The following is a 57,671-nucleotide window of genomic DNA, read 5'->3' as shown; positions in this document are numbered from 1 at the left end:
CGGCATGATTGATGTCCACATTCATGGGGCTGACGGTGCCGACACGATGGATGCAACTTGGGACGCACTTGCCACGATGGCAGCGGTTTTGCCGAAAGAAGGGACAACGGCTTTTCTAGCAACGACCATCACCCAGGAGCCGGAAGCGATTGAAAAAGCTCTCATCAATGCGAAAAATTATATGGCAAAACAAGGCGAAGGAGCCGAGATGCTTGGGGTTCATCTCGAAGGTCCGTTTATTAACAAAAATAAAGCGGGAGCTCAACCGCCTCAATATATTATCGATGGCGACTTAGCGTTATTTGATCATTTTCAGGCATTGTCTGGCGGCCACATTAAATTAGTGACATTAGCCCCTGAAATTGATGGGGGATTGGAACTTGTCAAGCATCTTGCTGAACAGGGAGTCGTACCATCCATTGGACATTCCGCTGCAACCAAAAAAGATGTTGACGCTGCCGTTGAAGCGGGTGCCCGGCATATCACGCATTTGTTTAATGGGATGAGCGGCCTTCACCATCGCGAACCCGGTGTCGTTGGCGCCGCGTTTCTTCATGACGAACTTTATGCTGAAATGATCGTCGATGGCATTCATATCTGTCCCGAAACGGTCAACATCGCATATCGCTTAAAAGGTAAAGACCGTATTATATTAATCACGGATGCGATGCGTGCCAAATGTTTAAAAAATGGCACCTATGATTTGGGGGGACAAGTCGTGTCGGTCCGCGACGGCAAAGCAACGTTAGCCGACGGAACCCTTGCCGGCAGTGTTTTAAAAATGGATCGTGGGTTCCGAAACATGATGGCGTTTACCGGTTGTGAGCTCTCAGACATCATTCAGATGGGCTCGGTCAATCCGGCCGTCCAACTCGGGATCTATGACCGAAAAGGCAGCATTAAAGAAGGCAAAGACGCTGATTTAGTCGTGCTCAATGAACAAAATGATATTGTTATGACCATTTGTCGAGGAAAAATCGTTTATAAACAGTCATCCTAATTGCAAAAGGTGAAGCATCATGCACATCATTCCTGTGAAAGACTTTAATGACTTAGGACGAAAAGCATCGCAGTTCATCATTCAATTGGTTCGGGAAAAACCGGATGCTGTTCTGGGCCTTGCTACCGGAAGCACGCCAAAGTCGACTTATAAAGCGTTAATACAAGATCATCGCTTAAACGGAACATCCTATCAACACGTCCGAACAGTGAATCTTGATGAATATGTCGGCTTGGCAAAGGACAACCCGAACAGTTATCATTACTTTATGCGGGACCAACTTTTTAACCATATCGATATACCTGACCGCAACATCTATATTCCGAATGGATTAGCAAGCGATCTTGAAGAAGAATGCCGGCGGTATGATCGATTAATCACCGAACTGGGCGGCGTCGATTTGCAAATTTTAGGGATTGGTCGAAACGGCCATATCGGATTTAATGAACCTGGAACGTCATTTGAAGTAATGACACATGTTGTCGACTTGACATTAGATACGCGAAAAGCGAATGCCCGTTTTTTCAACACCTTGGAAGAAGTGCCAAAACAAGCGATTACGATGGGCATAAAAAATATTTTACAAAGTCGCTCGATCCTTCTGCTTGCTTCAGGTCCATCAAAAGCTGACGCCATGGCCCGTTTATTGAACGAAAGTAAGATTACCAATGCATTTCCGGCATCTTCTTTACATCAACATAGAAATGTCACCGTCATCGCTGATGAGGATGCCCTCTCGATGGTTTATCTTGGAAGGAGAGCCTAATGCGATGATTGACAAACGCTCACCGGTTCCCATTTATTATCAAATTCAATCGTATATTAAAGAATTAGTGGAAAATAGACAACTCAAACCGGGTGAGGCGATCCCCTCAGAAAGGGAATTGAGTGAACAGTTTCAGGTGAGCCGAATGACGGTCAGACAAGCCGTCATGAATTTAGTGAATGAGGGCTTTTTATATCGGCAAAAAGGGAAAGGCACGTTTGTTTCTGAACCTCAAATTGAACAGCCGCTGCAAAGTTTAACAAGTTTTTCCGAGGATATGAAAAGGCGGGGGCTCGTGCCGGGATCACGTTTACTGCATTTCTCGGTAAAGGCAAGCGATGCCTTTCTCGCTGAAAAGCTTAACATCGAGTTAAATGAACCGGTATATGAAATACAAAGAGTTCGCCTAGCCGATGAGCAACCGATCTCTCTTGAATGGACATACTTGCCGGCCCAACTTGTTCAAGGCTTAACTAGTGACATTATCAAAAAATCCTTGTATTCTTATATAGAGGAGAAAATTCAAGCGAAAATTTCTCACGCCCATCAAGTCATTGAAGCGGCCGTTGCGGGGAAAGATGAAATGGAGCACTTGCATTTGAAAAAAGGTTCGCCCATTTTGCTCATTCATCGGCAAACCTTCCTCGAAAACGGTCAAACTTTGGAATGGGTAAAATCGGCCTATCGCGCCGACCGTTACAAATATGTGATTACAATGACCCGGGGCCATCACCGGGGGTAAAAGGAAAGGAATGGGTACATATGGAAAAAAGACAATTTACCATTACCGCTGATACCGGCCTTCATGCTCGGCCGGCAACTTTGTTGGTTAATGCCGCCAATCAATACCAATCAGACATCAATCTTCACTATGCCGGGAAAACCGTCAATTTGAAGTCCATTATGGGTGTCATGTCTTTAGGCATCGCTAAAGGGGCAGAAATTGAAATTACTGCTGAAGGCAATGATGAAAAAGAAGCGATGGAAGGCATTACCGAAACATTGAAAAAAGAAAATCTTGGCGAATAGTTTTGCTTCAACGGGGTTGCTCCGCAATGGGAGTCAACCTCGCTTTTTTTATGGAAGTTCCCATTGATCTTTCGGAGCATAGACTGTAATAAGAAGGGTTCATGATGAAGGAGGGACCCGAATGGATGAGCGTCGGTTCCGAAAGGCGATGGGCACATTCCCGACCGGTGTAACGGTGATCACGACACAAGCCGAAGACGGCATTCATGGGATGACCGCAAATGCCTTTATGTCCGTATCATTACAACCGCCATTGATTTTAATAGCCATTGATGAGAAGGCACGCATGCTGGAAAAAATCAAACAAGTGAACCGCTTTGGTATCAGCATTTTAAAGGATAACCAACGGGATTTGTCCATGCATTTTGCTGGTCAGAAGAAAATGAAAGAGACGATTCGTTTTGATTGGGTGTCTGGCCTACCAGTGATCGCAGGTTCATTAGCCCAATTTGCTTGTACAACGGAAAAAGCGATTGTCGCGGGCGACCATACGTTATTCTTAGGAAAAGTTGATGAGATTCGCCTTAATGATAGCCAAAACCCCCTGACTTTTTATCAGGGGAATTATTATCAATTAGAGCTCGATCATTAAACCGCTGGAAGGAATAGTTTTACAAAGAAAAGGTTGACTCAGACAGGGGTTGTTCTCTGACAGCGTGGTTTTGTCACGCGGATTGAGACCCGTCAATTTTGAGTCAACCTTTTGGTTTTAGTATTTGCCGATTTTTCGACGGATGTCGTTCATGAAAGGACGAGCGACTTCACGCGCCCGCTCGGCACCGTTCTCTAAAAGTTGATTCAACCGTTCCTTGTCATGGATGAGCTCGTGATATCGCCTGCGGGGCTCCTCCAATTTGCGGTTGACGGCTTCAAACAACAGTTGTTTAGCATCACCGTAACCGATGCCCTCCCGGAACTTTTGTTCATAATCAGCGATTTCTTCCGGAGTGGCAAACGCGCGGTAAATATCCACGAGAATGGAATCATTGGGGTCTTTCGGTTCTTCCGGCGGTTTGGAATCCGTTTTGATTTTGAAAATGAGTTTCCGCAACTTTTTCTCATCGACAAATAACGGAATGACATTGCCATAGCTTTTGCTCATCTTCCGGCCGTCAAGACCCGGAATCACGGCAGAGTCTTCACTGATGAGCGCTTCCGGTAAAGTGAAGGTTTCTCCATACGTCCGATTGAACGTTTCGGCGATGTCACGGGCGATTTCAACGTGTTGAATCTGGTCTTTTCCTACCGGCACTAAGTTTGCCTGAAACAATAATATATCAGCCGCCATTAAGACGGGGTAATTAAAAAGCCCCATATAGACCCCGGCATCAGGGTCGCGACCTGCCGCCAAATTCTCTTCTACTTTGGCTTTATAGGCGTGGGCGCGGTTCAACAACCCTTTACTCGTCTGACATGATAGAATCCAGTTCAGTTCAAAAATCTCCGGAATATCGGATTGCCGATAAAACAGCACTTTCTCGGGATTCAGTCCAAACGAAAGCCATGCGGCAGCAATTTCATACGTCCGGTTATGAAGTTCTTCAGCATTTTGCATGGATGTTAAAGCGTGATAATCAGCGATAAAGTAAACGGGTCGCATATCGGCTTGATTCGACAACTCAATAGCTGGCGCGATTGCACCAATGTAATTTCCAATATGCAAATCACCGGTTGGCTTAATGCCTGTTAACACAATTTTTTCTCCCAACGTCAACACCTCTTTACGACAAATTTAAAAGTCCCCCATCCAGCAAAGGACGAGGGACCGTGGTGCCACCTTTATTCGTTCAGAAAAGAACGCACTCTTCCCGATGTAACGGTCGGTTGCCGTCGGCGCCTACTACTTTTCGGGCCGAAGCTCAGAAGCCCATTCAGTGAATCGGATATACCGGCGTTCCACCTCCTGCCGGCTCTCTGTGATATCCTGCATTCACTTACTCTTCTTCATCATCGCGATTTCGGTTTTTACCTGGTGCCTAGCTAATAGTAAAGGAACTGCAGGTCACCATTCGATCCATCATTCATGAAAAGAGAAGCGTGGAATCATCCCTTTTCTAAGTTGTAAGCATCATACGATATCCTCAAAAAATTGTCAAGTCTTTCGTGACAAAAGGCACAACGTCTCCATTTCTAAAAAGGTAATCTACATGAAGATATAAAAAGCACTCATGTAGATAGGAGATGACATGTCATGGATTATCATAAATCGCCATTTATTGTGATCTGGGAACTCACTCGGGCATGTGCCCTTCGCTGCTTACATTGTCGTGCCGAAGCCCAATATTTCAGACATCCTGACGAATTAACAACGGAAGAAGGATTCGCTCTTATTGATCAGATCGCGGAAATGGAAGGCGCCATGCTCGTGTTTACCGGCGGCGATCCACTAATGCGTCCGGATTTATTTGATTTTATCGAGTATGCGGTGAAAAAAGGGATCCGGGTTTCCATGACGCCAAAAGTGACTCGCAAGGCAATGGAAAGAGCTAAAGCAGCGGGACTTTCCAGGTGGGCGTTCAGTTTAGACGGTCCGAATGAAACGATTCATGATTACTTCCGGGGAGTAAAAGGGTCTTATAACCGGACGATTAAATATATTCACTATCTCCATGAACTCGAGTTACCCGTACAAATCAATACGGTCGTCAGCCGATTTAATGTTGACGTGCTGAAAGAGATGGCTGAGCGCGTCCAAGAGCTGAAGGCTGTATTATGGAGCGTCTTCTTCTTAATTCCCACAGGCCGTGCCACGAACTTGGAACCCATTTCACCAGAAGACCACGAAAAGGTTCTGCTTTGGTTATCTGAGCTAAAAGATCACGTGCCTTTTGATATCAAAACGACGGAAGCCCCGTTTTACCGGCGCGTGCTTCTTCAAAAAGGAGAAGAGGTATTCCAACGGACAAAACCTGGGCGGGATGATGCGCGGCCGTTCATGGATGGCATTGGCCGGGCGCCGTTTGCGGTGAATGATGGCAAAGGGTTTGTTTTCATATCCCACCTCGGGGATGTCTATCCGAGCGGGTTTTTGCCCATCAAATGCGGAAACGTCAGGGAAACACCTCTCCTTTCCATTTACCAGAATCATAAAGTCTTTCGCGAATTGCGCAATCCGGATTTGTTAAAAGGAAAATGCGGGCAATGCGAATTTCGTCATATATGCGGAGGTTCGCGATCCCGCGCTTACGCCGTCACTGGTGATTACTTGGCGAGCGATCCTTATTGCATCTATCAGCCGAAGAAAACTAATGTGTCTGTGAAAAGCGGAAGCAGTCTGATGAATGAAAACTAAACGCAAGCCGTCCCGCTTTCTTTCACCAGGCATCCCATGTACAATGAAAGAAAATCGACTTGTGATGGTTAAGAAGGTGCAGCGTATGCAGCCATTTTTCACCATAGGGATCGCTGGACACATTGATCACGGCAAAACGGCTTTAACAAAAGCATTAACCAATATTGAAACGGACCGGCTTGTTGAGGAAAAGAAACGGAAAATTTCTATTGTCAACGGCTATGCTTTTTTAGATCTGGACGATGGCCGGCGCGCGGCCGTCATTGATGTTCCGGGGCATGAACGTTTCATTCGACAAATGATTGCGGGTTGCGCCGGGATCGATCTCGTTTTATTAGTGGTGGCAGCCGATGAAGGTGTCATGCCGCAAACGCGGGAGCATTTTGAGATTCTCCGACTGCTTGGCATCCACCACATCTTGGTTGTTATGACAAAAGTCGGCCTTGTCGATGAGGCGTTACTCGTTTTAGTTGAAGCGGAGATACGGGAACTGTTGGAAGGGACGGTTTATGAAGGGGCACCGATTTATAAGGTGGACAGTCTTCTGGGGATCGGCATCCCCGCGTTAAAACAAGCGATTTTTACCATGGCGAAAAGGGTGAAAGGAAAGAATGCCGCAGATCCCCTCAGGCTTCCCATTGACGATATCTTCACGATTCACGGACATGGCACCGTTGTGCGCGGCACGATTTTTAATGGCCAAATGACGACCGCTGAGCCGGTCACATTGCTTCCGCAAAACAAAATCGTCAGAATCAAACAACTGCAGGTGCACCATGTTCAAGTTCAACGGGCAATGGCTGGGCAACGGGTGGCTGTGAATCTCGCCGGAGTCGATGCCAGTGAAGTCAAAAGAGGCGATTGTCTCGTCAGCTCGGATTTTTACAAACCGACTGAGCGAATTGATGTCCGGCTCCATGGGCTGAAAACCATGTCAAAACCGGTAAAACAGCGGGCACCGCTTGCCTTGCACATCGGAACGGCCACGGTCCAAGGACGCTTAATTTTATTTGATCGCAAGCGTTGGCAAGCGGGCGAGTCGGTCTATGCCCAAATCGAATTAACCCGTCCGGTCGTCACCCAAAAAGGTGACCGCTTTATCGTCCGTCGGCCGTCACCGGCAGAAACGCTGGGGGGCGGGGAAGTGATTGACCCGCTGGCAGAAAAGCATCGTTTTGGTGAAGAAACGGTGAAAACGTTGGCCACCCAACTCAAAGGGAACCCGGAAGAATGGATTCAAGAGGCTTTAAAAAAGAATTTTGTTTTAGAGAAACAACAACTCATGCGATCGACGGGTCTAAAACCGGGTGAGCTCGATCTCGCGCTTAAAACATTAGTGGATCAAGGAATGGTCGTACCCATTTCACAAGAAAGGTTTGCGTTAACGAGCGAAAGGCAGCGGTTAGCGGATCAATTGACACAGGCATTGGCGCGTTTTCATGAGACCCATCCGCTTTTGTCTGGTCTGAACCGCGCGGAATGGCTCGGAAAAGGAAAGCCATACCCGCAACCATTGATTGAGGCCGCATGCCAATTTCTTATCCAAAATGGAACGGTTTGCGCCGAACGCCATATCGTGCGACTTTCCGATTTTACCCCGCATTATCCGGAGAAATGGGCGAAAAAGTTGGCAGGCGTTGAGAAAACCTTGCACTTACAGGGCATGTGCCCTGAAGCTTGGTCGGATCTCATGGCTGATTTCCAAATCCCCGCATCGGTCGCCGATGATTTTCGCCGCTATTTGCTTGACCAACGCTTGGCGTATCCTTTAACGGACGACCGTTTGCTGAGCGGATTGGCGTTTCGGCAAGCTCTAGACAAATTAAAGAAAGGGACGGGCCATGTTTTTACCATCAAAGAGGCCAAAGGAATATTGCATTTGACGCGAAAAAACCTCATCCCATTCCTTGAGCTATTAGATGATTTAAAGCTAACGAAAAGGGAAGGAAATGCCCGCGAGTGGCTGGTCGAAAAATAAAACCGGGGGACATGTGCCCTCGGTTTTATTTGACATAGATCGTTTTTTCTTGCTGTTCAATGACCTCTCCGACGATGGCGGCATCCGTGATGCCAGCTTTGTGGAGGTCGCGGAGATAGCTCTCAGCTTCCGCTTTAGGCAGGCTGATGAGAAGCCCTCCAGATGTGACCGCATCAGCAAGAATGATCCGTTGATGCTCCGAAAGTTCTGGAGAGAACGTCACGTTATTCGCTAACCATCTCATGTTGCTTTTGGAGCCTCCGGGAACAGCCCCTTGTTCAGCGAGTTCCAGGGTGCCTTCCAATATCGGTACCTTTTCATAATAAATATTGAGTGACACACCGCTACCTGAAGCCATCTCATAGGAATGACCCAAAAGACCAAATCCCGTTATATCGGTGACGGCTCTCGGTGAATAAGGTTTGAGAAGTTCCGCGGCTGTCTTATTCAGCATGGCCATGACTTGCGTAACGCGCGCTGTTTTTTCCGGGTCGGAAAGATCGCGTTTAATCGCTGTCGTTTGGATGCCGACCCCGATCGGTTTTGTCAACACCAAGACATTTCCGGGTTTTGCCCCGACATTTTTATAGATGCGTTCAGGATGAGCGATCCCCGTTACGGCAAGTCCAAACTTCGGTTCCTTATCATCGATGGAGTGCCCGCCAAGTGTGACGGCACCTGCTTCCATCACTTTATCGCCGGCTCCTTTCAAAATTTCAGTTAACATATCCGGTCCTAGAACCGACATGGGGTAGCCGACGATATTCAAAGCGGTCAAAGGGGCACCCCCCATGGCATATATGTCGCTTAATGCGTTGGCCGCGGCAATTTGGCCAAACATATAAGGATCATCGACGATGGGCGTAAAGTAATCGATCGTCTGAACCAAAGCGATCTCGTCGGTCAGCTTATACACGCCGCCGTCATCTGCTGTATCCGTTCCGACGAGCACATTTGGATGATTCGGCATTTTTGGTAAGTGACGCAAAACTTGCGCCAAGTCCTCAGGACCTAGTTTACAGCCTCACCCGGCTTTTGACGAAAGATGGGTTAAGCGCTTGATATCCGTCATTTGCCCAACCTCCTTTATAAAACGAGTGGTTTTTGCGATATAAAAAGGTTTGTACTAAAATATAATACAAAATATGCCACAAATAATCCAAATAAACGAATGATGTTGGAACATCATACGAACGATAAAAATGTGCACATGGGGGATGATTCTGAAACCACACTTTCATGTTTGAATCATCCTCTGTTTGTTGCGCTGAAAAAAGAAGGTCGAAGGCATGGATCATCCGTTAAGGCTGCTCCCTTCCATTAAAGCCATACAAGATAGCGAAGTATACATAAAATGGAAGAAGACAGCCTCCATTTCCGAAACCTATTTAACAGCTCTTGCGCGAGATGTGGTTGAAGAGGAGAGGCAGGCGCTTATTGCGGGAAAACCATATGAAAGTAAAGAAGAAGTGCACCGCAAGATATTAACGGCGTTTGATAAACGCGTACGAGAGTTGCTTGAGCCCCTTTTGACGCAAGTCGTGAACGCCACCGGAGTTGTTTTACATACCAATTTGGGCAGGGCGAGATTATCCGCTAAGGCGGCTGATGCCGCGCGAGTCGCCGGAAGCTCCTATACTGACCTTGAATTTGACTTGGAACAAGGAAATCGGGGCGCTCGAACCGCAAAAATCGAAGCGCTTCTCAGACTGTTAACAGGTGCGGAAAGCGCTATGATTGTCAATAATAATGCTGCGGCTGTATTTATGATTTTGCGGACATTCGCCAAAGGGAAGGAAGTTCTGGTGTCAAGGGGGGAACTGGTTGAAATCGGCGGATCTTTCCGGGTCTCCTCCATCATGGCGGAAAGCGACGCTCAACTCATTGAGGTTGGCACAACGAATAAAACGCGCATTGAAGATTATGCCGAAAATCTTACGGAAAATACCGCTATGGTGATGAAAGTACACCAAAGCAATTTTAAAATCATTGGTTTTACAGAGGCAGCCAGTCGTCAAGAATTAGCGGAACTCGCAGCAAAACATGGTCTACTCTTTTATGAGGACTTGGGAAGTGGTGCTCTGTTTGATTACGGCCGGCTCGGATTCGGGCAAGAACCGGTTATCCCGAACATCATAAAAGAGGGGGTTGATCTTCTTTCGGCAAGCGGGGATAAATTATTTGGCGGTCCGCAAGCGGGCATTATTCTTGGCAAAAAACACTTGATCGATCGGTTAAAAAAACATCCGCTCGCCCGCACATTTCGCACGGATAAGATGACGATTGCTTCCCTTGGTGCAACGTTACAAAGTTATTTGTCAGAAAAACTAGAGGTGGAAATTCCGACGGTCCGCGATGTGGTGGCAGATGCCGAAACAATTAAAACGCGTGCCATTAAGCTAAAAAAGGCATTGGCGCTATATCCAAGCATCCAAGCGGAAATCGTCCCACTTACATCTCGCGTCGGTGGCGGTGCGATGCCTGACGTTCCAATAAAAAGCTATGGGGTAAAAATCCAAAGTTCGGAATTACCAGCACAGACGCTCGCCGATCGTCTGAGAACAGGGACACCGAGCGTCATCGGGCGAATTGAGGAAGCGCACGTTCTTCTTGACTGCCGAACGATCACGGATGAAGAAATCGATCTTGTTGGACAAGCTTTTGCTAAATTGGATTTTAAGAAAAGGTTATAAGTAATTCTTATGACCAATAATAATAGCTTTGTATTTTACTTATGTAAGAAGATGGATTATTATTAACATGTACTTAACGAGAGTTCTGTTGGATCAGGATTAAAGGAGTGAATCAAATGCCTGTTTCTTTAAAGGAAATGGCAAAAAATGACGTGTATCAAGCGCGCAAAACGTTTGACGTCAACGGTAAAACGTACACGTATTACAGCCTTGACGCCCTGAAGAAATTCGGTGATATCGATCGCTTGCCTTATTCCATTAAGGTCTTGTTAGAATCGGTATTACGCCAGTATGACGGACGCGTCATCACAAAAGAACATGTTGAAAACTTAGCGAAATGGGGGACCGATGCGGTTAACCCGGACATCGATGTTCCATTTAACCCATCACGCATTATTCTCCAAGACTTTACCGGGGTTCCAGCTGTCGTCGATCTTGCTTCTCTGCGCAAAGCGATGGCGGATATGGGTGGCGACCCGCAAAAAATCAATCCGGAAAAGCCCGTTGATCTTGTCGTTGACCACTCCGTGCAAGTCGACCGCTATGCGACGGACGATGCTCTGAAATACAATATGGAACGCGAATTTGAACGCAACATGGAGCGTTACAAATTCTTGAAATGGGCGCAAAATGCGTTTGAAAACTATCGCGCCGTTCCTCCGGCAACCGGGATCGTCCACCAAGTTAACTTGGAATACTTAGCATCCGTCGTCCACGGCATTGAAGAAGACGGCGAATACTTAGCTTTCCCGGATACTTTAGTTGGAACAGACTCGCACACAACGATGATCAACGGTCTTGGCGTCCTCGGCTGGGGCGTTGGCGGGATTGAAGCGGAAGCCGGCATGCTCGGTCAGCCGTCCTATTTCCCTGTTCCTGAAGTCATCGGCGTTCGTTTAACCGGGGAACTTCCGAGCGGAACAACCGCTACTGACCTTGCTTTGAAAGTGACGCAGCTTTTGCGTGAAGAAAAAGTCGTTGGCAAGTTCGTTGAATTCTTCGGCCCGGGCATGGCGCAAATGTCGCTGGCTAACCGTGCAACGATTGCCAACATGTCACCGGAAAACGGAGCAACGGCAACGTTCTTCCCGGTTGACGATGAAACTTTAAAATACTTGAAACTGACTGGTCGCAGTGACGAACACATCAAACTGGTTGAAGCTTACTGCAAAGCTAACGGCTTGTTCTATACACCGGACAAACCGGAACCGCGCTTCACAAAAGTCATTGAACTAAATCTTTCCGACGTTCAACCGGCTTTATCCGGTCCTAAACGCCCGCAAGATTTGATTAATCTTTCCGACATGAAGCGTGAATTCCGTCAAGCGTTAACCCGCGAAGCTGGTGTTCACGGTTTTGGCTTTGGTGAAGATGAAATTAATAAAACATCAACGATTAACTATAAAGATGGCCAAACCGAAGTATTAAAAACCGGTTCGGTCGTCATTGCGGCGATTACGAGCTGCACCAACACATCCAACCCGAGCGTCATGATTGGTGCGGGCCTTGTTGCCAAAAAAGCCGTTGAAAAAGGCTTAAAAGTGCCGAAATATGTCAAAACCAGCTTAGCTCCAGGATCTAAAGTTGTTACCGACTATTTAAAAGATAGTGGTCTTTTACCGTATCTGGAACAACTCGGCTTCAACCTCGTTGGTTACGGCTGTACAACCTGTATCGGTAACTCTGGGCCGCTGCTTCCGGAAGTCGAAGAAGCCATTACGAAAAACGATATGACCGTCGCTTCCGTTCTTTCCGGTAACCGGAACTTTGAAGGCCGGATTCATCCGCTTGTGCGCGCGAACTACTTGGCTTCACCGCCGCTCGTTGTCGCTTATGCGCTGGCCGGCTCTGTCGATTTTGACTTGTTGAATGATTCATTCGGTAAAGACAAAGACGGCAATGATGTCTACTTTAAAGATATTTGGCCGACATCTGATGAGATTGAAGAAGTATTGAATCAGTCTGTCAGCCCAGAAATGTTCAAGAAAGAATATGCCCGCGTCTTCGAAGAAAATGAACGCTGGAACGCCATCGAAACGAGTGAAGGGCAATTGTATGATTGGGATCCAGATTCCACATACATCCAAAATCCGCCGTTCTTTGAAAATCTCAAGCCTGAACCGGATCCCATCCAACCGCTGAAAGGCTTGCGCGCGATTGCCAAACTCGGCGACTCTGTCACGACTGACCATATTTCACCGGCTGGTGCGATTGCAAGAAACACCCCGGCTGGTAAATATCTCATGGAAAAAGGTGTGGACCCGCGCGACTTCAACTCCTATGGTTCCCGCCGCGGCAACCACGAAGTCATGATGCGCGGTACGTTTGCCAATATCCGCATTCGCAACCAACTCGCACCGGGTACCGAAGGCGGTTTTGCGCCGTACTGGCCGACGGGTGAAATTTTACCGTTCTATGATGCTTGCATGAAATACAAAGAAGACGGAACAGGCCTTGTTGTCATTGCTGGCATCGACTACGGTATGGGTTCATCCCGTGACTGGGCGGCTAAAGGTACCAACTTGCTCGGCATCAAAACCGTTATTGCGGAAGGGTATGAACGGATTCACCGTTCGAACCTTGTCTGCATGGGCGTATTGCCGCTGCAATTTAAAGAAGGCGAAAACGCTGAAACACTCGGTTTAACCGGTAAAGAAACCTTCGACATCGACATTGATGACAATGTTAAACCAAAACAACTCGTCACCGTTACCGCGACGGACGAAAACGGCAACAAGAAAACCTTCGAAGCGATCGTTCGTTTCGATAGTGAAGTTGATGTCGACTACTACCGCAACGGTGGCATCCTGCAAATGGTGCTTCGCCGCAAATTCAAAGAAAGCAAATAATTATAAAAAAACTCCCGATGGATCAACCATTGGGAGTTTTTTATCGCTTATTTTTTTTTGCTAACGCATCGCGGTCTGGAACCATCGGCGGTTCTTCAAACCAGCCTTCATCAATCATGAGAACAGCCCCTTCCCCGGCATATTTGGCCACCTCGGCAGAAAGGCGGGTATACATGATTTGAAGATCTTTTCTCATGGTGGTTGCCATGCTTGTTCCATAATATCCAAGACCACTGGTGATAAGGGCCGTCGTATGAAACATGAGCAACTTGTCGGAAAACGGCGGAGTTGTCGAATCAGTCACCTCCACATCCCATGTCATAGACGCTGGCAAGTCGGCCGTGCTTAACGCAGAACTAAACATTTCGATATGTTTGGCGGCTATACCTTTTCCCTGCAAAAGATAGTTTCGTACTTTCTCCGATTGCGCCACCTGGCTAAAGCCCGTTAGCATGGCACGGCCTAAGGCGTTACGCTGCATGTTGCTGAAAAGATCGGCCGCCTCCAAAGCCGCCAGTGGACGCTGTTTTCCAGTCAAACTTCCAAGAAACTGACGGGATTGAACGAAAACCGCCTCCTTTGGCATGGGTATATATGGGGAGCGTATATAAAGACCTTTTGAAAGAAGGAGATCCGTCGTCTTGTTAAAAAGTGCCATGTATTCGGACTGGCAGCTGGAAAAATACGTGCGCAAATCGTTTCGGGTGGAATAGGCCAAGGAGACACTGACAGTATTCATGCCGAGCACACCCATTTGTTGGATATAGTATAAAACAAATAGATCAGAAAATAGCGGCGGAGCGTCCGGATAGACATCTTCAGCCGTAAAGCCGACCGGAATCGGACAGTTGGCCTTATTAAAGAAAACCGTTAAGGCGTCCAAGTGTTGCATCGATAAGGCGAGGCTCTCATCGACACAGGAACGAATCTCTGGGTCTTCAACATGGCGAATGAAATAGCTCATAACACATTGAGCGAGCGAATCGTTTTGATAGCTTCCCCAGAGTTGTGCGAGTTCTGCCAAGGTAAAAGGGCTTTCAGCTTTCACGTAAATCACACCATAACCAATTTTACCCTTAGTATGTCTGCTTGAGCCATGAATTATCAATGGCTCCTGCACCTGGACGTTTAACTAACTTTTAAAAGAAAGATTGAACTTTCTGCGAAAACCCTCTAAAACGCAGGTGTCTCTTTTTGCTTCTCAGACACGAACGTTAAAGCAAAGGCCATCATGGTTAATGCTAAAATCAGTAGAATAACGCCGAACCAACCACCTAGGCTGAAGAAAAATCCGCCGCAGACACCGATCACGCTTGAGCCAATATAGTAAAACAATAAATATAAGGATGAAGCCTGTGCTTTATGCACGCGCGCGCGGTCACCCACCCAGCTGCTGGCTACAGCATGGGCACCGAAGAAACCAAAAGTAAATACGCTTAGTCCTATGATTTTTATGATTAGATGTGGAATCAATGTAATGATCGCGCCGGCCATCATAATCCCTAAGGACTGTTTAACTGCCCGAGCTTTTCCGATTTGATCCGCTTTTTTACCCATAAAAGTTGAGCTAAACGTACCGGTTAAATAAACCAAGAAAATGAATCCAATGACGGTCTGACTAACATTATATGGTTCTTTAGTCAATTGAAAGGCTATATAATTAAACATCGTGACAAAGCTCCCCATAATAAGGAAAGCCAGGCAAAATAAAGACACTAAATGACGGTGTTTGAGATGCCCGACTAATTTTTTGACCGAAAGGCTGAATGACGTCGGCTTCGGTGTAAAGTGAGCGGATTTTGGCAGGGCAAAATGGAAGTAAACACTTAATAATAGACTTAACACACCGATGGCAAATAGGGCGATGTGCCAATTAAACCAATCGGTAAGCACACCAGTCGAAAGGCGGCCAAATAAGCCTCCGATCGAATTGCCGCTGATGTATTGTCCCATCACGCGGCCAAGGCTCTGCTTTTCAAATTCTTCACCGACATAGGCCATCGCAATGGCCGGTACGCCAGCGAAAACGGCACCGAGAAGCGTTCTTAACAAAATAAGCATGAAAAAAGATGGGCTGAATGCTGTCAAGAGGGCCGTTAGGGAGCCGAAAAACATCGAAAAGGTCATGATCCGCTTTCTGCCGATAGCATCAGAAACCGAGGCGGCGATGATCATGACGATGGCAAGTGCGGCCGTTGAAACGGAAATCGTTAAACTGGCAGTGGCCGGTCGTATATGATAGTCATGAGCGAAAATCGGTAAAAGCGGTTGAGTCGTATAGAGATTGGAAAAAGTCACAAAACCTGCCGCAAAAAGGGCGAGACTTGCTTTTCGATACGTTTTCGTTCCGCTTACAATGTAAGACATAAAAAACACCTTCTCATGGAGTATAGAACCATTGTTTATCATATCCCTGAAAGCGTTATAAAGTCCAAAACAATGAATGAATCTTTAACCGGCCGATAATCAAGACAATCATGGATATAATCATGGGTTATGGTATGATAGCTTTAAAGTTTATTATGTTCTTATATTCTTAATATGGAGTGTGAAAATCATGTTACCATTCTTTCGTTTAGACGGGCGTATGGCCATTGTCACAGGCGGGGGAAGAGGAATCGGACAAGCTTTGGCGCTTGGTTTGGCGGAAGCCGGAGCGGATGTGGCGGTCATTGCGAGAACGAAAGATGATCTTGAAAAAACCGTTCGGATGATTGAAGAAGCCGGAAGAAAAGGGATCGCCATTTCTGCCGATGTGACTAGCCGGGAAGCGGTTCACCGTGCGGTAAGAAAAGTGGCCGATGAATGGGGGCGTATTGATATATTGGTGAATAACGCCGGAATGAACATTCGCACAAAGGCGCTTGAAGTCACAGATGATGAATGGCACAAAATCATGGAAACGAATTTACATAGTGCGTTCATGATGGCGCAAGAAACGGCTAAGGTGATGAAAGATCAAGGGAAGGGTAAAATCATTAACATCACCTCAGTCGGCGGTCATGTGGCCTTACGAACGGGCGTCGTCTATGCGGCCACGAAAGCGGCGATTATCCAAATGACGAAGAACCTGGCTATGGAATGGGCACAGTACGGCATTAACGTCAATGCCATCGGGCCATGGTATTTTAAAACCCCTTTAACCGAAAAATTGTTGGCTGATAAAGCGTATTTAAATGATATTTTAGCTCGAACACCTATCAAAAGGGTTGGCGAATTGGAAGATCTCGTCGGTCCAGTCGTCTTCTTAGCTGGTGATGGTGCCGATTATATTACGGGCCAAACCTTGTTTGTCGACGGCGGTATGACCATATATGGTTTTTGATAACGGATGAATGCCATTTTTATAGATTAATTTAAAAAAAACCGACTCGAAGCCAACGAGCCGGTTTTTCTAATTCTTACTTTTTGTTCGTTAATTCATAGAAGAAATAAGTAAGAGCATCCATGCCTTTATCAAAGTTTTCTAAGTGAAAATGTTCATTAGGAGCATGGAAATTTTCGTTTTCTAGACCGAAGCCCATGAGAACGGCTGGCAGATTTAAAAGTGTGTTGAACGTTTCGACAACCGGTACGGATCCACCCATCCGCGTATAAACCGGCGACTTGCCATATGCTTTTTCCAATGCTCGACCGGCGGTTTGAATGGCAGGGTGGTCGTACGGCGTCAAAAATGGCCGCGCTTGGTCGAAGAGCGTGATTTCAACGGTTACGCCTTTGGGGGTATGCGCTAAAATATGCTGTTTTAACAATTCAGCGATTTCCTTTGGATCTTGGTCAGGAACGAGTCGGCACGTGATTTTGGCGTGGGCTTCAGAAGGGATGACCGTTTTTATGCCCTCGCCTTGATAACCGCCCCAGACGCCGTTCAACTCAAGTGTCGGTCGGCCCCATAACCTAGCCTTGGTTGAAAAGCCTTTCTCCCCGAATAACTCTTTTAATCCTAATTGTGCTTTAAGGGCTTCATCGTCGCTGAGAGCTTCGTAAGTGGTGATTTCTTCATCCGTTAATGGGCGCACTTTGTCATAAAACCCATTGACAGTTATTTGTCCGTCTTGATTATGTAAACTTGCGAGAATCTCCGCCAATGCGTGTAACGGGTTTTGGATCGCGCCGCCGTACAGACCAGAATGGACATCACTGTTAGGTCCTTTGACATCAATTTGTAAGCCGCATAGACCGCGCAAGCCATAGCAAATCGACGGTTCTCCTTTTCCGATCATCGTCGTGTCCGAGACAAGAAGCAGATCAGCGGAAAGCAATTCCTGATGAGCTTCGACAAACGGGTCAAGGCTCGGGCTGCCGATTTCTTCTTCACCTTCGTAAATAAATTTGACGTTAACGGGAAGCTTTCCGTGTGTTTTCATGATCGCTTCAATCACCTTGATTTGCATGAAAACCTGACCCTTATCATCACTGGCGCCGCGAGCATAGATTTTCCCATCCCGGATGGTCGGCTCAAATGGCGGGGTTGTCCATAAATGAACCGGATCAACGGGCTGTACATCATAGTGACCGTAAAGGAGTACGGTTGGGGCACCCTCGGCGTGCAACCAATCCCCATAGACGACAGGGTGTTTGGCCGTTTCCATCACTTGCACATGTTCCATTCCAGCTTCCTTCAGTGCTTTCGCCGTCCATTCTGCTGCCCGGCACACATCGTCCTTATGGGTGGAATCGGAACTGATGCTTTCAATCTTAAGATATTCCGTCAATTGTTGCAGATGTTCTTCACGGTGAGTGCGGAGATAATCGAGAACCTCGTTTGTCAAAATCTTCATCCTCCTTCGTTAAGTTAGGGTTTAAAAGTATGACGGGATTTAACGACCTTAAATAAAATGAATAGCAGAAATGCGGCGATGATGACGATTGCCGCCACGTCCACATAAGGGGCGGTAATTTCTTTTATTTTTGACCAATTTTCACCAAGCTTCAGGCCCAAATAAATAAATATAATGCACCATGGCACCGTTGCTAGTACGGTAAAAAAAATAAAGGTGCTGATCGGCATTTTGGCAATACCTGCGGGGATCGATATCGCTTGCCGAATGACGGGTATAAAGCGCGCAAAAAATACGACCCCAGCTCCGTATTTTTCAAACCACTTCTCAGAGATATCGAGATGTTTTTTATGAATGAGAAGATACTTACCATATTTTTCGAGAAATGGCCGTCCCCCATATGAACCGATCCAATAGAGAAATAATTGAGCGATCGTTGCACCAATAGTCCCAGCAATCACCGCGCCGACAAAGTTTATATTCCCCAGTCCAACCATGAATCCACCATAAGATAATACGATTTCACTGGGAATGACTTCGACCATCAGGGCTATGGCAATGCCGAAATAGCCGAAACTCATGACCATGTCCAAAAATTGCATCAACAACTCTTTCAATTTCTTTAGCCCCTCTTTAGCGTAATCTTTTCTAAAGTAAAATATCAACTCTCATTATACCGAATAAACTATAAAACTAAAATATGCATACCCAAGGAAGGACATGCGCGAACTTGACAAAAAAGCAAAAGATGATTATAATATTTACAAAATTCAATAAAGAACCATCATTTCCATCCGTTCGCTTTAGCCCGCCCAATTGCCTCGGATAAATGCCAAGGGATAGGCATACATATCGACATGGGGATTGTGGTGGATTTCATTTTTCTTCAACCGCTTACAAAGGAGGTATGGCATGGCAAAGGCGTTAGAAGGGATTAAAGTCATTGATTGTTCGAGAGTATTGGCCGGTCCTTTTTGCACCATGATCCTCGGTGATTTAGGGGCGGACATCATTAAAATTGAAGCACCTGGTGGAAGCGATGATACGCGCGCTTGGGGTCCGCCGTTTGCCGGCGGAGAAAGCGCTTACTATTTTAGCGCTAACCGAAATAAACGCGCCCTGACGCTAAACCTCAAAACAGAAGAGGGCAGAGGGATTTTAAAAACCCTAGTTCGTGATGCCGATGTATTGGTACATAATTTTAAACCGGGTACGATGGAAAAATGGGATCTTCATTTCGATCGTTTAAAAACGATGAATCAACGCCTCATCTATTGTGGCATTAGCGGTTTTGGGAAAACGGGTCCCTACAGTAGCATGCCAGGTTATGATTTTGTCATTCAAGCAATGAGCGGATTCATGAGCATTACCGGACCTGTTGATGGTGCTCCGCATAAGGTCGGAGTGGCGATTACGGATGTATTGACAGGTCTTTATGCGGCTTTAGCCATTCAAGCGGCACTGATTGAGCGCGACCGCTCCGGGACAGGACAGGAAATCGATTTAGCCTTATATGACTGTGCGGTGAGCGCCCTTGTGAATGTGGCGAGCAACTATTTAGTCTCGAAAAACCCCCCGCGAAGGCTAGGCAACCGTCATCCCAACATCGTTCCGTATCAGACGTACAAAGCCCGTGACGGCGAGATGGCAATTGCAGTAGGCAATGACCGGCAATTCCGCCAGCTGTGCCATATCATCGGCGCCCCGTACTTAGCGGATGACCCCCGTTTCGAAACGAATCCGAAACGGTTAGAACATATTGATGAACTTGAATCGGCTATTAACGAGGCATTGCGTGCGAAATCCGTTAACGATTGGACGGCACTTTTCATGCAGGCAGGAATTCCTGCCGGTCCCATCCAAACAGTCGATCAAGTGTTTTCTGACCCGCAAGTCAAAGCGAGGGAGATGGTCACCGAACTCACCCATCCAACAGCCGGGCCCCTCTCGTTAGTGGCAAGCCCAATTAAATTCTCGAAAACACCGGTCGTCTACGAACGCCATCCGCCGCTTGCTGGCGAACACACAGAAGAAATTTTAAAGGAATATGGGTTTACGTCCAAACAAATCGCGGATTGGCAGAATTCAGGCATTATCTAAATAACGAATAGATGGGGGAATGATCATGGACTTCGAATTATCCGCCGAACAAGAACTGTTAAGGAAAACGGTCCGGCAATTTGTCGATAAAGAAATCATCCCGTACATTAAGGAATGGGATGAGCGCGGGTACAGTGATCCGCAAATTTATAAAAGACTGGCTGAATTGAATCTGATGGGCGTCTGTATCCCTGAAAAATACGGCGGCAGTGGCATGGACTATAATGCTCTCGCCATTGTCTGTGAAGAGTTGGAAAGAGGGGATACGGCGTTTCGAACAGCCGTTTCTGTACATACCGGATTAAACAGCCTCACGCTTTTGCAGTGGGGGACAGAGGAACAGAAGCAAAAGTATTTGGTTCCGCAGGCAAAAGGGTTAAAACTTGGTGCTTTCGGGCTGACCGAACCGAATGCCGGCAGTGATGTGAAGGCGATTCGCACAACCGCTGTCAAAGACGGCGATGACTATATCTTAAACGGAGAGAAGACGTGGATTTCTTTATGTGATCTCGCTGATCACTTTATTGTGTTTGCCTACACGGATAAAGAAAAAGGGCATAATGGCATCTCCGCCTTTATCGTTGAGCGGACGATGCCCGGGTTTTCCTCCAAAGCCATTAAAGGGAAGCTCGGTATTCGCGCCGGCAATACCGGACAACTGTTTTTTGATAACGTCCGCGTTCCGAAAGAAAATCTGCTCGGTGAAGAAGGGGAAGGCTTTAAGATTGCCATGTCGGCATTGGATAACGGCCGCTTTACGGTTGCCGCCGGCGCATGCGGTATTATCAATGCCTGTTTAGAAGCATGCGTGAAGTACTGTCATGAACGGAAAACATTCGGAGAAGAAATCGGCCATCATCAATTGGTCAAACAAATGATTGCCAACATGGAAGCGAAACTTGTCATGGCAAGACTCCTCGTCTATCGAGCCGGAGAATTAAAAAACAAAGGGAAGCGCAACACGCGCGAGACGTCGCTCGCCAAATGGCAAGCTTGTAATTTTGCCAATGAAGTTGCTAACGATGCGGTGCAAATTCACGGGGCCTATGGATTCTCCAACGAGTATCCTGTTGAACGCCATTTGCGCAACTCGAAAGCTCCTGTCATTTATGAAGGCACCCGGGAAATTCATACGCTAATGCAAGCCGATTACGTGCTCGGGTATCGCAAGGATAAGCCTTTACGTAAAACCTTACCGCCGTGGCCCTTTGAAGGATGAGTCACTCAGTGGCTTGAAGAAAACAAGGCTCTGTTATAGAAAACTAGGCTTTGCCAAACCTATTAAGGCGCTGGCAGAGCCTTAGTTACACTTATTCCGGCCCAGTTAAAAAGCCAGCGCAAGATTTTTGCGGTGGCAGGGCCTTAGTTATCCATGCTAGCCTGAAAAAGGATAGAGTTTCGTATAAATTTTGTTATTTTACGAAGCCGTTGCGTTAAAATAAAAATAAATGAAACCGTTATAAGTGATCGTTTATAAACGAAAACTTTGAAGCGATTTTGCAAGCGCTTATCATGGAAATGAAAAAATGTTTATGAGCACGAAGCTTAAAATATACTAAATCAGGATTTTTTATGTAATAGTCGGATCATGACGGAGGGACTTTCGGTGTTAAAGGCATTGGGTTATGGCATTATTATTTTCTTGACGATTTTGATTGGAGCTGTTTTGGCGGGAGACTTTCGGATGGCCCAATCTTTTTCCATGGGGCTTGGACTTGTCTGTTTGATCCTTTCCGGCACGTTCTCACTGGCGTTCATCAATGACCAGAGCGTCGATCGCACAGAAAATATGGAACCCCATCTAATCAAAAAAAAGAAAATCAAGTGGACGATTCGAACATTATTATTCGCTGCCCCGAATATGCTCGGATCGTTAGTCCTCTTTTATTTTCCTTGTCCATTGTTGGAAGTATAAAGCGTCCAACCGAGCGCCTTTGAGATTTGTTCGGCCGTTTGCTGCGTTTTTTCTTGAATCATTTGACCGCGTTCGCCAAAGAAGCGAATCGCCGGTCCGCTAACGGCAAGGGCTGCGGCGAGATGGCCAGTATAATCAAAGATCGGGTAGGAGACGCCGATGGTATCAGGATCTTGTTCGCCAATGCTCACAGAATACCCGTTTTGACGAATTTCCTCAATTTCTTCCAGTAGGTCACGCTTATGCCAAATCCCTCTTTTATTGATGGTATTCGCTGACATCCCATCAATATAGCGGTTAATAAACGCATCGGATTGGAAGCTTAGCAAAAGCTTCGGGCCGGAACCGACGTGAAGCGGTTCCCGCTTACCAATGCGTGTGACGAGGCGGAGCGCTTTTAACCCTTCAACTTTTTCGATGTAAATCGCTTCATCGCCATCAAGGATCACAAGGTGGATGACTTCATCAATTTCATCGCGCAGGCTTTTCATATAGGGGAGGGCGATTTTCCGCAATTCCAATTGCTCGGCCGCTAGATTTCCTAATTCCAATAGTTTTAAACCTAATCGGTAGCGGATGTCGTATTCCGAATATTTTTCTTTTTTAACATAACCTCTTGATTCCAACGTTTGTAAAATCCGATAGACCGTTGGCTTTGGCATGTGCAATCGTTTGGAAATCTCGACAAGACTCCATTCCGTCTCTTTTTCGGTAAATAAGTCAAGAATGTCAAAGGCCTTTAAAATACTCTGATTCATCAGCGGGTCACCCCATCCATTGGGTTTGAAAGAAGGGCGAGGCGGACTTCACCGATCGGCCTCGCCAGTCGTTCAGCCGTTTACACCGCGGCTTTTTCTGTTTCTTTAATGATGACACCGCGTTTGGCCATTTCTTGAATATAGACTTCTCCGGGTACGATCGTTTCTGGTGCGTAAACGCCTCTTTTAGTAATGACCCCAGAAGCGATCATTTGGGCCACGACTGAAATGGTATAAGCCGTTGACCTTGCCATCGCTGTCACACGATTCGTTTTGTCATTATAGGTGATCATTTCGTACTCATAAGTTTTCGGTTGCCCATCCTTCGTTCCGGAAACAGAGACGCGTAGGAGAACAACATCGTCCTTATCCTTCAAGTCAACGATGGGGTCAAGCACTTTTAACATGGTTTTGCGCACATCAACTTTTTGACCGTCCACTTCAACGACATGCCCCCGCTTTGTCAGGCCGAGATCGACAAGCAGCTGAAATTTTTCCGCATGGCCTGGATAGCGAATGGTTTTATATTCTAAGTTTTTCAGATTAGGGTATGAGAGTGACAGGGTGGATGTGCCGCCAGCCGTATGAAACGCCTCTAAAGGACCAAATTTTTCAAAATAAACGGTTTCGATTTCGGAAAGAGAAGGCACTTCCATTTTCTTTCCGTCACGAATAACGAGTGACGGGTCGGTATAATGATCGAAAACGCCTTCCATTGAGAACACATGGTTGTATCCGAACGGCGGTTCTGGACGAACGGGAATGCCACCAACCATGATTTTAATCGAGTCGGCTTGGTCGAGTTGATTGACACCGTGTCCAGATAAAATGTTAATCATCCCTGGCGCAACACCAAGGTCGGGAATGAGCGTTACACCGGCTTTCACCGCATCATCATGCATCGCTAAAACCTTTTCGGTAACATGCCCGATGTGGCCACCGAGGTCTACAGAATGAACGCCGCAAGCAATGGCCGTTCGCGCGACCTTTTCGTTAAAGGTATAAAATAAGGCATTAACGACCACATCAAAATCTTTCATAAAATCGGCTAACTGGTTATCATTTGTCGCATCAAGATAGGCGGCGCTCAGTTTGTCACTTGAAAGCTTTCGACAAACCTCCTCAGCTTTTGTGATATCGACGTCAGCGATGACAACTTGCGTCACACCTTGTGAGGCGGCAAGGTCCCGAGCGGCCTCTTTCCCCATGAGACCGGCACCTAATACGGCAACTTTCATTGATCATCCACTCCTTTTTCTTTCTATTATCTTAAAAGGGGAAACGACTCATTTGGTTAGTTGTTATCGATTTGGGCTCTTTGTAATTTGCCGCTATAGTCGACATAGACGCTCTTCCATTCGGTAAACACGTCAAGTGCAGCAATTCCTGAATCCCTATGCCCGTTTCCAGTCGCCTTCGTCCCGCCGAACGGCAAGTGAATTTCGGCGCCCGTCGTTCCGGCGTTGATATAGACAATCCCCGTGTCTAAATCGCGCATCGCGATAAAGGTGTTTCTTGTATCATTGGTGTATATGGCACTTGAAAGCCCGTAATTCACTTCATTATTGATTTCAATCGCTTCCTCTAAGCTGTCAACGGGAATGATCGATAAGACTGGGCCAAAAATTTCCTCTTTGGCAATGCGCATATCACGAGTGACATCGGTAAACACGGTCGGCTCGAAATAATAACCTTTTGCTAGCTCCCCTTCCTTGGCTATATGGCCACCGCATAGTTTAACGGCACCATCATCCTCTGCCACTTTCATATAAGCGTGGATTTGTTCGAGCGCTTTGGCATTAACGACCGGTCCGACATCCACGCTCTCATCCAACCCGTCACCGAGTTTTAATGTTTCGATTCGCCTTAAGAGTTTTTCCTCTAACAGCGATTTGACTTTGCGATGAACGATCACGCGGCTTGTCGCTGTACAGCGCTGACCAGCCGTACCAAAAGCACTCCAAATAATACCGTCAACCGCCAAATCTAGATTGGCATCATCCATGACGATAATGGCGTTTTTACCACCCATTTCAAGGGAAACGCGTTTTAATAAACGGCCAGCCCGTCCGTTGATTTCACTACCAACTTCCGTTGATCCCGTAAAAGAAACGATGTCGATGTCAGGGTGGTCGACAATGGCCGTTCCGACCGTGCCGCCAGAGCCATAAACGAGATTGACAACACCTTTCGGTAAACCAACCTCTTCGAAAATCTTGACAAATTCGTAGGCTAATGCTGGCGTATCCGTTGCTGGTTTCCAGACGACGGTGTTACCGCCAACGAGGGCAGGGAAGATCTTCCAACTGGCGATCGCAATGGGAAAATTCCAGGGGGTGATGAGTCCAGCAACACCAACGGGCATGCGTATGCTCATGGCGTGTTTGTCCGGCAATTCAGATGGAACGGTTTGCCCAGCAAGCCTTCGGCCTTCCCCGCCCATGAAATAGGCCATATCGATCGCTTCCTGGACTTCACCGCGAGCTTCTTCAATGACTTTGCCCATTTCTTTTGTCAAGAGGCGGGCAAGATTCTCTTTGCGCTCACGCAGCTTTTCACCGATGCGATACAAAAACTCGCCTCGTTTCGGAGCCGGTACTTTCGCCCACGCTTTTTGCGCGGCTTTAGCTGCTCGGGCAGCCTCATCCACTTCAATAGGTGAAGAGACCGTGACATAGCCGAGAATGTCTCCGTTCGCCGGATTCACGTTTGGCAACGTTTTCCCGTCCCGTGCGGGTTTCCACTCACCGTTTATGTAGTTCATATAGGTGACTTGTGTTGTTGTTGATGGCAATTTAACCCCTCCTTTTTGTATGGCGTAACCGCTTACATCGCATTCCGTTTCATATTGTAAAACGTTAAATGGAATGCACTTTCATTATAAAATGAATTTAAGCTTCCTTCAACAGTTTATTCAAAAAATAAACAACGTTTGTACTATTTTAGCGATAATTATAAAGAAAACCGTTATAGGTAAGCATACAGTTTTTCAGGCAAGCATAAGGATCACTCAGGTCTGTATTGGCCAAAGCTGCGAGAGCCGAGTCATCTTTACAAGTAAAATGAATTAAAATATAATTGGCTATAGAATCAATATTCGGAACATTATTCCAAATAATGAAACGCGAGGGGAGAATATGAAGGAACCAGCGGCTACCCATATGCGCGCCTTACCTCCATATTTATTTTCAAACTTAAATCGGCGCAAAAAGGAATTGCTTGACAGGGGAGTGGATATTATCGATCTTGGCATCGGTGATCCGGACTTGCCAACACCCGACTTCATTAAGGAACAGTTGGTCAGTGAATTGGAAGATCAACAAAATATGCGTTATTCGCCGTTTAACGGGTGCTTGGCATTTCGAGAAGCAGTCGCCTCGTTTTATAAGCGAGTGTATGACGTTGATTTAGATCCCGAAACCGAAGTGCTCGCCTTAATCGGGTCAAAGGAAGGCATAGCTCATCTCGTCCAAGCGATGGCTGACCCGGAAGATCTCATCTTGATACCCGATCCGAGTTATCCCGTTTATTCGATGGCTACATATATTGCGGGTTGCGGCCTTTATCGCATGCCGATGCCGGAGGATCATGGCTTTCGTCCGATTTTTGATGCAATTCCCAAGGAGGTTTTAAGAAAGACAAAGCTTGCAATTTTAAATTATCCAGGGAATCCGACAGGGGCAGTGGCTGATCTTGATTTTTTTGAAGCAGCCGTTTCCTTTTTCAAAACACATGGGATTTGGCTCGCGCATGACGCCGCTTATCAGTTGGTGACGTTTGGCGGTTACCGGGCACCGAGCATTTTACAAGTGAAAGGCGCTAAGGAATCGGTCGTCGAATTTGGCTCCCTATCCAAAGGTTTTAATATGACAGGGTGGCGCATCGGCTATTTAGTCGGTAACGCCAAAATCATTCGGTTATTGTCGACGTTGAAAAGTAATCTCGATACCAGTCAATTCTTGCCGATTCAAAAAGCGGCGGCTCGGGCATTGAACAGCGATCTCAGTTTTCTGGACGAGCGCAATGCCATCTACGAAAAAAGGGCTGATGTGCTGGTGGAAGCGCTTCGGTCCGTCGGTATACAGGTGAACAAACCTAAAGGCAGCATTTTTTTATGGGCCCGTGTTCCGGACGGGGAAACATCTGCCGGATTTTGTGAAAAAGTGATGGTCCAAACCGGGGTGATCATGACACCAGGTAATGCTTTCGGACCGGGCGGGGAAGGGTATTTCCGAATTTCACTTTCCGTACCCGACAGCCGGCTGATTGAGGCAGCAAACCGCATACGCACGTTGATGCCCGGAAAAACAGAGTAAGAAAGGCGAGGGGATAAAATGATGCAAAAGTTAACGGCTGCTCAAGCCATTGTTCGCTGCCTCGAAATCGAAGGGATTACACAAGCTTTTTGTGTACCGGGAGAGAGTTATTTGCCAATCATGGATGCGCTTTATGAGCATCCAACCATTCGGCTGACCGCTACCCGTCACGAAAGCGGCGCGGCATTTATGGCGGAAGGTTACGCCAAAGCAATCGGAAAACCGGCCGTCGTCATGGCGACCCGAGCGGTCGGGGCCGCTAATCTGAGCATCGGTGTCCATACCGCTCAACAAGATTCAACACCGATGATCGTGTTTCTTGGGCAAGTGGATAGCCGGTTCCGCGGCCGCGAAGGATTTCAAGAGACGGATCTGGAACGCTTTTTTGCGCCGATCGCTAAATGGGCTGTGGAAGTGTCTTCTGCAGAAAGAATTCCAGAAATCGTACAACGTGCGGTGAGACTCGCGGTTACCGGACGCCCCGGGCCCGTCGTTGTCGCTTTTCCGGAAGACGTCCTGAATAAAGAGGTCACGGTTCGTTTTTCGGACCCTCTAAGGCTCAGCAAACCTCATCCCGATGATGAGAGCATAGGTGAAGCGGTCCGGCTTTTGGCAAACGCCGAGCGCCCTCTGATACTTGCAGGAGGCGGCATCAAATGGGCGGATGCCGAAGATGACCTTTTGCGCTTTTCCGAAAACACGGGTATCCCAGTGATGGCGAGTTTCAGGAGGCATGATGTGTTTCCAAATCACCATCCTCATTACGTCGGCCATCTCGGGCTTGCTCCGGCCAAGGGCATCGTGGAAACGGCCAAAAGCGCCGATGTCGTTTTGGTTTTGGGCTCGCGGTTATCCGAGGTGACGACCCAAGATTACGCGCTTTTTTCAGCAAATCAACAAATCATCCATATTGACTGCGACGCGTCCGTTGTTGGAAAAGCCGTTGTGCCGGATCTCGGGATTATTTCCGATTGTCGGCGAGCGCTATTGGCTTTACAAAATCAAGCGCAAGGCTGGATCGACCCGTCCCGTTTTACCCAATGGCGAGAGGAAAGGCGGAAAGTTTATGTGCAGGCGTCGACCCTTGATTGGGGAGGGACAACGGAGCTTCAAGAGGGATTGCATCCGAAGGCTGTAATCCAAGCGCTCATAGAAGAACTGCCAAAAGATGCGATCATCACGAATGATGCCGGGAACTTTGCCGGATGGCTCCATGCCTATTACCCTTTTACAGAAAAGAAAACCTATGTCGGCCCCACATCAGGTGCGATGGGTTATGGTTTTCCGGCCGCTTTGGGCGTGAAAATGGCTCAACCAAACAGGGTTGTCGTCTCATTATCCGGAGACGGTGGTTTTATGATGACCATGCAAGAGTTGGAGACAGCTGTACGGGAAAGACTATCCGTCATGGCCTTGGTATTTAATAATGCCATGTATGGCACGATTCGCATGCACCAAGAAAAAATGTTTCCGAACCGCGTCATTGCCACTGATTTAGGTTCGGTCGATTTTGCCGCCGTTGCCCGAGCCATGAATGCTGAAAGCATGCGCGTTCAGACTGTCGATGATTTAAGAAAAGCGCTCCGGCTGGCGTTGACAAAGCGATCTGACGGCCCCTTTTTAATTGACATAAAAACGGATCCTGAGATCATCTCCGTTGGCAGTACCTTAAGCGAATTAAAGAAGCGTTTGTAAAAGGTTTTGAAATTGGCCATTGGAATCCTTTCCCATTCTTTTGGGAAAGGGTTCCGTTTTTTTATCAATAAAATATTCTGATATTAGATGGGGGGATGATGATGCACATACCGTTTCCGGTGATGCAATCGGAACACCTGTTGTTTCGCCCTTTTCAGTATACAGACGTGGCGAGTGTCTACCAATTATTCTCTGATCCGGAGACAATGCGTTTTGACGGCGGGGAAATACTGAAAGATTGGCGTGAAGCCATCGATTTTATTCAAATCTATTCCGTTTATTATCCAGGCATACCGCAAATTCGCTGGGCCGTTGAGTTACGTGAGGACAGGCGTTTTATCGGATCATGCGGCTTTCATAGCATTGATTACGTCCATAAAAAAGCGGAGATTGGCGGTGAATTAATGAAACCGTTTCGTCACCGCGGTCTTGCCGAAGAAGGCATGAGGCAACTCGTTGATTTCGGATTTGCGACGCTTAAGCTCAACCGACTCACCGCTAAAATCGCCACGCTAAATAAGGCAGCGAATGCATTAATGGAAAAAAGTCCTTTCACATTCGAGGGCTGTCTCAAGCAATGGGAGCGGTGGGGAGACACTTGGGTAGACGTCAACGTTTATCGTCTCTTGCGGAGCGAATGGCGTTTGAAAAGATGACGATAATCGAATAAAATTCATACTTTTGTAATAATTACATGAAAAGTCGTTAATAATGTCATGTATAATAATATTTGGAAAGAGGTGATTGACATGCGAAAGCGCCTTTCCTTTAAAGAATTAATGACAAAAAATAAGTCAGAAATTTTAAAAGATCATCTTGCGCTTGAAAAGATTGATGCTAAAATCGAGAAAAAGCATACAAATAAAAATTAAACATCGAAACAACGGTAGAAGACCGTTGTTTCGATGTTTTTCCATATTTATTAAATAAATCTCGAAGTCAAAATATGTTAATATGAAAGTAAGATTTCTAGAGAGTTGTGAGAGGAATGGCCTTTGGAATAAAAAGAGAGGAACTCACACTTTGGAAGCAAAAAGTGGCGTCAGGAGAAGTAGCCTTGATTACGCATTTTTGGCACGACCCTCGCTTTCCTCAATATAAAACAGTGACTAAAGCAGGGTGCTCTGATCTCGACAAACTGAAGCGTTGGGGCGAAAAGTATGGCTTAAAAGCGAAATGGATTGATCGCCGAAGCCCCTATCCCCATTATGACTTGATGGGTGAAACCCAAATAAAGGTATTGTTGGCAGAAGGGCAGAGTGAAGATCTGAAAAGATTTCGTTTGGAGGATCACGATGACTAACTTAAATACGCGCGGACGCGTGAAAAGAGAGGCAAGTAAAAAAGGAATTTCTTTATTCATCGGCTTACTAGCCTTCATCATGCTTGGTGCCGGCACCTTTTATTGGTTACAGCGCCCCGCGGCATCTGAAGATCCTACAGCCATTACCTATGAAACTATGAAAACATCACTCAGGCCGATGGCCACATCTTTAAATATCATAGGTTTAGGAGATTCATTGACAGCCGGTGTCGGCGATCCCAATGATTTGGGTTATGCCGGCATGACCGTGCAACAACTTCAACAATCGGATACAACTTCTGGCGTTCATTTTAAGGACTATGGCGTAAAAGGTGATACAACTTTAGATTTACTCAACGTTTTGAAAAAGGAAAAGGTCGAACAAAGTATAAAAAGCGCGGATCTCATATTTATGACGATTGGCGGCAATGATTTGGTCGGTGTGATTAAGGAAAATTTTCTTCATTTAAGTAAGAAGGATTTTGATAAACGCAGGCAAGTTTTTGAACAGAATTTTAATGAAATTTTACGGATCATTCATGAACTGAATCCCAAAGCAACCATTTACTACCTAGGTCTTTATAACCCTTTTGAGGATTTGCTTCCGGGCCTCGATGCGCAATTTACGGCGATTTTAAGTGAATGGAATCAGTCAAGCGAACGCATTTTAGAGAAATATCCCCATACAGTATTCATACCGACGGCTGACCTTTTTCAAAATCATACTGATGAATGGCTATATGACGACCATTTCCATCCTAACAAAGAAGGCTATGCTCAGATGTCCAAACGCCTTTTGGAATATGTCACGGAAGGGCGTCCGGCACCACAATATACGAAAAAATAAAAACGTGCGGAATGTCCGCACGTTTTTATGTACCCTTATTCAGCCGCAAACGGCAACTCAAGGGCCTTGCTGAAATCCATATTTTCCAACCCAAGGTCTTTAGCCACTTCATTATATTCGGTTTGGAATTTATCGAAGGCCGTTTTGGACGCACTGTCTTTAGAAACTGCATCGACTGCTTTCGCTAATGCAGCGCCATCTTTAACGGAGTCAATGCCGTTTGCTTTTGCCGCATCAGCGCGCTTGGCAAACGCATCTTTCAAATCACTGATGGCTTGATCCAATTTATCTTTGTAATCTTTCAGTGAATCCGGGACCGTTAAGTTGTCAAAGGCAGAAGCAGCGTTTGCACTTGGGAAGCGGCATCTTTAACGTCTTGAGCATTATAAGCGTCACCCTCTGCTTCAGCATATGACCCTAGCGTACCAAATGGTGCATCGGCATTAGAAATCGCCACTTGAATATCGTAAGCAAACGTGCTAAGGTCGCCGCCCAATGCTGTTTTATCCACTTTTTCTTCTTTGTTTTTACTGGTTTCCGTTTTGTTCTCATCTTTTTTCTCTGTGTTGTTGCTGCATGCCGTAACGGCTAAAACCAGTACAAGTGCCATGAAAAGAGCGGAAAGCCCTTTAAAGGCTTTTTTCATCGAAATCTCCCCCCAATAAAATCTTTTTATAAAAATACTTTTTCAGTATACATGAAATACTTATAAAAGAAGTAAATAAAAAATCCGGAAATAGATACCAATAATATAAAAAATACCCCCTTGTCATCCGTTTTTAAGAACGAAAGTGGTGAAAAGCTATCACTATTTAGGTGAGAATTTGTCGAAAACTGAAAAGTCTTGCACCGTCCCCATCACGTCCTTTTATTTGGAACCCACCTCAACCGAAAGGAACGGCTTTCAAGCAAGCTATTAATCCATATATCTTTTAATATTTAAAAAAGTGATTCCCCTTATAAAAAAACATGGTAAAATGAGAGCGTAAAAAATATCGAGCCTGTTTACGGAACGACCTAGCTGAGGGGGAATGACATTGATTTTATGGAATGATCGCATTGTAAAAAGAGAAGAGGTTCAAATCGATATTGAAGATCGCGGTTATCAATTTGGTGACGGTGTTTATGAAGTCATACGCGTCTATCACGGAAAACCGTTTCAGCTGGACGAACATTTAGAGCGCCTTGAGCGGAGCCTAAATGAAATCCGCTTGGCATTGCCCTATCCGATGGAGGATTTCAAACATCTTTTGCAACAACTCCTCGATAAAGATCCTGTGACTGATGGCATCATCTATCTTCAAGTGACGCGCGGCAACGCGTTGCGCAGCCATGCTTTTCCATCTGAGGCAAAAAGCGTCGTGACGGCGTATACGCGCGAAATGCCACGTCCGACAAAAAGCCTCGCAGAAGGGATCGGCGCGCATTTAACGAATGATATTCGCTGGTTGCGTTGTGATATAAAGAGCTTGAATTTATTAGGAAACGTTTTGGCGAAGCAAGAAGCGTTAGACAATGATTGCGGAGAAGCGCTTTTTCATCGCGGAGATATCGTGACAGAGGGGAGTTCATCCAACGTCTTTATTAAAAAAGATGGCGCTTGGTTAACGCATCCGGCTAACCATCTTATATTAAATGGTATTACCCGCCGTTTTGTCATGCGTCTCATGGCTGACTTAGAAATGCCGGTAAAAGAAGAAGCGTTTAAAATTGCCGATCTCTTAAATGCGGACGAAGTGATCATTACCAGTACGACCCAGGAAGTGATGCCGGTCGTTTCGATAGATGGAGAACCGGTAGGGAATGGTGAAGTCGGCGAATGGACGAGAAGCTTACAAAACGCTTTTGAGCGCCACATATCCTAAACCGCATAGCATCACCGATTAGATGTTGTGCGTTTTATGTAAATAAAAGAAATTGAATGAAGGCTGACTCAATGGTCCGGAGCCAGACACCACCAAAACAATATATAGCGTGGTCGTGAAATCAATAGCCGCTATATATACGGATTCGCGGTGGGCGTCAGACTCCTTATGAGTCAGCCTCATTTATAGATGGTCATCAATATGATTGGCTTGCTCCAATTTTTGTTGTGCTCCGATGAGCTGCTGCTGGGCATGTTCCACATACTTTTGTTCCTCTTGATTTTTGACATTTTCAAGGGCTAATAAGAGGGTTTGTTGCGCCTTTTGTATATTTTCTTCTGTCTGCTTGACCGCCATTTGGTTTTCCATTGCTTGAGCTTGCACGACCGATTTGAGGGCCGCTTGCAAAAATTGCTGCGTCTCTTGAAGCGGCTTTAGCTTTTTTTTCGATTGCAATTGGTCTGATTGTCCCATGCCGCACCTCCTCTCCTTTTATTTTTGAATTTTTAACGGAAAAACAAACAATGACTTTTTGGGAGAAATGGTAAAAACATCAATCTCTAGCCCCGTATAAACGAACGCTATCGATTAAAAACTAAATGTAAACGTCTTGCCTGTTGGAGGAAGATGTAATGGAAGAAAAGAAAACGATGGCGCTTCTCTCTTTAGCATCGATTCCTTTAATTATGACGCTCGGCAATTCCATGTTAATCCCTGTGTTAACAACGATTGAACACGTCTTAAATATCAGCCCTTTTCAGTCCAGTCTCATTATTACGGTGTTTTCTGTTGTCGCTATTTTTTTTATTCCGATCGCCGGTTATCTATCTGATCGGATCGGACGAAAGAAAGTGATCATACCCAGTCTCATCATCGCAGGGGTCGGTGGACTCATCTCCGGCCTAGCAGCGATGTTTTTTCGGGATTCTTATGTCCTAATATTAGTCGGCCGACTATTGCAAGGGATTGGGGCTTCCGGGGCGTTTCCTGTCGTCATCCCGCTTGTCGGTGATATGTTCAACAACGAGCAAAAAGTAAGCAATGCCTTGGGTATTTTAGAAACGTCAAACACCTTAGGAAAGGTGCTCAGCCCAATTCTTGGAAGCGCACTTGCGGTCATCGTCTGGTATGCGCCATTTTTAGCCATTCCGCTGCTTTGCCTCATTTCCATCGTGATGGTAGGGTTATCCGTCGAAGTGCCCATGACGGAAGAAGAGCCCATACCGGTTAGAGCTTTTATCCATGACACATTACAAGTCATTAAAGAAAAAGGCAAATGGCTGCTTTCGGTATTTTTGACGGGTGGCATGATCATGTTGATCCTTTTTGGAACGCTTTTTTATTTCTCAGAACAGCTGGAGAATGAATATGGCATTGATGGCGTGCGAAAGGGTTTCGTGATTGCGATACCATTATTTGCATTATCCGCAGCCAGCCTGATTACAGGGAAAAAAATCGGCCAAGACCGCCGTTTAATGAAATGGCTGACGTTTTCCGGCATGGCGCTTTTGACGCTTTCCCTATTCTTACTGGCATTTGAACCTAATATCCGCCTTTTTCTCTTTTATTTATTTTTGGGTGCTACTGGCATCGGTGTCGCTTTACCATGCCTTGATGCCTTAATTACTGAAGGCATTGCCAAAGAAAACCGCGGAACCATTACTTGTTTGTACTCCAGTATGAGGTATATTGGCGTCGCCGTAGGTCCGCCGCTTTTTGCGTGGATGATGAAAGGCTCCGTCTTTCTCATGTTCAGTGTGGCCACGCTGTTTGCCCTTTTTGCGGTCATCGTAGTCTTTTTTGGCATTCAGCCAAAGCGTAAGGGAGGGAAGGGGAAATCGGGTAACAGCCCGCTTGTCTTACAGTAAGAAAAGATGGGGAAGGAATAGCTAAGGGGGTGCCTCTTTTAGCTATTCTTTTTTATACTGATTGAGAAAGTTATCATTCTTTAGGACCTCAAGGACAACAAAGGCTCTGCCAGCGCCTAATTAGGCTAAGCAGAGCCAAGTGTTCTTTAGCAGAGGGGGTATTCTTTAACTCAATTTCATGAGCGGCCACCACTCGCAGCCGTCTTTCTTTAGCAATTGGTCGCTTTCATAAGGTCCCATTGAACCGGCTTCGTAAAAATTGAGGGGGATCGGTTTTTCCCTCCATGCGCGAATAATGCCGTCTACATATTCCCAAGAAAGGGCAACTTCATCCCATCTCGTAAAATTCGTGGAGTCGCCATGCATGCAATCGTTAATCAATCGTTCATAGGCGTCGGAACCGTAGTCTTCTTTCGAACAATTGTTGCAAAAGTCAAGGGTAATGGGCATCGTATCCCATTTTTCAGTAAACCTTTTCGCGTTGAGTTTAAGGGTGAGGCCTTCATCGGGTTGCACATGGATGGCAAGTAAATTGGGCTCTTCACCATTAAAGGTCCGAAGATATGGATTTAACGGCGCGTTTTTAAACTGGACAATGATTTGTGTGGATTTCGTTTTTAACCGTTTGCCTGTGCGTATATAAAACGGAACGCCGGACCATCGGAAATTATCGATGTAAAGTTTTGCGGCAATAAATGTCTCTGTATCCGAGTTATGAGCGATCCCGTCTTCCTCTCGATAAGCAATGGCTCTTTCGCTATTTGCCAATAAGCCGCGTGTATATTGGCCTCGTACGATTTGATCAGCCACGCATTCAGCCGTGACGGGACGAATCGAGCGGAGCACCTTCACTTTTTCATCCCGTATATCTTCGGTTTCTAAACGGCTCGGTGGCTCCATGGCGGTTAAGGCCACCATTTGCAAAATGTGGTTTTGCACCATATCTAATAAGGCACCAGTCCGGTCATAATAACCGGCCCGTTCACCGACGCCGATCGTCTCGCTGGCTGTAATTTGGATGTTGGCTATGTACCGGTTGTTCCAGATGGATTCAAAAATGGGATTGGCAAAACGAATGACTTGAATGTTTTGCACCATCTCTTTTCCAAGATAATGATCGATCCGATAAATTTCGTCTTCCATGAACACCTTGCAGATGTCATCATTCAATGCCTTAGCTGAGGTTAAATCTTTACCAAACGGTTTTTCGATGATAAGCCGTTTCCAGCCATTCGTTTCGGTTAAATGGGCTTCTTTTAGGTTCAAGGTGACGGTGCTGAAATATTCCGGGGCTAATGCAAGATAAAACAGTCGGTTGCCTTTGAGGTGATAATCGCGGTCCAATTGTTCGACCAAATCACGCAACTCATGATAGGCGTCGGTATGATTGACATCTAATGGGTAATAGAAGAATCTTTGCAAAAAGCCCTTCGATTCGGTGTCGAGGGTCTCCCTTAAAGAAGATTCAACAAAGGCACGAAACTGATCATGGTCCCAGGGTCTGCGGGCGCAACCGATCACGACAAACGGTTTATTCCCATTTTTTTTATATATTTCATATAAGGCAGGGTAAAGTTTTCGCTCTGCCAAATCTCCAGAAGCTCCAAATAAGACAATTAATGTTGGTTGCGTTTGTTCTTTCACCACAGTTTTTTCCTCGCTTTATTCAAATTAAAGGTTTATAAGGTTATTATGCGCGGATTTTGAAAACCCAATTTCTAATTATACAATCTATGATCAATCAATGCCAATCGTCGTGCTAGCTGCAGTAAATCCTTCCGATCATGTTAGATAAAAAATGAAAAGAAAGCTCCGCTTGATGAATGGTTTTATGGATTTCGGTAATATATAAATTGCCCAATTCAGGATGGAATGTTTGCTTCTTTTACATATTTTTGTTATCGTAAAAAATATGCTTGTCATATGAAACACCAATGGATTTAAAGTGAATGGAAGAAGGAGTATTTTGAAACAATATGGATTTTAAACAACTTGGTATTAGTCAAGATTTATTAGAAGCTGTTGAAGAAATGGGATTTCGGGAACCAACCCCTATACAAGAACAAGCGATTCCGCACGTTCAAGAAGGTCGCGATGTCATCGGCCAAGCGCAAACGGGTACCGGAAAAACCGCTGCCTTTGGCATTCCGATGATCGAGCGCATTGAGGTAGATGGTACGAGAGGTCCACAAGGCCTCGTGGTTGCACCGACACGGGAGCTGGCAGTACAGGTTGCTGAAGAGTTAAACGCCATCGGTAAATACAAAAAGATCCATGCCACGGCAGTATATGGCGGTGAACCGATTGAACGGCAAATAAAAGCGCTGAAAAAGCGCCCGCAAATCATTTCTGCAACTCCTGGACGACTCTTAGATCATATCAAAAGACGCACCATTCGTCTTGAAGATGTGCGCATGGTTGTTCTCGATGAAGCCGATGAAATGTTGAATATGGGCTTTATCGATGATATAAAAGCCATTTTAAGTGAAGTTCCGGAAAATCGGCAGACTTTGCTTTTTTCCGCCACCATGCCGGATGCTATACGCCGGTTAGCTGACAAGTTCATGAAAAACCCGGTCGAAATAAAAATTAAAGCGAAAACATTGACCGTTGACCGGATTGATCAACAATTCATTGAAATTAAAGAAAAGCAAAAACTGGACGTCTTTACCCGGCTTTTGGATATCCAACACCCAGAAAGGGCGATCGTTTTCGGACGCACGAAACGGCGCGTGGACGAATTAACGACGGCCCTTCGCAAATTAGGGTATAAAGCCAGAGGACTGCATGGAGACCTCACCCAAAGCCGTCGTGACCAAGTGATGGACGATTTTAAAGCTCATCGCGTGACGATCCTTGTCGCAACTGATGTAGCCGCTCGGGGACTAGATATTGAGAATGTCACACATGTCTACAATTTTGACATGCCACAAGACCCGGAAAGTTATGTGCACCGCATCGGTCGTACAGGGCGTGCCGGTAAACGCGGCGAAGCCATTACGTTTGTAACCACACCGGAGAAATACCATTTGTATCAAATCGAAAAATCGATCAAGCGCAAAATTGAACGCATGGATATCCCAACGAAAGAGGAGGCGGCGGACGCAAAGCGGAAACTGGCGGTTGATAAATTACTGCGGACAGTCCATCGTAATGACATGGCGGCTTATGAAGCTTTAGCAAAGTCGCTGGTGGAGACGGAATCGCCAGTTAAACTGATTGCTGCTGCGCTGAAACTGTTGACACGCGAAACGGATACCCGGGCGATCCAATTAACCGAAGAAAAACCGCTACAGGTTAAACGGATGTCCAAACGACATGGGCAGGGAGCGAACGGGAGACGTCCGAGGTCCCGCGGCGGGTTTGGCAATGCCTATGGCGACCGCAAAGAACGGGGCGCAGGCCGCCGTCGTTCAATGCGCGAACGTGATCGCGTGAAGGGTTAACGCGTTACGCCTGAAGGTTGACTTTTAAGGAGTTTCCTAAAAGAGTCAACCTTTTTCTATTATTATCGGAAAAGTGAAGGCGACATCTTCCGTCTAATGAACGAATATCATATTTTAGCAAGATTAAACTAAAATCGCCAAAATATACCAAAATATTCAAAAGAGTTTGGGTTGAAATAGTCTGAAAAATAGGTTAAACTAAAAATAAAGGCCAGGGGGAATAAACGATGAAATCAGAACGTTCCCATGAAGAAGGCATGCGCAACCTCCCATCAACCCAACTCGAAAAGCTGGTGTCGATTGAGGATATTTACGCACAAATGGTTTTAGATGAAATATTAGTGCAAAAATTGATCGATGATTTACGGTTAGAAATTGACCGATGCTTGGATGAAGGGGATAAAAAGACTTTCTTAAAATTGAGCAAAAAGTACCGAGAATTGATTCGTTAAACCAATGAGGTTGACACAATAACATGATTGTGTCAACCTCATCTTTTTATATAAATTTTTAAGGTCAGTATCATTTCAATGTTTGTAGAGCATAGGTTCCTTTATTGGATAGGCATCAGTTGGTTGATGGATTCTTGGGCGTCCCTTATTTGTTGAAGCGCTTCTGCATCAAAGGTGAGACTTTGTTCCTGCTCTCTGCGCAAGGTCTCAAGATCGTTAAGGGCATGGGCGCGGTCTTTCTCTAACGTATTTTTAAAGATGATTTCATAATGCTGCAGAGTTTCCTCGGTATTTTGCGAAAGGACGTGATCGATGGCCTTTGAAAGAACGAGCTGCATCGCTTCACGCATTCGGCTCTTGCCATCCGCTTCAAAAAATTGTTTCGGATTTTTAAAGTGTTTAAAACAAGCTTCAAAGGGCAAGCGATCCGTCTTTTTTAAAGAAGCGGTAATCTCAGGAGTCTTCCATTCTGGTTTTTCTGGCCATTCGACCGCCCATTCCTCGCCAAGTTGAGCTAAGGCATCTTCGCGATATTCCGCGATCAGTTTCGAGAGCATGGCTTCGGTGCGCAAGTAAGTGGCGCGTATTTCTTGGTCAAGGTCAAAGGAGAGGAATTGCAAGCATTCCTCGAGCGATCGGCTGAGTAAAACTTTTTTAGGTTCTTTTTCGGTCGATGACAAAATCGCCGGGTTGAAAAAACGTGAGAATTCATCAAGAAAACGTTGAATGACGCGCTTTTTAACGTAGAAAAACAATTCCCGAACTTCATTTTGCAACCGAGAAAGGGCACCTTTCGCATCCATTGCCTGTATCACCGATGTCGCATAACGGTAACCTTCAGCCATCCTTTCAAGCACTTGTTCCCGCTCGGTGGCGGAAAGGGCAATCCGTTTCATCGTTTCTTCGAGCACGCGTTTGGCATGTCCAAAGTCGCGCACACCTTGCTCAATCGTTTGCTTTTGCAACCCAAAGCGGACAAATTCGTCCCAGTCATTGTAGAATTTATCAAAACCCGAGGCGGACGATGCATTTTCCCCAGACTCCAACGCTTTCAGGCTAGAGATGCCGTACAAGCGGGCTTGACGAATACCATACGTGTACAACCGTTCCCGAACGTAACGGACAACTTCTTGGGCTTCGTCGGCCGATTGGGCCAAATCAATGGCGTTGACCACAAAAAACATTTTATCTAGTTCAAAGGCCTCTTTCACACGGCCGAGCTGCAGCAAAAATTCTTCGTCCGCTCTTGAAAACGCATGGTTATAATAAGTGATATATACAAGGGCATCGGCATTGCGGATGTAACGAAAGGCCGTATCGGTGTGGCGGGCGTTAATGGAGTCCGCACCGGGCGTATCGACGAGTGAAACACCGCTTTGCGTGAGCGGGCAATCAAAGTAAATATCGGCCATATCCACAAAACACGCTTTTTGCTCTACTGATATAAAAGGCAAAGCTTCAGCAAGTGGCAAAGTGTGGGTGCGGCCGAGGGACCCTTGAGCATCCCGATACCCCTTCGCGACGGCTTTTAGAAAGACCATGTGCCGTGATTCGGTAGCTTGAAGGAGCGCGTTTTCAATAACAGTCGGTAATTCCTCTAAAGCGTCAACCCGTTGTTGGAAGGTTTCAAGAGCTTGGTTCACCTCATCCAATATTGCTTTTTCCGTCTTAAAGTGTATGGCCACTGAACCGTGCGCGTGGTCGCAATCGACCGGCAGAATCCGGTTAATCGTTGCGGTCGTCGGATGGGGTGAAACAGGTAAAACTTTTTGTCCTAACATGGCATTTGCAAAAGACGATTTTCCTGCGCTGAAGGCGCCGAATAAGGCGACCGTATAACGCTGGTTTTTCAGCCGATCAGCGCGTTTTGAAAAGCGCTCGGCAAGGTAAGTGAATCCATTAATCCCGCGAAGGATCTGCTCAGCCTTTCTGAAACGCGCTTCCCAATCCTCCGGGGCTTCTTGAATTTCAGGCGTCGGCATCTCAGAGGGGGTTTCCTCAATGGTCGGGCTTTTCTCAGCCATTGGTTTTTCTTCCATGCGCATGGAGGCGATCATTTCCTCTTGCGCTAAAAAGTCTTCTTCGACAAGATGCCGTTCTTCCTCATTTAAAATAATGGTTCCCTCTAAGATCTCCTCACCGGTTTGAAAGTGAGTATTTTCTTTTTTAAGGGCATCGGCATAAGCGTCAAACTGTTTTAATTGCTCATCCAAGTCCTTCATTTCATTTTCCACAGCTTCTTTAGCTTGATGAATCGGTTGATTGATGAGCGGTGTGAGCTCTTCCAAAAGGTTACGAACCTCTTTTTTCATTTGCTTTTTTAATGTACTTTCGAGAGCTGCCGTATACGTTAAGACATATTGCCCTGTGAGTAAGGCGCCTTTTTCAACATGGTTTTCAATGAGTTCCGGTGAAGCCTCAACGTTTAATGAATAGAGCCGCGTCCGTACGGCCTCATCCATCGATAGATATTTTTTTAAAGGATTGAACAGGCTTTCCGCTGTTTGCCGATTCATTGTCAAAAGAAGTTGATTTAGATTTTGTAAAAGGGCATCCAGCCGGTTCATCCGTTCTTTTTCTACTTTGGCTTTCGTAGAGAAAAAGCCCATTTTAAAATCCGGTTGGCAAGCTTCAATATATTGACGTGCCAGTTCTCGCGTCTCATAGGGCATTAAAATGGCATTGTCGATCGCCTGATCGCCTGCTTTGATGCAGTCATCTAGCCACTGACGTTTACGGGCATGGAGCGTTTCTAATTTTGTTTTTAAAACATCCCGCCGGTAAGTCAGGTGTTCGCGGTCGATCCCATCGAAGGCTTCAGCCATTGCCTTCTCGGCATCACCGTATTGGTTCTTCCACCATTTGATATGATCCTTATAAAGTTTGCGAAGAACAGCCTCCGTTTCAGGTTGCGCTGAGCGTTTGTCGGATAGCGTCTTTAAATAAAAACGAAACGCTTCCCATTCATTTACGGCTAACGAAAGGTCTTTTATCGAAATAAAATGGATGCTCTCCGGTTTAAGTTTCCAGGCGGATAAAGAATCAAAAATGGATTTTTTATAGGCCTCAAAGGAAAGCTCATTTTCCCGATGCTTATCAATTTGGCTGATCACAAGATGATAAGGTTTGTTCATCTCTTCCAAGGTCATGAGAAAACGATAATTTTCCTCAGCTAATACATGATTATAATCAGCCACGTAAAAGATGTGGTCAGCAAGGATGATGGCATCTTCTGTCATTTCCATATGGAGCGGGTCGGTGGAATCGATCCCAGGGGTATCCATCCACTCTAAATCCTCAGGCATGCCTTGATCCGTTTGAATAAACACTTCAAGAACGTCCTGCCCATTTTTGCAGTTTTCCCAAATAGCCCGAACATCGTAGGGTGGTAGAAAGACCGTGCGGGTTTCATCATGACGGGTCAAAACAATTTTCGGCTCACCATAGGCTAACCGGACGACATTCGCGCTCGTTGGAATGGGGCTTGTCGGTAAAAATCGGTCATCCATGAGTGCGTTAATAAGACTTGACTTTCCAGCAGAAAAATGGCCGCTGAAGCCGATGACGAGGTGATTTTCCGCTTTCTTTTGTATTAAACGCTTCATTTGTTTGGCGCGGCGAAGGTCACCTGCATCTCGAAAAAATTTATATAAAGCGTATAAATCCGTCTTTGTTCGCGTTTCCATTTTCAAAGTTTTTGACCACCTTTAATTGTCCTCGTATCGAAAATTTAAGTTTTATAGATTCAAGGATTTAGCCTGAGTCTTTTTTCCCATCGGCCATTCGCTTGCCATCATGCCGAGCAGAATAAAGAAGCCCCCGGCAATTGTCTTGTGCGACATCGGTTCATTTGTAAATAATAATGCGGTGATGGCCGCAAAAACCGGCTCCATAATAAAAATGAGGCCGACATGTGTCGGTGAGGTATACCGTTGAAGAGTCGTTTGCAACAAAAAGGCGCACGCCGTCGCAAAAAGCGCTGTGAATAAACAAGCGAAAAGTACGGCTGGATGAGAAAAAGGGACGATCGAAAATGTCCGGGTCACACCGTCAAGACAAGCGCCACCTATATAGCTTAGAAAGGAGACGGTCGTAAGTTGTATGATTGTTAATCCCATGCTAGAATACTTTATCGTTACTTTCGCCGTCACGATGATGTGCACGCCGAAAGCGATGGCACAAACGAATGCCAGTCCGTCTCCTTTGTTTAGCGTAAAACTTTGCAAATCCGTCAAAAGGTAAAGGCCGACCGTTGCCAACCCCACACCGATGAGCGCTTGCTTTTTCGGCGGTTGTTTTAAAAAGAGCCAAGAAAAGAGCGGGACGAGCACAACAGACAGCCCCGTAATAAAGGCGGTTTTGGATGAGGTTGTATAGACCAAAGCGATCGTCTGCGTTCCGTAACCGACAAATAAAAGAGACCCAAGAAGAAAGCCGCTTAAAAGTAGCCCTTTACTCATTTTTATGGGGTTTTTCTTTCCTGCCCTAAAGGCAAATAACATAAGAAACAAGGCAGCAAACAAAAAGCGAAAGCCGTTAAAGGACAGTGGAGGAATGGCTTGAACGGCATCTTGCACAACCACAAACGTTGAGCCCCAAATAAACGCTACAAATAAGAGCCCTAAATCGGCGAACCATTTTTTATTCATAGGTTTTGCCCTCTTTCCTTCGGTGAATCGCGGTCTTTGCCAATTGGTCTGCTTTCTTGTTCTGGGCACTCGGGATCCACTTGACAAATAACAAATCGAATTGTGTTTCCAATTGTTTAAACTGTTCCAAATAAGGTTGAAAGAGCGAATTTTTCACGTAATGGCGATTCAGTGCGCGGTCAACAATTTGTGAATCTGTGCGCAAGGATACCGATGAAAGCTTTTTGGCAAGGCATAATTTTAAGGCTTGAATGGCTGCAATGAATTCCGCTTCATGATTATTTTTGGCCTCGACGCTAATGGCGTGTTCTTCGACGGTTCCGTCGGAAAGTTTTAAAACGATGCCAATTCCGCTTACACCGCCGCAACCGGCCGAAGCGCCGTCGATATAGACTTCAATCAACGAAGTTCCCCCTCATTCTAATACACCTTATAGAATAACGCATCCTGAAAACTAAGAAAAGAACTTTACCAAAAGTAATATTACCTTATATTGTCAATATATTTAGGTGATTGAATCTTCCGCAATAAAAATGATTCAAAAGGATACAGATGATTCTCTTTATGATACGATAGGGGTAAATGGATCAGACCATTGAAAAAAAGAAAACAGGAGTGGAAAGTCGTGGCAAAACCATTCAAAACGGACATCGAAATTGCTCAAGAAGCAAAACTCGCACCCATTGAAACCATCGCTCGACAACTCGGTTTATCGGATGAAGATTGGGAACCCTATGGAAGATATAAGGGGAAAGTTTCGGCAAGTTTATTAAAGCGCTTACAAAACAAACCGGACGGTAAAGTGGTTTTAGTAACCAGCATCAATCCAACACCAGCTGGTGAAGGAAAATCTACTGTGACCGTTGGGTTGGGACAAGCTTTAAACCGGATTGGGAAAAAAGCGATCATCGCCTTGCGTGAGCCGTCATTGGGACCGAGCATGGGAATGAAGGGCGGAGCAGCGGGAGGTGGCTACTCGCAAATCGTCCCAATGGAGGACATCAATTTACATTTTACAGGAGACATCCACGCCATCACGACCGCTCATAATTTGTTAGCGGCGCTCATCGATAATCATATCCATCGCGGCAACGAACTCAATATCGATCCAAGGCGGATTTTATGGAAACGCGTGATGGACATGAATGACCGAGCTTTACGGCATATCGTCATCGGACTCGGCGGTACAGCCAACGGCGTCCCTCGTGAGGATGGATTCGATATCACGGTCGCTTCAGAAATTATGGCCATTCTTTGTTTATCACTCGACCTCGATGATTTAAAATCCCGGCTGAGTAAAATGGTTGTGGCTTACAACCGCGCGAAACAGCCGGTAACGGTCAAAGACCTTGGCGCGGAAGGAGCCTTAACGCTATTACTAAAGGATGCTATTAATCCAAATCTTGTTCAAACGCTTGAGAACACGCCAGCATTCGTTCACGGCGGGCCTTTTGCCAATATTGCACATGGATGTAATAGTGTTGTAGCGACTAAACTCGCTGCGAAATTAGGGGATTATGTTGTGACAGAAGCCGGTTTTGGTGCTGACCTGGGGGCGGAAAAGTTTCTTGATATAAAAACAAGAGCGGGTGATATCGAACCGAGCGCTGTCGTGATCGTCGTAACGGTCCGCGCTTTAAAAATGCATGGCGGTCTAGCAAAAGACCAACTGAAGGTGGAGGATTTGAAGGCTTTGGAAAAAGGGATGGCCAATGTGGAAAAACATATCGAAACCATCGAAGCGTTTGGACTTCCCTATGTCGTTGCTATCAATCGCTTTATCACAGACACCCCGAATGAAATCGCGTTTATACAGGAATGGTGTACATCTCGGGGCATAGAAAATGCCGTCGCCAATGTTTGGGAAGAAGGTGGCAAAGGTGGCGAAGCACTTGCCCATGCTGTCGTTGAAGTGGTCAACGAAAAACGAAATGCCTTTACACCGATTTATGACCTTGATATGGATGTGAAAACAAAAATCAAAACGATTACACAAAAGGTTTATGGTGGTGCCGATGTCGAGTTTTCTTCACTCGCTTTAAAACAATTAAAAGAAATTGAGGCAAACGGATGGGGACATCTGCCGGTCTGTATGGCGAAAACCCAATATTCTTTATCTGATGACCCGTCTAAAATAGGAAGACCGAAAGATTTTATCATTCATGTCCGTGAGTTAAGACCGCGAATCGGCGCCGGGTTTATCGTTGCGCTAACGGGTGATATCATGACGATGCCGGGATTGCCCAAAAAACCAGCTGCTTTAAATATGGACATCACAGCCGACGGTGTCATAACTGGTCTTTTCTAAACATTCTATTGTAAAATAGGGTAAGTCTGTCATCCATCATAAAGGAGGTATGATCTGATGTCTATGGCTTATGAAGAATACATGAGAGAAATTGTCAAACCGATGCGAGAAGAATTGACGAATGCTGGTTTTAAAGAACTCAAAACTCCCGAGGAAGTGGACGAGTATATGGCACAAGCTGAAGGCACGACGCTTGTCGTCGTCAATTCAGTTTGTGGCTGCGCAGCCGGTTTAGCGAGACCAGCCGTTGTCAAATCGCTCGATTATAAAGTAAAACCTGAGCATTTAGTGACCGTTTTTGCCGGTCAAGATCGTGAAGCAACCGCTCGCATGCGCGAGTATTTTGGAGATATCGAACCCTCATCACCATCCTTCGCCATTTTAAAAGGCAATCAAGTGGTGCACTTTATTCCGCGCGATGACATAGAGGATGAGGATTTGGAAACGATTGTAGCAAACTTGCAAAAAGCCTATGAAGAACATTGCGGACAATAACCTTTAAGTCATTTTTGTGTTGAGGCTGACTAAAAAAGGGATGCGCGGCAATTGAGAAGAAGGGAAACGCCATTCCTAGGTCAGCCTTTTTTACAAATAAGTAAGTATAAAATATTTTCAGGCGAGCATAGGGTCAATGATCGCTTTACCTACAATCTTTTTGGTTTCATAGCTAAGTAAGCATTATCGCAGGCACGATGATTGATTTTTAAGGCATTTCTTTGTAGGGTGATGATAAAATGTTGAACCGAGCACAAAAGGAGCTTATTATATCAAAGCTTCAAAGCTATTTTTATGATGAAAGACATGAGGAATTGGGACTGATCGGAGCGGAAAACCTTTATGCTTTCTTTATCGATCACATTGCACCTCTCGTATATAACCAAGCCTTACGCGATGTCAGACAAATGCTGGAACAACAATGGACTTCTATTGACGAAGAATTGTATGTGCTGGAAAAGCCAATTGATAAAAGGTAATATATTGGGTTATAATGATATTTTGGATTAAGACAGGCATATTTTTAGGTGATGATGGAGGCTAGACACAATGAGTAAACCATATCGAGTATTGCTTTACTATAAATACGTGCCGATCGATGACCCGGAAACCTTTACGGCGGAACATTTGGCGTTTTGTAAGGAACTTGGTGTCAAAGGGCGCATTCTTATTTCTTCAGAAGGCATTAACGGCACGCTATCTGGAACGGTCGAACAAACCGACCGCTATATGAAAGCTTTAAGAGACGATCCCCGTTTTTCAGATATTGTCTTCAAAATCGATGAAGCGGATGGCCATGCTTTCAAAAGAATTTCCGTACGCCATCGCAAAGAAATCGTTTCATTGAAATTAGAAGAGGATATCAACCCGAATGAACTGACCGGAAAGCATTTATCCCCGAAAGAATTCTATGAAGCGTTGCAAGATGATGACGTCGTCGTCATCGATGCCCGGAATACGTATGAGCATCAAATTGGACATTTTCGCGGCGCGATTTTACCGGATATTGATGCCTTCAGAGAATTGCCGAAATGGGTTGAGGAGCATTTAGCAGATAAAAAGGATAAAAAAATCTTAGCGTATTGCACAGGCGGCATTCGCTGTGAGAAATTTACCGGCTATTTAATCAAACAAGGTTTTAAAGATGTTAACCAGCTTCACGGCGGCATCATTGAATATGGAAAAGACCCGGAAGTTAAAGGGCGCCTTTATGATGGGAAATGCTATGTGTTTGACAGCCGAATTGCGGTTCCCGTCAATCAAACCGATGAAGACGTCATTGTCGGTCAATGCCATTATTGCGGGAAGCGTGAGGATCGCCTGATCAATTGTGCTAATCCTGAATGCAACCGACAATTTATTTGCTGCACCGATTGTGAAGATAAATACTGGCATTCATGTTCCGATACGTGTCGTGAACATCCGAATAACCGATATGTCATCAAGCACAAACAAGAACAAAAACAATTGCAGCAAGTAAACGGCTGATTCCGTCGCGGGCCGAGTCAAAGCGTCATTCACCAATAATGAGAAACATTCACCAATAATGAGAAATTTTTCGCTTAACGACACTGGCGAATTCCGAATTGTACCACTAGACAAAAGCGCTCGTATTGAACGAAGGATATTCTGCCAGTGTCGCCTTCAACAAGTTACTTATAAAAAAAGCGACCATGCTGGGGGTCATTTCATTGAAAAAGTTTTTATGCGAGCATTTTAAAATGGTACGCTTTTTTTATGGTCGAAATGGAACCTAGATAATTCCATTTCCCGTAAATGCGTATCATTTATGCGGCCTCTTGCTCATGAAATGATATGCTTTTTCAAATTGCTTATCATTTTGCTGACCAACTGGCCTCAAAATGATATGCTTTTTATATTTTTGGTCGAAATAGCTCCCAGATAACTCCATTTTTCGCGATTGCGTATTATTTACGGGGCTTCCAGCTCATGAAATGATATGCTTTTTCAAATTGCGTATCATTTGTCTGATTGATCGGCTTCAAAATAATATGCCTTTTTTGTTTTTGGCCGAAATGGAACCCAGAAAATCCCATTTCTCGCGATTGCGTATTATTTTCGGGAATCCCAGCCCATGAAATATAACGCTTTTTCAGATTGCGTAACATTTGCCTCACTGATCTACTTCAACATGTAATGGTCGCTAAAGTACTCCCAGAACCGTTATACAAAGCACTATAAATGGGTTGTGCTTCGACGATTTGTACCTTTGCGCTCCGATGTCCAACCGTTGATGCGGGAATGGAGAAGGACATAGAGATGGGCAACATTAATTCTCGTGGCACGATCCATAATAAAGGCGGAACGGGTGGCCCCCGGTCGTCTAAATTTATTTAACGTTGCAATGATGCCTTCAGCGGTTTGAATCCCAACTCCATGCCCATAGTAGCGGCCATTTGGGAGGACGACCGCGTTTTCACCTTGCCACCAGGGTGTTCTCGGATTCACTTGTGGATTTTTAAAATAAATAATGTCACCCGGAATGCCGCCCGCTTCAACAGGCTCGATAATCAGTGGCAAATGCGGTTCCTCATGCCAATCCCAAAGATAAAGGTGGCGATATAAACGATTAAACGCTTCATCCCCAATCGTCCGGTTTACCCCTTTTAAAAGGATAATGACCATTGCGGTTGCGCATTCAAAGGCATACTGCCTGCTATTATTAAAGATGTCACGAATGGCGTGACTCGGTTGTACGTTTGGCTTGAGGAGGAAACCGCCTTCGTGACTTAATTGCCAGTACTCTGGATTGCATTTAGAGCCGTAAAAGGTGGCAAACCGTACATCACTCTCCGCTAACTTTACAGCTGCATCAATAATAGCCGCCCGAAGATGAACAGAAAAGGTGAATAATTCCGCATTCGGATAATTAAACACTTCTTGACTCGTTGACATCGCTTGCAAAATGCTTTGATAACGTTCCGATGAACCAACAAGCTGCATGGCCGTACTCACGTCAATCGGTTGATAGTTCATGATGATCATAAGGGCCACCCTCTTTGCTGCAGTATGGTGACTTGTGTATTCAGTGGCTCGGCTATCCATTGGTACCATAACCCGCGGTTTGTCCGCCTTAATTGTAATGAATAGGCGGAAAGTTGTTTTTGAAAATGTAAGGGGAGCGCTTGAAAATCTTGATATCGCTTTTCGAATGATTCACCGAGCGGGTAAAGAAAGGATCCGGATGTGTGATCGATGGGAATCCCAAGATATTTGGCAGGGTAATGGATTCGAAAAGGTTCAGGATGCGGATGGGAATCATTCGTTTCGTACGTATAGATCAAATAATCCCGATTTTCCTCGAGCCAAGTTAAAACGCGGCTTTCACTCTCCAACGGAGGGGTGCTGACGACATCCGGGATAAAACTTAAGATGGATTTGGCAAAGGCAATATCTTTGGCGTCTTTTGAACGCAAATATTTCGCCACATAAATCAAGCCAATCGGATTCGCGGCATTGTAAAAAGTCGAAAGGATATAATGGCGTTGACCACCTGAACGGTTCCGGTAAAATAAAATGTCAACGATGTCTTGCAAGCAATCGTGGTGAAAATGATGTAACAGAAGATCACAGGCATGATCAATGACATATGGGTATTGGCTGTCGACGGTTTCCAACCCCCCGCTCCTAATCATCCATTCAAAGCATTCCACACAATAATGATATTGATCAAGTAAATCCATGCCTTCAATGATACCGAATGGATCACCATTTAACACAGAAAAAATATGGTTGATCGCCATCTGGTGTTTCACTGTCAAATTGTCGTGAACGTCCGCTAATTCGGGTGCGAGTGAATACAAAATAGGAAAAGCGATGTCCGGATCATTGATCCACTCGAAGGCCGCTTCTCCGTTTTCTCGCAACAAGTCCGTCCAAGTCGTGCGGAGGCCATCCCAATCGCGGCTTTTATAGCGTTTGATAAGCGGATTGATTGCTCTTTCGTTAGGATGGGTCAATTTTTTCACCACCTATCAGAGAATGGTCTTTTTCATTCTTATGATGAAAAATGAGGGATCATGTACGAAAAAAAGATGGACGCCCCGAAAGGTATCCATTTATGGTGCGATTTTTTTCGCCATTTATGCTTGTAAGAAATGATGTTTTTTTCAAGCTAGCATAAGCGCAACGAAGGCTCCACCTTACTTAAAAGGCTAGGTGGAGCCTGGTTTTCTTTATTATTTTCTTTTTAAAAAGTTACGGACTTAAAAAGTTACGGACGCGCTCGATGATATCGCTTCGGTCGTAGGTATGGTAGAGCAGGGAGACGAGTCGTACGGGATCGCCAAAGAAATACCGTTCATAAAGTTCTTCCCGCGTTGCAAAAGCGCTCATCGAGATGTCCCAAGCAAGGCGAAATAGCCGGACTTTTTCTTCCCCATTACCTTTTGCCGACTGTAGATAATGCCGTAAATCATCTCCAATAGGGGAGCGGAAATCACTTTCTGTCGGTATGGAAACAAGACCGCTCGCACCAATCGTTTTGATGATTTCAATCAACCGAGGATACGTCTTCGCAAAATAAATGCCGGCAACCTGAAGCGGCTTCCAATCCGGGACCATGACACCAAAGGCATTCAAAGCGGCATTTTTTTCGGAACTGTAAACGAGACCTTTCAGCGTTTCCAAAGCTATAATGACTTCGGAGACTTTTTCGTGAATATGCTGATATTCTCCAATATTGATTTCATCAATCATGGCTTGTATCAAGCCCAAAAGAAATTCAACTTTAGCGATGTTTTTGTTAATGACTTGGTGTGACGTCAAAGGGTAGAAGTGACTGTCATGATAGATGCGATTATTTACATCAATATTGCCATGCAAAAAGACGCGTTCCCATGGCACAAGTACGTGGTCAAAGAGGACGATCGTATCCATTTCCTCAAAGCGGCTACTTAAAGGGTGATCGAAACGCGATTCGCCTCCGACGAAAGACTCCCGGCAAACAAAAGTAAGGCCGGGGGTGTTGTTCGGGATGGCAAACGCATAGGCCATGGATTCGCTAGCTTTAATATAAGGAAGTCTCGCACCAGAAGGAAAAACGAGTAATTCGTCAGTTGTTGCGCCCTGCGTTGCGAGTAGCCGCGCGCCATGGACGATAATGCCTTCATCTGTTTGATCAATCATCCGGGCGCCGATAATCGGGCCATCCGTTTCGCTATAAAATTGCGAGCGATTAACTTGTGGCATAATAAAAGTGTGAGTTAGAGTCAAGTCGTTTTCCATGGCGTATTTATAATAGTTTAAAAGATTTTCAGCCGATTGTTCATCTTCCCCTTTCAAAATGTCAGAAGCAGTGCCAAGGGCCATGAGAGCCGTGTTCATGTAATCTGGGGATCGTCCTAACATGCCGCAGCTTTCCGTCGCCCAGATTCGAACCGCTTCCCGCCTTAATTCCAAATCTTCCTTAGTTCTGGGCGGAATGTAAGCTCTACCAACAGGGTTTCCGGTATATTCGGACGGGCCGGTTAAAATGTCTTTCGTTTCCGGTGCGGTTTGAAGATCGAATAAACGGGCGGTTTCATGCATGACGCCTTTAAAGGCCGGGTGTTCAGAGAGTTTGCCGGTCACTTTGCGGCCGTTATACCAAATGTTGGCGGAAAGGGCATCAATGCGGTCGATATACTGTTTGCCGTTTATAGCTGGCACCTTTTTCACCTCGATTAGACGTATTCATGATAGTTTAAGTCGCAATGCGCTGTTGTGTGAAATCGATTCTTCTCATTTAGGCCCAATTTGTTATACTGGAAAGTGAATTTGATGGAGGTGCGGGAATTGAAAACCTTTCAGAGCGGAGATATCGTGGCCGTAAGAAGTAAAACGGGCGAATATGTCGCCAAGTTCTTATCCTATCGAAATGAAAAATATGCCGTCGTGGAAATTCTCGCCGTGTTAAAACATCCGACACAAGGCGATCTTCATTTTCCCAACCGAGTGGATGTACCATTATTCCATCAGCGAAGGGCTCATGCCTTTAGGGAAAAAGTGGTTGTCAATCATCATGCCATCACAAGCTTTGATGGAGAAATTCCGGATTACGAGTCTTCATTAAAGAAAGCTGTCGAGGACAAAATCGCCGCGCTCGAGGTGAAAGGTAATGAATGGGCGCAAAAATCGATCGCATTAATTAAAGATTTAGAGAAAGATTATTTTCAAGGAAAGAAGGGAATGTAAGTGAGGCAGTACTTGGATTTATGTCAGCGGATATTAAACGAAGGCCATGAAAAAGCTGACCGAACAGGAACTGGAACCATAAGCATCTTCGGGCATCAAATGCGGTTTTCTTTACAAGAGGGCTTTCCGCTTTTAACAACAAAAAAACTTCATGTTAGGTCTATTATTCATGAACTCATTTGGTTTTTACGCGGGGAGACGAACATCCGTTATCTTAAGGAGAATGGCGTGTCAATTTGGGATGAATGGGCGGACGAAGAAGGCAATCTCGGTCCGATTTACGGACATCAATGGCGGTCATGGCCAGGAAAAAGTGGTGAGACGATCGACCAAATCGCACAAGTGGTAGAAGAAATCCGAAAAAATCCTAACTCCAGGCGACTCGTCGTCACCGCTTGGAATCCCGCTGACATACCCGAGATGGCTTTGCCGCCTTGTCATTGCCTTTTTCAGTTCTATGTCCAAGATGGACGTCTGTCATGCCAGCTTTACCAACGAAGCGGTGACGTGTTTCTTGGGGTGCCATTTAACATCGCCTCCTATGCGCTATTAACGCATATGATCGCACACGTGACGGGGCTTCAAGTCGGGGATTTTATTCATACGTTAGGCGATGCTCATATTTATTTAAATCATTTGGATCAAGTGCGTCTTCAGCTCACACGCGATCCGCGTCCCTTACCAAAGCTCGTGATTCATCGCCAGGTTGACAATCTTTTTGATTTTAAATATGAGGATTTCTCCATTGTCGATTACCACCCGCATCCTCATATAAAAGGTGAGGTATCGGTATGATTTCCTTTTTATTAGCGATGGACGAGCATGGCACAATCGGTAAAGACAATCAATTGCCGTGGCATTTACCTAATGATTTGAAGCATTTTAAAAAATTAACGATGGGACATGCCATCATTATGGGGCGAAAAACTTTTCAATCCATTGGTCAGGCGCTCCCGGGTCGACGGAATATCGTGTTGACGCGCAATCCGAACTTTCATGCGGAAGGTTGTGAAGTATACCATACCCCTCAAGCTATTCTTAACGAACTTCCTGCAGATGAAGAGGCATTTGTTATCGGTGGCGCGCAAGTGTTTGAAGCTTTTAAGGACGTTGCGGCCCGCATGTATATCACGCGGATTGAACATACTTTTGCAGGGGACACCACATTTACTTTCAATCCGAACGAGTGGACGCTTGTTTCGGATACCCCTGGCACTGTCGATGAAAAAAACCGCTATCCACACCGCTTTCTCGTCTATGAAAAGAAACGGTGAACGATAAGACTCGAAACCGTCTCGGTTGAACGGGCGGGTGCAGTCTTTTACTTCTTTAAAAGGTTTAAGGTAGCCTTCAGACGTCTTTGTGAAATAACAGAGACGATGAAGGCTTTTCTTGTCTCGCAAGGTGCGCGATGTGAAACTATTTTTTCCGCTATATCCGCGAAAAATCCTCAAATCACGCCAATCACAGAAAATCCGGCTCCGGCATATTTTATTAAAAAGCGTGCGAACGCGAGATGGAGTTGATACCGTGGCCGTTTATCCGATCACTGTTCTATTCATCTATTTAACGGTCGGTCTTGTGATGGGACTGTTGCTTGGTTTTGCGCCTGACCAAAGGCATCGCTGTCCGTTAAAACACCGTCTCACATTGTTTCTCATACTCCTTTTTGCTTGGCTTCCGGTGTCCGTTGCTGCTGTTACCTTTGTGCCAGTCATTCAAGTCTGTGTTAAATCCCATGTTTAAGAGGGAGAAGAGGTCAACCCTTAACAAGATAGGGTTGGCTTTTTGTTGTACCGGTTAGAAAGTCTGGAAAAGCACAGGTAGGAAGATGGCAACAAAGGCTCTCTCTTAACCGAGCTTGGCAGAGCAAAGTTCTCTGCAGGGGTTTCAAAAAAATTTTATGAAAGGATCCATAACCGTGTTAGGGTGTTGTGAAATCTATCTCACGAGCGTCATTAATCCGTTGATTTCCTTGTGGCCCAAAACGTTGTTTTCCCGTATAAGAAAAGCCTATCTTTTCGATGAAACTTGGGTGATCGAAAGACCACAATTAAAAGAGGTCATGAACGAGGAAAAAATGGTGCCGGATCGTTACATCATTTTTCCTGATTCGGCGGATAGTGATCTCATTGTAGGGATTTTAAATCGGGAAACCGGAGTTGGTCTGTTTAATGAAAGGATCGTTTCAGCGGAGAAAATCCCTTTTGCGGAAATCGTTCGCCTTCCATCATGCCGCGACGCTGATGATTCACACCTCTTGTTTTTAAAGGATAAAGAACGGTCAGCACTCCATACGGCCAAAACGAAATTATTGGAGGCCAGAAAATATAACGATGCCATTCGCCAGGTTTATGATGGCGCGATCCAGGAAAGGGAAGTCAAACCTTTCAGTGAGGCGATCTTAACGGAGTTGCTTCCGAAATCGATGAAAAAGAATAAAAAAACCGCTACCGATGCCGCATACTTTGGCACGAATGGCGGGGATGGTCCGACGTTCATCGGCCGGTTTCCGATTCCAGTAGAGCGTTATTTTATCATTAAAAGTGAAAATTCTACATTCCCTTCTCAATTGTTAAGCCGCCTCGTGGATCGAGCCACGGAACAAGGGTACGACTTGTTGCTTTATCATTGTCCTTTCTATCCGGATGAATGGGATGGCGTCATTCTCTCAGAAATAAAAACTGCCGTCGTTGAAAGTCGCTCGCCCCATGAGATCGAGCCGCTTCACCCGCATGACAAAGTGATCTCATGCGTAGGATTGTTTCAAAATCGTTATCATCTTTTTAATTATGCTATGGAATTAAGGGAATGGGAAGCAAAATATAAACAATATATGCGGCAAGCCGTGATGGCTTTAAGGGAGTATGGAAAATATAAACGCTTGCAAATGTTTGGGTATTCACATTTACCTCAGCTCTCTCACTTATTACACTTAATCGATGAAAAATAAGTCGGGGCATACGCACGAATGCCCCGCATGAGCCCATGAGCATACTTCAAATAACCAAAACATCAGAGTTCAATCGGGTTGACATTCTCTTTGCCAGTGAGATGGGTAAGAAATTCCGTCAACAATTCGATTTCGCGCTCGATGTCGGCCAAACTGACCGTCTCAACAGGGGAATGCATATAGCGAAGCGGCAGAGAAACAAGAGCAACCGGGACCCCTGTACCGGTTAATCGCATTTTATCGGCATCTGTTCCTGTTGCACTTGGTGTTAATTCATATTGGACGGATATTCCTAAGCGACTAGCCGCTTCCTCGAGCCATTCATTAATCTTTACGTTAATCGGAGCTCCTTTAGCAAGCACTGGACCGCCGTCGAGTTTGACATCCCCATGCTTTTCGCGGTTGACACCGGGATAATCCGTCGCAAAGGTCACATCACAAGCAATGGCCAATGTCGGCTTTACTTTAGAGGTGGCAAAATAGGCGCCGCCCATGTTGGTCTCTTCATTGACAGTGCTTACGGCATAGACGCCGACCGCAACGCCTTTTTCGGCGCAATTCCTCAATACTTCTGCCACAATAAAGGCACCGGTGCGGTTATCTAACCCTCTTCCGGTCAGACGGCCATTGGCTAAAACTTCTGGTTCTCTTCTATAAATAATGGGATCCCCGATGGTGATAAAGTTTTCAATATCTCTTTTCGATTTGGCCCCACAATCAATATAAAGATCCTCAACATCGAAGTCATCTTTGGCCCCGCCGTGATGCTCGGCAATCACACCGAAGACACCTGTCAATGTTTTCGTTTTGCCGAGGACATCGACTTTCATTCCTAAAGCAGGTTTTGCGCTGATTCCGCCTAATTTTTCCACCCGGATAAAACCATTCTCATCGATCTGCTTGACGACCCAAGCAATTTCATCACAATGGCCGGCTAGGAGGACTTTAAAGTCACTCTTAGGGTTGAGTGAGGCGATGACATTGCCCGCTGCATCCGTTTCAATGTGGTGCGCAAAGGGTTTCACATAAGACAGCCACTTTTTCTGAATCGCCACTTCTTGACCTGATGGGGAAGGGGTTCTAAGTAAGTCCAACAGGAATTCTTGGTTGATCATTTCGCCACCTCATTCACGTTGTTGTAAAAAAAGCGTATTATCACTATCTTTTTTATAACAATAACTTTATCATAAGCCTTTTAAAATATATAATAGAAACCGTATAATTTGCGCAAACATTAAACCTATACTATTTTTCGATGATCTCCGTTCAAAGGGGAGTTGGAAGTGATGATGGAACAAGAGAATCAAACATACCCATTCTCAGACGCGGACCGAAACCATTTTCATATTTTCACGAATTACTTCGCGGAAATGCTCTCCCGCCACCGTTTGGAAGACGGTTTATTTACATATGTGTCGCCTTCAGCTATCAACCTGATTAACGTCTCACCCGAAGAACTCTATCACCACACATTTTATGATTTCATTCACCCCGATGATGTACAAGGCGTTCAAATGCGTTTTTTAAATCCCTATGAGCATTCGGGAAAAGTTTTGTATCGCCTGCGCCGAAAAGAAGGCGACTATATTTGGGTGGAAACCGACTTCGTGAAAGGGGATAAACTTGCTTCCGATATGGATTTTGATGAAGGGGAATGTTTTTGTGTCACGCGAGATGTTGCTCATTTCAAGATTGCGGAAGAAGATGTGAAAATCAGTGAAGAAAAATACCGCACTCTAGTAGAACATTTTCACGATACAATAGGCATCCTGACATCATCGGGAAATATTGTTTACTTAGGGTCTACTGAATAACAAAAAAATGTTGATTTAACAAGGGTTTTTCACTTTTTTGTCGAATTTATATGCAAGGGTATGATTCGGAAACTCATCAAAAACCTTGCACTTGGAGGGACTAACTTTGTACGAACATCATGCCGATCAACTCATCCTGCCACATGAATTTTTCCTGCCGTTTGGTGGACAATTAAATCCCAATAACCGTTGGGTGGTCTTGTCTAACCTCATCCCCTGGTCAAAAGCTGAAAAAGAATATGTCAAGTCACTGGGAGACGTCAGGCAAGGACACAAGGCCTTTTCGGTTCGTTTGGCACTTGGT

53 protein-coding genes, 1 pseudogene and 1 other annotated feature (1 of these 55 running past the window's edge) are annotated in these 57,671 nt (G+C 45.5%); of the genes and pseudogenes, 34 read left to right on the top strand and 20 right to left on the bottom strand.

Annotated features, from left to right (window positions below; translation table 11 throughout):
* From nagA to H532_RS0104350, 5 genes are all read left to right on the top strand, one after another.
* Positions 1-1,000, top strand: the 3' portion of a protein-coding gene (gene nagA, locus H532_RS0104370; RefSeq protein ID WP_245566401.1) for an N-acetylglucosamine-6-phosphate deacetylase. Its footprint begins 152 nt before the window's first position; 1,000 of the gene's 1,152 nt are visible here — the last part of the coding sequence; the start codon falls outside the window, past its left edge; it ends in the stop codon at positions 998-1,000.
* 19 nt (positions 1,001-1,019) lie between these two features.
* Positions 1,020-1,766: a glucosamine-6-phosphate deaminase gene (gene nagB, locus H532_RS0104365; RefSeq protein WP_027724489.1), complete on the top strand. Its 747-nt coding sequence runs from the start codon at positions 1,020-1,022 to the stop codon at positions 1,764-1,766.
* Between the two features lie 4 nt (positions 1,767-1,770).
* Entirely contained in the window at positions 1,771-2,508 is a 738-nt protein-coding gene (locus H532_RS0104360) for a GntR family transcriptional regulator (RefSeq protein ID WP_027724488.1), read from the top strand.
* Positions 2,509-2,528: 20 nt separating this feature from the next.
* On the top strand, positions 2,529-2,795 hold the full coding sequence (locus H532_RS0104355) for a phosphocarrier protein HPr (protein WP_027724487.1): 267 nt from the start codon (positions 2,529-2,531) through the stop codon (positions 2,793-2,795).
* A 121-nt stretch (positions 2,796-2,916) separates the two neighbouring features.
* On the top strand, positions 2,917-3,387 hold the full coding sequence (locus tag H532_RS0104350; RefSeq protein WP_027724486.1) for a flavin reductase family protein: 471 nt from the start codon (positions 2,917-2,919) through the stop codon (positions 3,385-3,387).
* 117 nt (positions 3,388-3,504) lie between these two features.
* Here H532_RS0104350 and H532_RS0104345 read toward each other — a convergent pair whose 3' ends face one another.
* The gene (locus H532_RS0104345; RefSeq protein WP_027724485.1) at positions 3,505-4,503 is read right to left on the bottom strand and encodes a tryptophan--tRNA ligase; all 999 of its coding nucleotides are present in this window, start codon (positions 4,501-4,503) and stop codon (positions 3,505-3,507) included.
* Positions 4,504-4,545: 42 nt separating this feature from the next.
* Positions 4,546-4,755, bottom strand: a binding site (T-box leader).
* A 231-nt stretch (positions 4,756-4,986) separates the two neighbouring features.
* On the opposite strand from H532_RS0104345, the gene H532_RS0104340 reads away from it, so the two are divergent.
* Both H532_RS0104340 and selB read left to right on the top strand, forming a co-directional pair.
* Complete coding sequence (locus H532_RS0104340) at positions 4,987-6,087, top strand: TIGR04053 family radical SAM/SPASM domain-containing protein (RefSeq protein WP_027724484.1); 1,101 nt, start codon at positions 4,987-4,989, stop codon at positions 6,085-6,087.
* Positions 6,088-6,172: 85 nt separating this feature from the next.
* Complete coding sequence (gene selB / locus H532_RS0104335; RefSeq protein WP_027724483.1) at positions 6,173-8,065, top strand: selenocysteine-specific translation elongation factor; 1,893 nt, start codon at positions 6,173-6,175, stop codon at positions 8,063-8,065.
* Between the two features lie 25 nt (positions 8,066-8,090).
* Here selB and selD read toward each other — a convergent pair whose 3' ends face one another.
* The gene (gene selD, locus H532_RS0104330; RefSeq protein ID WP_081412312.1) at positions 8,091-9,137 is read right to left on the bottom strand and encodes a selenide, water dikinase SelD; all 1,047 of its coding nucleotides are present in this window, start codon (positions 9,135-9,137) and stop codon (positions 8,091-8,093) included.
* A gap of 217 nt (positions 9,138-9,354) precedes the next feature.
* On the opposite strand from selD, the gene selA reads away from it, so the two are divergent.
* Both selA and acnA read left to right on the top strand, forming a co-directional pair.
* On the top strand, positions 9,355-10,758 hold the full coding sequence (selA, locus tag H532_RS0104320; RefSeq protein WP_027724480.1) for an L-seryl-tRNA(Sec) selenium transferase: 1,404 nt from the start codon (positions 9,355-9,357) through the stop codon (positions 10,756-10,758).
* A 137-nt stretch (positions 10,759-10,895) separates the two neighbouring features.
* Positions 10,896-13,607, top strand: coding sequence for an aconitate hydratase AcnA (acnA, locus tag H532_RS0104315; protein ID WP_027724479.1), 2,712 nt, complete (start codon positions 10,896-10,898; stop codon positions 13,605-13,607).
* 40 nt (positions 13,608-13,647) lie between these two features.
* Here the strand turns inward: acnA and H532_RS0104310 are convergent, their stop codons facing one another.
* Together H532_RS0104310 and H532_RS0104305 are read right to left on the bottom strand one after the other, a co-directional pair.
* A complete protein-coding gene (locus H532_RS0104310; protein ID WP_027724478.1) occupies positions 13,648-14,655 on the bottom strand; it encodes a DUF3231 family protein in 1,008 nt (335 codons plus the stop codon).
* 125 nt (positions 14,656-14,780) lie between these two features.
* Entirely contained in the window at positions 14,781-15,974 is a 1,194-nt protein-coding gene (locus tag H532_RS0104305; protein WP_027724477.1) for an MFS transporter, read from the bottom strand.
* Between the two features lie 187 nt (positions 15,975-16,161).
* On the opposite strand from H532_RS0104305, the gene H532_RS0104300 reads away from it, so the two are divergent.
* Positions 16,162-16,932, top strand: coding sequence for an SDR family NAD(P)-dependent oxidoreductase (locus H532_RS0104300; protein ID WP_027724476.1), 771 nt, complete (start codon positions 16,162-16,164; stop codon positions 16,930-16,932).
* A 76-nt stretch (positions 16,933-17,008) separates the two neighbouring features.
* On the opposite strand, the gene H532_RS0104295 is transcribed toward H532_RS0104300, so the two are convergent.
* Together H532_RS0104295 and uptA are read right to left on the bottom strand one after the other, a co-directional pair.
* Positions 17,009-18,379, bottom strand: coding sequence for a dipeptidase (locus H532_RS0104295; protein ID WP_027724475.1), 1,371 nt, complete (start codon positions 18,377-18,379; stop codon positions 17,009-17,011).
* A gap of 23 nt (positions 18,380-18,402) precedes the next feature.
* Positions 18,403-18,990 carry an undecaprenyl phosphate transporter UptA gene (gene uptA, locus H532_RS0104290; RefSeq protein WP_038111513.1) on the bottom strand — a complete coding sequence of 196 codons (588 nt, stop codon included), beginning with the start codon at positions 18,988-18,990 and terminating at the stop codon, positions 18,403-18,405.
* Positions 18,991-19,300: 310 nt separating this feature from the next.
* Here uptA and H532_RS0104285 point away from each other — a divergent pair, with 310 nt between their 5' ends.
* From H532_RS0104285 to H532_RS0104275, 3 genes are all read left to right on the top strand, one after another.
* The gene (locus H532_RS0104285) at positions 19,301-20,488 is read left to right on the top strand and encodes a CaiB/BaiF CoA transferase family protein (protein ID WP_027724473.1); all 1,188 of its coding nucleotides are present in this window, start codon (positions 19,301-19,303) and stop codon (positions 20,486-20,488) included.
* A 25-nt stretch (positions 20,489-20,513) separates the two neighbouring features.
* Positions 20,514-21,707 carry an acyl-CoA dehydrogenase family protein gene (locus tag H532_RS0104280; protein WP_027724472.1) on the top strand — a complete coding sequence of 398 codons (1,194 nt, stop codon included), beginning with the start codon at positions 20,514-20,516 and terminating at the stop codon, positions 21,705-21,707.
* Positions 21,708-22,094: 387 nt separating this feature from the next.
* Positions 22,095-22,403: a DUF5316 family protein gene (locus tag H532_RS0104275; RefSeq protein WP_027724471.1), complete on the top strand. Its 309-nt coding sequence runs from the start codon at positions 22,095-22,097 to the stop codon at positions 22,401-22,403.
* Here H532_RS0104275 and H532_RS0104270 read toward each other — a convergent pair.
* The 3 genes from H532_RS0104270 to H532_RS0104260 all read right to left on the bottom strand — a co-directional run bounded on the left by H532_RS0104270 (position 22,373) and on the right by H532_RS0104260 (position 25,925).
* Positions 22,373-23,161: an IclR family transcriptional regulator gene (locus tag H532_RS0104270; protein WP_027724470.1), complete on the bottom strand. Its 789-nt coding sequence runs from the start codon at positions 23,159-23,161 to the stop codon at positions 22,373-22,375. The two genes, H532_RS0104275 and H532_RS0104270, sit on opposite strands and share 31 nt — an antisense overlap.
* An 80-nt stretch (positions 23,162-23,241) precedes the next feature.
* A complete protein-coding gene (locus H532_RS0104265) occupies positions 23,242-24,399 on the bottom strand; it encodes a saccharopine dehydrogenase family protein (RefSeq protein ID WP_027724469.1) in 1,158 nt (385 codons plus the stop codon).
* A gap of 56 nt (positions 24,400-24,455) precedes the next feature.
* On the bottom strand, positions 24,456-25,925 hold the full coding sequence (locus H532_RS0104260) for an aldehyde dehydrogenase family protein (RefSeq protein ID WP_038111511.1): 1,470 nt from the start codon (positions 25,923-25,925) through the stop codon (positions 24,456-24,458).
* A 373-nt stretch (positions 25,926-26,298) separates the two neighbouring features.
* Between H532_RS0104260 and H532_RS0104255 the strand changes: the two genes are divergently transcribed.
* The 6 genes from H532_RS0104255 (at position 26,299) to H532_RS17795 (ending at position 31,322) form a co-directional block, all read left to right on the top strand.
* On the top strand, positions 26,299-27,477 hold the full coding sequence (locus tag H532_RS0104255) for an aminotransferase class I/II-fold pyridoxal phosphate-dependent enzyme (RefSeq protein WP_027724467.1): 1,179 nt from the start codon (positions 26,299-26,301) through the stop codon (positions 27,475-27,477).
* Between the two features lie 18 nt (positions 27,478-27,495).
* Positions 27,496-29,172: a thiamine pyrophosphate-dependent enzyme gene (locus tag H532_RS0104250; protein ID WP_027724466.1), complete on the top strand. Its 1,677-nt coding sequence runs from the start codon at positions 27,496-27,498 to the stop codon at positions 29,170-29,172.
* A 101-nt stretch (positions 29,173-29,273) separates the two neighbouring features.
* Complete coding sequence (locus tag H532_RS0104245; protein ID WP_027724465.1) at positions 29,274-29,828, top strand: GNAT family N-acetyltransferase; 555 nt, start codon at positions 29,274-29,276, stop codon at positions 29,826-29,828.
* Between the two features lie 93 nt (positions 29,829-29,921).
* Positions 29,922-30,044: an FbpB family small basic protein gene (locus tag H532_RS19800; RefSeq protein ID WP_155994963.1), complete on the top strand. Its 123-nt coding sequence runs from the start codon at positions 29,922-29,924 to the stop codon at positions 30,042-30,044.
* Positions 30,045-30,160: 116 nt separating this feature from the next.
* Complete coding sequence (locus H532_RS0104235) at positions 30,161-30,475, top strand: hypothetical protein (protein WP_027724464.1); 315 nt, start codon at positions 30,161-30,163, stop codon at positions 30,473-30,475.
* Positions 30,468-31,322, top strand: a complete 855-nt coding sequence (locus tag H532_RS17795; RefSeq protein ID WP_051263131.1) for an SGNH/GDSL hydrolase family protein — start codon at positions 30,468-30,470, stop codon at positions 31,320-31,322. Before H532_RS0104235 ends, H532_RS17795 begins: the two co-directional genes overlap by 8 nt.
* 35 nt (positions 31,323-31,357) lie before the next feature.
* On the opposite strand, the gene H532_RS0104225 is transcribed toward H532_RS17795, so the two are convergent.
* Together H532_RS0104225 and H532_RS0104220 are read right to left on the bottom strand one after the other, a co-directional pair.
* Positions 31,358-31,606, bottom strand: a complete 249-nt coding sequence (locus H532_RS0104225; protein WP_027724463.1) for a hypothetical protein — start codon at positions 31,604-31,606, stop codon at positions 31,358-31,360.
* A 35-nt stretch (positions 31,607-31,641) separates the two neighbouring features.
* Positions 31,642-31,968, bottom strand: coding sequence for a hypothetical protein (locus H532_RS0104220; RefSeq protein ID WP_027724462.1), 327 nt, complete (start codon positions 31,966-31,968; stop codon positions 31,642-31,644).
* A 385-nt stretch (positions 31,969-32,353) separates the two neighbouring features.
* Here H532_RS0104220 and dat point away from each other — a divergent pair, with 385 nt between their 5' ends.
* The gene (dat, locus tag H532_RS0104215; protein ID WP_027724461.1) at positions 32,354-33,187 is read left to right on the top strand and encodes a D-amino-acid transaminase; all 834 of its coding nucleotides are present in this window, start codon (positions 32,354-32,356) and stop codon (positions 33,185-33,187) included.
* A gap of 183 nt (positions 33,188-33,370) precedes the next feature.
* On the opposite strand, the gene H532_RS0104210 is transcribed toward dat, so the two are convergent.
* Entirely contained in the window at positions 33,371-33,661 is a 291-nt protein-coding gene (locus H532_RS0104210; RefSeq protein ID WP_027724460.1) for a hypothetical protein, read from the bottom strand.
* A gap of 158 nt (positions 33,662-33,819) precedes the next feature.
* Between H532_RS0104210 and H532_RS17790 the strand changes: the two genes are divergently transcribed.
* On the top strand, positions 33,820-35,055 hold the full coding sequence (locus H532_RS17790) for an MFS transporter (RefSeq protein WP_051263130.1): 1,236 nt from the start codon (positions 33,820-33,822) through the stop codon (positions 35,053-35,055).
* A 165-nt stretch (positions 35,056-35,220) separates the two neighbouring features.
* Here the strand turns inward: H532_RS17790 and zwf are convergent, their stop codons facing one another.
* On the bottom strand, positions 35,221-36,699 hold the full coding sequence (zwf, locus tag H532_RS0104200) for a glucose-6-phosphate dehydrogenase (protein ID WP_425426225.1): 1,479 nt from the start codon (positions 36,697-36,699) through the stop codon (positions 35,221-35,223).
* 332 nt (positions 36,700-37,031) lie between these two features.
* On the opposite strand from zwf, the gene cshA reads away from it, so the two are divergent.
* Complete coding sequence (gene cshA / locus H532_RS17785) at positions 37,032-38,501, top strand: degradosome RNA helicase CshA (protein ID WP_051263129.1); 1,470 nt, start codon at positions 37,032-37,034, stop codon at positions 38,499-38,501.
* Between the two features lie 227 nt (positions 38,502-38,728).
* Positions 38,729-38,953, top strand: coding sequence for an IDEAL domain-containing protein (locus H532_RS0104190; RefSeq protein WP_027724458.1), 225 nt, complete (start codon positions 38,729-38,731; stop codon positions 38,951-38,953).
* Between the two features lie 101 nt (positions 38,954-39,054).
* Here the strand turns inward: H532_RS0104190 and H532_RS0104185 are convergent, their stop codons facing one another.
* From H532_RS0104185 to H532_RS0104175, 3 genes are read right to left on the bottom strand one after another with little or no spacing between them, the layout of a single operon-like run.
* A complete protein-coding gene (locus H532_RS0104185; protein WP_245566403.1) occupies positions 39,055-42,639 on the bottom strand; it encodes a dynamin family protein in 3,585 nt (1,194 codons plus the stop codon).
* Between the two features lie 51 nt (positions 42,640-42,690).
* Positions 42,691-43,602, bottom strand: a complete 912-nt coding sequence (locus tag H532_RS0104180) for a DMT family transporter (RefSeq protein WP_027724456.1) — start codon at positions 43,600-43,602, stop codon at positions 42,691-42,693.
* Positions 43,595-44,005, bottom strand: a complete 411-nt coding sequence (locus tag H532_RS0104175; RefSeq protein WP_027724455.1) for a ribonuclease HI family protein — start codon at positions 44,003-44,005, stop codon at positions 43,595-43,597. The genes H532_RS0104180 and H532_RS0104175 overlap by 8 nt, the downstream gene beginning before the upstream one ends.
* Before the next feature lie 222 nt (positions 44,006-44,227).
* Here H532_RS0104175 and H532_RS0104170 point away from each other — a divergent pair, with 222 nt between their 5' ends.
* The 4 genes from H532_RS0104170 to trhO all read left to right on the top strand — a co-directional run bounded on the left by H532_RS0104170 (position 44,228) and on the right by trhO (position 47,893).
* Positions 44,228-45,910: a formate--tetrahydrofolate ligase gene (locus H532_RS0104170; RefSeq protein WP_027724454.1), complete on the top strand. Its 1,683-nt coding sequence runs from the start codon at positions 44,228-44,230 to the stop codon at positions 45,908-45,910.
* A gap of 57 nt (positions 45,911-45,967) precedes the next feature.
* Positions 45,968-46,405 (top strand): BrxA/BrxB family bacilliredoxin, encoded by a 438-nt coding sequence (locus tag H532_RS0104165; RefSeq protein WP_027724453.1) that lies wholly within the window; start codon positions 45,968-45,970, stop codon positions 46,403-46,405.
* A gap of 239 nt (positions 46,406-46,644) precedes the next feature.
* Positions 46,645-46,884, top strand: coding sequence for a DUF2164 domain-containing protein (locus H532_RS0104160; protein ID WP_027724452.1), 240 nt, complete (start codon positions 46,645-46,647; stop codon positions 46,882-46,884).
* A gap of 70 nt (positions 46,885-46,954) precedes the next feature.
* Complete coding sequence (gene trhO, locus H532_RS0104155; protein ID WP_027724451.1) at positions 46,955-47,893, top strand: oxygen-dependent tRNA uridine(34) hydroxylase TrhO; 939 nt, start codon at positions 46,955-46,957, stop codon at positions 47,891-47,893.
* 708 nt (positions 47,894-48,601) lie between these two features.
* Here trhO and H532_RS0104135 read toward each other — a convergent pair.
* The 3 genes from H532_RS0104135 to hpaB form a co-directional block, all read right to left on the bottom strand.
* Positions 48,602-49,411 (bottom strand): protein-glutamine gamma-glutamyltransferase, encoded by an 810-nt coding sequence (locus H532_RS0104135; protein ID WP_027724449.1) that lies wholly within the window; start codon positions 49,409-49,411, stop codon positions 48,602-48,604.
* Positions 49,408-50,385, bottom strand: coding sequence for a hypothetical protein (locus H532_RS0104130; protein ID WP_027724448.1), 978 nt, complete (start codon positions 50,383-50,385; stop codon positions 49,408-49,410). The genes H532_RS0104135 and H532_RS0104130 overlap by 4 nt, the downstream gene beginning before the upstream one ends.
* Before the next feature lie 238 nt (positions 50,386-50,623).
* Positions 50,624-52,075, bottom strand: coding sequence for a 4-hydroxyphenylacetate 3-monooxygenase, oxygenase component (gene hpaB, locus H532_RS0104120; protein ID WP_027724447.1), 1,452 nt, complete (start codon positions 52,073-52,075; stop codon positions 50,624-50,626).
* A 126-nt stretch (positions 52,076-52,201) separates the two neighbouring features.
* Between hpaB and kapB the strand changes: the two genes are divergently transcribed.
* The 5 genes from kapB (at position 52,202) to H532_RS0104095 (ending at position 55,553) form a co-directional block, all read left to right on the top strand.
* Complete coding sequence (gene kapB, locus H532_RS0104115) at positions 52,202-52,600, top strand: kinase-associated lipoprotein KapB (RefSeq protein WP_027724446.1); 399 nt, start codon at positions 52,202-52,204, stop codon at positions 52,598-52,600.
* Entirely contained in the window at positions 52,601-53,395 is a 795-nt protein-coding gene (locus H532_RS0104110) for a thymidylate synthase (RefSeq protein ID WP_027724445.1), read from the top strand.
* Positions 53,392-53,874, top strand: a complete 483-nt coding sequence (locus H532_RS0104105; RefSeq protein ID WP_027724444.1) for a dihydrofolate reductase — start codon at positions 53,392-53,394, stop codon at positions 53,872-53,874. The genes H532_RS0104110 and H532_RS0104105 overlap by 4 nt, the downstream gene beginning before the upstream one ends.
* A 118-nt stretch (positions 53,875-53,992) precedes the next feature.
* A complete protein-coding gene (locus H532_RS0104100; RefSeq protein WP_027724443.1) occupies positions 53,993-54,346 on the top strand; it encodes a hypothetical protein in 354 nt (117 codons plus the stop codon).
* Positions 54,347-54,503: 157 nt separating this feature from the next.
* Entirely contained in the window at positions 54,504-55,553 is a 1,050-nt protein-coding gene (locus tag H532_RS0104095; protein ID WP_027724442.1) for a hypothetical protein, read from the top strand.
* Positions 55,554-55,615: 62 nt separating this feature from the next.
* On the opposite strand, the gene H532_RS0104090 is transcribed toward H532_RS0104095, so the two are convergent.
* On the bottom strand, positions 55,616-56,668 hold the full coding sequence (locus H532_RS0104090) for a M20/M25/M40 family metallo-hydrolase (protein WP_038111494.1): 1,053 nt from the start codon (positions 56,666-56,668) through the stop codon (positions 55,616-55,618).
* Between the two features lie 171 nt (positions 56,669-56,839).
* Here H532_RS0104090 and H532_RS0104085 point away from each other — a divergent pair, with 171 nt between their 5' ends.
* Positions 56,840-57,367, top strand: a complete 528-nt coding sequence (locus H532_RS0104085; RefSeq protein ID WP_027724440.1) for a PAS domain-containing protein — start codon at positions 56,840-56,842, stop codon at positions 57,365-57,367.
* A gap of 106 nt (positions 57,368-57,473) precedes the next feature.
* A pseudogene (locus H532_RS17780) lies at positions 57,474-57,671 on the top strand (IS5/IS1182 family transposase); the annotation flags it as partial.

This window comes from Tuberibacillus calidus DSM 17572 (assembly GCF_000430685.1).
Lineage (GTDB): Bacteria > Bacillota > Bacilli > Bacillales > Sporolactobacillaceae > Tuberibacillus > Tuberibacillus calidus.
This window is presented reverse-complemented; position numbering and strand designations above follow the sequence as displayed.

Excerpts from the sequence above, each read along its gene's own strand:
- nagB (WP_027724489.1), top strand. The coding sequence starts at position 1,020 with ATGCACATCATTCCTGTGAAAGACTTTAATGACTTAGGACGAAAAGCA.
- H532_RS0104360 (WP_027724488.1), top strand. The coding sequence starts at position 1,771 with ATGATTGACAAACGCTCACCGGTTCCCATTTATTATCAAATTCAATCG.
- H532_RS0104355 (WP_027724487.1), top strand. The coding sequence starts at position 2,529 with ATGGAAAAAAGACAATTTACCATTACCGCTGATACCGGCCTTCATGCT.
- H532_RS0104350 (WP_027724486.1), top strand. The coding sequence starts at position 2,917 with ATGGATGAGCGTCGGTTCCGAAAGGCGATGGGCACATTCCCGACCGGT.
- H532_RS0104340 (WP_027724484.1), top strand. The coding sequence starts at position 4,987 with ATGGATTATCATAAATCGCCATTTATTGTGATCTGGGAACTCACTCGG.
- selB (WP_027724483.1), top strand. The coding sequence starts at position 6,173 with ATGCAGCCATTTTTCACCATAGGGATCGCTGGACACATTGATCACGGC.
- selA (WP_027724480.1), top strand. The coding sequence starts at position 9,355 with ATGGATCATCCGTTAAGGCTGCTCCCTTCCATTAAAGCCATACAAGAT.
- acnA (WP_027724479.1), top strand. The coding sequence starts at position 10,896 with ATGGCAAAAAATGACGTGTATCAAGCGCGCAAAACGTTTGACGTCAAC.
- H532_RS0104305 (WP_027724477.1), bottom strand. The coding sequence starts at position 15,974 with ATGTCTTACATTGTAAGCGGAACGAAAACGTATCGAAAAGCAAGTCTC.
- uptA (WP_038111513.1), bottom strand. The coding sequence starts at position 18,990 with ATGCAATTTTTGGACATGGTCATGAGTTTCGGCTATTTCGGCATTGCC.
- H532_RS0104285 (WP_027724473.1), top strand. The coding sequence starts at position 19,301 with ATGGCAAAGGCGTTAGAAGGGATTAAAGTCATTGATTGTTCGAGAGTA.
- H532_RS0104280 (WP_027724472.1), top strand. The coding sequence starts at position 20,514 with ATGGACTTCGAATTATCCGCCGAACAAGAACTGTTAAGGAAAACGGTC.
- H532_RS0104270 (WP_027724470.1), bottom strand. The coding sequence starts at position 23,161 with ATGAATCAGAGTATTTTAAAGGCCTTTGACATTCTTGACTTATTTACC.
- H532_RS0104265 (WP_027724469.1), bottom strand. The coding sequence starts at position 24,399 with ATGAAAGTTGCCGTATTAGGTGCCGGTCTCATGGGGAAAGAGGCCGCT.
- H532_RS0104260 (WP_038111511.1), bottom strand. The coding sequence starts at position 25,925 with ATGAACTACATAAACGGTGAGTGGAAACCCGCACGGGACGGGAAAACG.
- H532_RS0104255 (WP_027724467.1), top strand. The coding sequence starts at position 26,299 with ATGAAGGAACCAGCGGCTACCCATATGCGCGCCTTACCTCCATATTTA.
- H532_RS0104250 (WP_027724466.1), top strand. The coding sequence starts at position 27,496 with ATGATGCAAAAGTTAACGGCTGCTCAAGCCATTGTTCGCTGCCTCGAA.
- H532_RS0104245 (WP_027724465.1), top strand. The coding sequence starts at position 29,274 with ATGCACATACCGTTTCCGGTGATGCAATCGGAACACCTGTTGTTTCGC.
- H532_RS19800 (WP_155994963.1), top strand. The coding sequence starts at position 29,922 with ATGCGAAAGCGCCTTTCCTTTAAAGAATTAATGACAAAAAATAAGTCA.
- H532_RS0104235 (WP_027724464.1), top strand. The coding sequence starts at position 30,161 with ATGGCCTTTGGAATAAAAAGAGAGGAACTCACACTTTGGAAGCAAAAA.
- H532_RS17795 (WP_051263131.1), top strand. The coding sequence starts at position 30,468 with ATGACTAACTTAAATACGCGCGGACGCGTGAAAAGAGAGGCAAGTAAA.
- H532_RS0104220 (WP_027724462.1), bottom strand. The coding sequence starts at position 31,968 with ATGAAAAAAGCCTTTAAAGGGCTTTCCGCTCTTTTCATGGCACTTGTA.
- dat (WP_027724461.1), top strand. The coding sequence starts at position 32,354 with ATGACATTGATTTTATGGAATGATCGCATTGTAAAAAGAGAAGAGGTT.
- H532_RS0104210 (WP_027724460.1), bottom strand. The coding sequence starts at position 33,661 with ATGGGACAATCAGACCAATTGCAATCGAAAAAAAAGCTAAAGCCGCTT.
- H532_RS17790 (WP_051263130.1), top strand. The coding sequence starts at position 33,820 with ATGGAAGAAAAGAAAACGATGGCGCTTCTCTCTTTAGCATCGATTCCT.
- cshA (WP_051263129.1), top strand. The coding sequence starts at position 37,032 with ATGGATTTTAAACAACTTGGTATTAGTCAAGATTTATTAGAAGCTGTT.
- H532_RS0104190 (WP_027724458.1), top strand. The coding sequence starts at position 38,729 with ATGAAATCAGAACGTTCCCATGAAGAAGGCATGCGCAACCTCCCATCA.
- H532_RS0104185 (WP_245566403.1), bottom strand. The coding sequence starts at position 42,639 with ATGGAAACGCGAACAAAGACGGATTTATACGCTTTATATAAATTTTTT.
- H532_RS0104180 (WP_027724456.1), bottom strand. The coding sequence starts at position 43,602 with ATGAATAAAAAATGGTTCGCCGATTTAGGGCTCTTATTTGTAGCGTTT.
- H532_RS0104165 (WP_027724453.1), top strand. The coding sequence starts at position 45,968 with ATGTCTATGGCTTATGAAGAATACATGAGAGAAATTGTCAAACCGATG.
- H532_RS0104160 (WP_027724452.1), top strand. The coding sequence starts at position 46,645 with ATGTTGAACCGAGCACAAAAGGAGCTTATTATATCAAAGCTTCAAAGC.
- trhO (WP_027724451.1), top strand. The coding sequence starts at position 46,955 with ATGAGTAAACCATATCGAGTATTGCTTTACTATAAATACGTGCCGATC.
- H532_RS0104135 (WP_027724449.1), bottom strand. The coding sequence starts at position 49,411 with ATGATCATCATGAACTATCAACCGATTGACGTGAGTACGGCCATGCAG.
- H532_RS0104105 (WP_027724444.1), top strand. The coding sequence starts at position 53,392 with ATGATTTCCTTTTTATTAGCGATGGACGAGCATGGCACAATCGGTAAA.
- H532_RS0104095 (WP_027724442.1), top strand. The coding sequence starts at position 54,504 with ATGAAAGGATCCATAACCGTGTTAGGGTGTTGTGAAATCTATCTCACG.
- H532_RS0104090 (WP_038111494.1), bottom strand. The coding sequence starts at position 56,668 with ATGATCAACCAAGAATTCCTGTTGGACTTACTTAGAACCCCTTCCCCA.
- H532_RS0104085 (WP_027724440.1), top strand. The coding sequence starts at position 56,840 with ATGATGGAACAAGAGAATCAAACATACCCATTCTCAGACGCGGACCGA.